The sequence below is a fragment of the Pantoea sp. genome (assembly GCF_032114055.1).
Taxonomy (GTDB): Bacteria; Pseudomonadota; Gammaproteobacteria; order Enterobacterales; family Enterobacteriaceae; genus Pantoea.
The window spans coordinates 594502-649791 of sequence record NZ_DAMCTB010000001.1 but is presented as its reverse complement, the minus strand read 5'-3'; the positions used below and the strand labels follow the sequence as shown (position 1 = coordinate 649791).

Below are 55290 nucleotides of genomic sequence, written 5' to 3'. Positions count from 1 at the left end.
GCATCGGCAGACGAGAGGGGCCCGAGTGTGGTCTTTTCATCCAGCGGATCGCCCAGCGTCGCAGAACTCAGCGCAGCGCTGAACTGACTGATGAACTGATCGGCAATCTTCTCATGCAGAATAAAGCGCTTGGCGGCAGTGCAGACCTGGCCGCAGTTACTGAGACGCGCCTGTACTCCCTGACGTACTGCTTCATCAAGATCCGCATCATCCAGCACCACAAAGACATCGTTGCCGCCCAGTTCCAGCGTCGACTTCTTAAGATACTTGCCCGCCTGCTCAGCGACGGCGCTGCCGGCACGTTCCGACCCGGTCAGCGCCACCCCCTGCACCCGATCGTCGGCGATCAGATCGGCGACCTGCTCATTCGAGATGAACAGATTGGTCCAGGCACCTTCTGGCGCACCGGCTTCACGCACCAGTTTCTCAAAAACATCGGCGCAGTGCGGCACGATATTGGCATGTTTGGCCAGCACCGGGTTACCCAGCGCGAGATTTGGCGCGAGCACGCGCATCAACTGATAATAAGGGAAATTCCACGGCTCGACGGCCACCAGAACGCCAATCGGATGATATTCGACCCAGGCTTCGCCCAGTGCGCTGGGATAGGCTTCCGGTTGCAGAATGCGTTCGGCATTTTCGGCGTAATAACGGGCGATCTGCGAGCAGATCTTCACTTCACCGCGGCTCTGACCGATCAGCTTGCCCATCTCTTTACTGGCAATCGTCGCCAGTTCTTCCGCACGGCTATCAATCAGGTCAGCCAGTTTTTGCAGAACCTGCAGGCGCGGCTGAATATCACCTTTACTCCATGAGGAATGAAACAGGCGATCGGCCACGTCCAGCGCATGACTGACGGCGTCGGCGTCGTGTGAAGGCCAGCTTTTCAGCAACTGGTTGTTTGCGGGATTAATGCTTTGATAGGAAGACATCGCGTTCTCCTTGGTGCGCTAAAGCGAGGAGGGCGGGAAAGTCCCGCCCCTGAATCAGACGTTTTTGCGCTCGACGGGCTTATCATCCCAGGTCAGCAGATCTTTATCGGTTTTTTTAAAGGCACGGATCAGAACGTCATCGCTGCCCTGCTGACGCCAGATCTCTTCCGCCAGCCGTTCATCGTAGTCAGCCACTTCGAAAATGGCCTCAGCAATTTCCGGGGAGGTATGGCGCAGACTGGCCCATTCGCCGACGTGATGTGCTTTTGATTGTTCAGTAGACATACTTTTCTCCTTTAATGAAATCAGCCCTTAAGTTTGACAGTCAGTCCGGCAACATGCTCACCCTGGAAACGGGCGATGTTGAGTTCCGCTTCGGTCGGCTGACGCGAACCATCGCCGCCCGCCAGCGTCGTCGCGCCGTAAGGCGTGCCGCCGCGAACCTCAGAGATATCGAACAGCTCTTTAGTGCCATAACCGATAGGCACAATCACCATGCCGTGATGCGCCAGGGTGGTCCAGACGGAGGTGATGGTCTGTTCCTGGCCACCGCCGGTACCGGTAGAGGTAAAGACGCTGGCCACCTTGCCGTAAAGCGCACCTGAAGCCCAGAGACCGCCTGTGCGATCCCAGAACGTGCGCATCTGGCCGGACATATTGCCAAAGCGGGTAGGGGTACCAACGATAATTGCGTCATAGTGCGGCAGAACGTCAGGCGTCGCTTCTGCGGCCTGCTGATCGGTTTTGCCGCCCACCTTTGCGAAGCGATCGGCCTCCATCGTTTCTGGTACCCGCAGGATATCCACTTCCGCGCCGGGAACCCGACGAGCGCCTTCTGCAACCGCGTTCGCCATCGTTTCAACATGTCCGTACATCGAGTAGTAAAGCACCAGAATTCTGGCCATAGATCTCTCCGGGTGGTTTTAACGTGCAGAAAAAGTATAGAAGAGCTTTTGTTATATGGGTGAGACGGGGGAATGGAGACAGACCAGGCGGGCAATAATTCAGCAGCTAATCGATTGTTTAACGGCAGAATATGCGCTTTTTAATCAAATTTATGGTGTTTAGTCTGTTGCTAAATGTGACTGTCAGCGGGGCGCAAGCAAAAAATGGCTAATATTTAAGCATGGGCCGGGGTTGTAATCGGCGCTTCAGCCCTCTGGGTTTTATTCTTATTTATCGCACTACGCGACAGGAGCAGATCATGGCCACACATCGTGGAGGTTCAGGCAATTTTGCCGAAAATCGTGAACGGGCCGCAGAAGCAGGACGTAAAGGCGGAAAAAATAGCGGCGGCAATTTTAAGAACGATCCGGAGCGCGCCGCGCGTGCCGGGGAGAAAGGCGGTCGCAGCAGTCCTAAAAAAGCGGACGCCTGACCTCACTACGCCGCCGGGTGAGACCGGCGGTGAACGTCATTGCTTTTACCCCTGGCTCTCCTCACAATACTGTCCGGATACCCTATCAGGTGAATTATGTCGGACACATCCCGCGCGCTAACCCTGCGCCTGACGCGGCAGGAACTGGTGCTACTTTTTATCACGATGATCTGGGGCGGAACCTTTCTGGTGGTGCATCGCGCGATGCACTATTCGGGGCCGTTCTTCTTTGTCGGCCTCCGTTTTGCCACTGCCGCACTGCTGCTGGCGTTCTTTTTCCGGCGCTATCTGGCCGGCATCACCTGGCTGGAGGTCAGGGCAGGCGTACTGATTGGCCTGTCGATCGCTGGTGGCTACGGCTTGCAGACATGGGGTATGCAGACCATCTCCAGCAGCCAGTCAGCATTCCTGACCGCGCTCTATGTGCCGGTTGTGCCGCTGCTGCAGTGGCTGTTTCTGCGTCGGCCGCCCGGACTGATGTCGTGGCTGGGGATCACGCTAGCCTTTACCGGCCTGCTGCTGGTGGCCGGACCGCAGGATGGGCGTATCAGCCTGAACAGAGGGGAAGTGGCGACGCTGCTCAGTACCCTGGCGATCGCTGCCGAAATCATCTTGATCAGTCGTTATGCCGGTAGGGTGGATGTGCGTCGCGTCACGCTCATCCAGCTGGCGGTGGCTTCGCTGTGTGCCTTTGGGCTGATGATCCCCAATGGTGAAGGGATGCCTGAACTTTCTACGCCGTTGCTGCTCAGCGCACTCGGGCTGGGTGCCGCCAGCGCGCTGATTCAGGTAACGATGAACTGGGCGCAGCGCAGCGTTTCGCCGACCCGCGCGACGGTGATCTATGCCGGCGAACCGGTCTGGGCGGGCGTGGTGGGACGCATCGCGGGTGAGCGTCTGCCCGGGCTGGCGTTGCTGGGCGGGGCGCTGATTGTCTGCGGGGTAATCGTCAGCGAACTGCGTCTGAAACGGAAAAAGGCGGTGCAGCCTGCGGCCACACCGCTGGAATAGTCAGCTTTGCTGTCGCGCCAGCGGCTTATCCTGCTGCTGCGCAGTGCGACGACGCAACAGTGCGTTAAGGATAATTGCGCCAAAGGTGGCCGTGCCGATACCGCCCAGGGTAAAAGAGCCAATTTTCAGCGCGAAGTCGCCTGCGCCAAGCACCAGCGTAGTCGCCACCATAATCAGATGACTGTTCTGACCCAGATCGACATGGTTCTGCACCCAGATGCGTGCGCCCGCCACCGCAATCAGCCCGAACACCACAATAGAGGCACCACCAATGACGGGAGCCGGAATGGTGTGGATCAGTGCGCCAAACTTAGGCGAGAAACCAGCCAGAATGGCGATGACGGCGGCGGCGACAAACGCCAGCGTGGAGTAGACTTTGGTCACGGCCATCACCCCGATATTTTCGGCATAGGTGGTGACGCCGCTGCCGCCGACCGATCCGGAAAGCAGCGTCGCCAGACCGTCGCCCACAAAAGCGCGACCCATCCAGGGATCAAGATTCCGTCCGGTCATGCCCGCTACTGCTTTCAGGTGGCCAAGGTTTTCTGCCACCAGAATGATCGCTACCGGCGCGATCAGCACCATCGCCTGCAGATCAAAGGTCGGAGCGGTGGTGTGAGGCAGACCAAACCACGCGGCCTGCGACAGCAGGGTAAAGTCGACCGGTTTGCCGAGCCCCATAACGTTGGTCAGCAGCGCAAAGATCGCCCAGGCCAGAATCAGCCCGACCAGAATCAGAAGACGCTGAACCATCCCGCGGGTAAATACCGCCACCAGACCAATGCAGAGCACGGTCATCACTGCGACCCAGCTGTCAAACGCCGAGGCGGAGACGCTGTGCACCGCAATAGGTGCCAGATTCAGGCCAATCGCCATCACCACCGCGCCGGTCACGACCGGCGGCATCAGGTTTTCGATCCAGCGCGTACCGGACTTCATCACCACCAGCCCGATCAGAGTGTAGAGGAGGCCGCAGGCGATCACGCCGCCCAGCGCGACGCTGAGGTGAGGATTGAGCCCCTGGCCGCTGAAACCGGTGACCGCAATCACCACACCGACGAAGGCGGCGCTTGAACCCAGATAGCTGGGCACCCGGCCGCCGGTAATAAAGAAGAACAGCAGCGTACCTGCACCCGAAACCAGAATCGCCAGATTCGGATCCAGCCCCATCAGCAGCGGCATCAGCACCGTTGCACCAAACATCGCCACCGCATGCTGTAACCCCAGCACCAGCGTCTGCCCCAGCGGCAGTGTCTCATCCGGGGCGATAATACCGTTTTCTGTTAAAGCCGACTTCTTCTGCCATTGTGGAAACCAGGATTTTGCCATCGTCTACTCCAGAGCATCATAACTGCCGGTGGGTGCGGTAAAACGTTAACGGGCTTCCTGCCGCTTCAGGGGATGGTATCCCCGATCAAACCACGCCAGTCCGTGGTTATCCTCACTGTGAACCACGTCCACGACTTCGCAGAACAGCGTGTCATGCGTGCCGACGCTGACAATCTGGGTGATGCGGCAGTCAAAAGAGGCGATCGCGCCGCGTAGCACCGGCGAGCCGGTTACCGCCGCTGACCACTCTGCGGCGCTGAAGCGGTCAGCCATCGGCGTTTTGCCGCCGAACAGGCTGGAAAGGTCTTCATGACCCGCCGCCAGCGTGTTGACGCAGAGCTGCATATTTTCGCGAAACACCGGATAAACGGAGGCGGCGCGATTCAGGCAGACCAGCAGCGTCGGCGGCGAGTCCGTCACGCTGCACACGGCGGAGGCGGTAAACCCTGCGCGTCCGGCCGGGCCTTCGGTAGTAATGATGTTGACTGCGGCACCCAGCCGCGACATCGCATTGCGGAACGCCATCTTCTCAACGGCGGGGTTAAGGATATCCAGGCTCATAATTTTCTTCCTAAAAGGTGAGGGCGACGCGCCGCAGCGGCTGCACATCATCCGTCTGATCCAGCCACTGCAGCAGCAGGACATTGAAGTTTTCGGCGTCGGTGACACTCATGGCATGTCCGCCCCAGGCCATCCTCTGTTCGGTGGCGGCGGGCAGCGCCCCGGCCAGCGCCGCTGAGCAGCTCCAGGGCACCAGCAGGTCATCCTGACTGGCGATAACCAGCACCGGCTGCGTGATACGCTCAGCCTGTGTGCTGAAGTCGGTGTGCATCAGCGCATGCAGCCGCCGCATCAGGTTATGCTCGCCCTGAAAATGAGCAACGTGATGATGATCCTCCTGCTCCATTCGCGCCTGATGCTGTGCCATCCACTCCGCAGGATAGAGAAACAGCGGCTGCGCGCGGACAAAGGCCGCTACACCGCTGTTGAGCAGCAGCGCCTGGCGCGCCTCAAAGCAGCGGCGGGTATGAGGATGCAGCGCCAGCCAGCCATTAATGACCACGATCCGTTCGATGCGCGTCGGAAAATCCAGCGCCAGCTGCAGCCCGATCAGACCGCCCAGCGCATGACCGATCAGGCTGAAGCGCAGGATGTTGTGCTGCGCCAGCGCGTCGGCCAGCTCGGCTGCCATCATCGCCATACTGTAATCTTCCGGCAGACGTTCACTGCTGCGCCCGGTGCCGCGCTGGTCATAGAGTACGACCCGATAGCGTGCGGTCAGGGCCGCCAGCTGTGGCTGCCAGAATCCCGCCACGCCGCCCAGACCGGAAGCGAGCACCAGCGTTGGCGCATCGGGATCCTGCAGACCCAGAATATCCAGCTGCATCAGACCTCCGCGTGGCCGATGTGCGCCACGGAGGCGATCTCAATCAGCGCATCCGGCTTAACCAGTCCGCACTGAATACAAAAGCGGGCGGGCTTGTCGCCGGGAAAATAGTCGGCATAGATCTGGTTAACCGCCGCGTAGTTGGCCCAGTCAGTGATAAAGATCGAGTTAAAGGTCACATCCGCCAGGCTGCCGCCCGCGGTTTCAATGACTTTTTTAATGGTTTCCAGCACGTGGCGGGTCTGTGCTGCAGCATCCCCGACGTGCACCACGTTGTTCTCCGCATCGAACGGCAGCGTACCGGAGACATAGACCACTCCGTCCGCCAGCGTGCCTGGCACAAACGGCGCAATAGGGGTGGTGGTGCCTGGCGGCACGATAACGGTTTTCGGCATAGCGTCATCCTCGGGTTGAATTAGTGGGCATTCAGGCTTTCGCAGAACGTTTCGACATCCGAAACCCAGCCAAAAAAGGTTTCGATGTTGAACAGTGCGGCTTGCTGAGCCGACGGCGGCCCAGCCTGATATGTAGCGTCTTCCAGCACCACGCCGAAATACTCAAGGAAGAAGCCATCGCGCAGGGTCGACTCTACGCAGACGTTGGTGGCGATGCCGGTAAAGATCAGATGGCGGATGCCACGACTGCGCAGCATGCTGTCGAGTGGCGTGTTATAGAAGCCGCTGTAGCGCGATTTTGGCAGCACGATGTCACCCGGTTGCGGCACCAGTTCATCGACCAGCGCATAATCCCAGCCGCCTTTCGACAGCAGCGAGCCCTGCAGCTCGGGCCGCTTACGCATGGTTTTCAGCGCATTAGATTTGTGGAAGTTGGGCGAACCGGCGTCGCCCGCCTCCACATAGTCACTGTCCCAGCCATTCTGAAACCAGATAATCTGGACACCTGCCGCGCGGGCCGCCGTCACTGCCTGATGAATTTTTGCAATGACCGGCTTTGTCTCGGAGACATCGAAGCCCGCCAGATCGAGATAGCCGCCTTCAGTGGCATAGGCATTCTGCATATCCACGACAATCAGCGCCGACTGAGCAGGGGGAAAGGCGATTGCTTCAGGGCGTGCCGGCAGTTCCACCTGAGGAATATCCCTGATGTGCGCGCAGTAAACCGTCTTCATCACGCGACCTCCTTCTGTGCATCCAGCAGGGCACTGCGACAGGTCATCAATGGCTGAATATGCTGGCCGAAGTTTTCGATCCCCTGCAGGAAATCGTCAAACGTCAGCAGTACGCCGTGGGTGCCCTCTACCTGCGCCACCTCATCCAGCATCTTCGCCACGCTGGCCCAGGAGCCGACCAGCGTGCCCATATTGATATTGACAGCCGAGGTCGGATCCGCCATCTGGCGCACATTGGTATCGCTGCCTGATCGGGTGTCCTGCTGGCTTTGTGTCGTGAGCCAGGAGAGCGCCTCTTCGTCCGCACCGGCTTTGTAATATTCCCACTTTGCCCGCGCCTCTTCGTCGGTTTCCGCTGCGATGATCATAAACAGTACGTAAGAACCCACATCGCGGCCCGCTTTCTCTGCCGCCTGCTTCATGCGCACCGACGTTGCGCTGAATGCTGCTGGCGTGTTGACGCCTTTGCCGAAGCAGAAGTTATAGTCTGCGTGCTGCGCCGAGAAGGCCATGCCGGCATCACTTTGCCCGGCGCAGATCACCTTCATCGGACGCTGCGGTTGTGGACTGACGCGGCAGTCGTTCATGGTGAAGAATTCACCTTTAAAGTCTGAGCGGCCGGTGCCCCACAGGTCACGCAGCACTGTCACGTATTCGGTGAGATAGGCGTAGCGGCTGCTGAAGTACGCATCGCCGGGCCACATACCCATCTGCTCATATTCCGGCTTCTGCCAGCCAGTCACCAGATTGACGCCGAAACGCCCGCCCGAAATAGAGTCGATAGTGGAGGCCATGCGCGCCACGATCGCCGGGGGCAGCGTCAGGGTGGCAGCGGTGGCATAGATTTCAATGCGCGAGGTGACGGCCGCCAGGCCAGCCATCAGGGTGAATGACTCCAGATTGTGATCCCAGAATTCGGTTTTTCCGCCGAAGCCGCGCAGTTTGATCATCGAGAGCGCAAAATCGAAATGGTAATGCTCTGCTTTCAGCACAATCGCTTTGTTCAGTTCAAAGGTCGGCATGTACTGCGGCGCGTTGGACGAAATCAGCCAGCCATTGTTACCAATCGGAATAAAGACGCCTATCTTCATGTGAAACCTCGTTGCAATGGGGGAAAGGTGTTTCACGCGCGGCACTGCATCCTGCTACATCCCTGTGGGCTGCGCTCAGTCACAATTTTGCAAACTGTGTGCCACATTTTTTATTGTGATAAATAACAATAAGTTAAATTTAACCCGAAAGAGGTATGCAGACTGTCGGGTCCATTTCAGACCGTTTGGTCAAAAATCGCTGCACGTTTTGCATGCAGGCTGAGCAAAAAAGGTGCAGGCGGGCCGTTAGTCACATCTTCCGGCCTTTGCTATGATGCGCTGACACCAGATGGATGAGGTAAACCTGTGAAAACCGATGAAAAAAAGCCAACGCGTCGTTCGCGCGCCGTTGCAGCGAAGCGGGCCGCCATACTTGACGCGGCACTGACCTTCTTCTCTCAGTTTGGTATTCACGGCACCAGTCTCGACAAGGTGGCCGAGCTGGCCGACGTCTCCAAGACCAATCTGCTCTACTATTTTCCTTCTAAAGAAGCCCTCTATGTGGCGGTACTGAAGGAGATTCTGGATGTCTGGCTGGCCCCCCTGCGCGCGCTGACGCATGACCAGGATCCGCTGATGGCCATCCGGCACTACATCCGGCTGAAACTGGAAGTCTCGCGCGACCATCCGCAGGCATCACGGCTCTTCTGTCTGGAGATGCTGCAGAGCGCGCCGCTGCTGAAAGGGGAGCTGGCAGGCGATCTCAAGCAACTGGTGGATGACAAAGCGGCCATCATTGAACGCTGGATAGCTGAAGGGCGTCTGGCGGGCGTTCAGCCGCAGCATCTTATCTTTATGCTGTGGGCCACCACGCAGCACTATGCTGACTTTGCCACGCAGGTCGAGGCGGTAACCGGCCAGACACTTAGCGATCCGGCGTTTTTCGACCAGACTGTTGATAATGTGCAGCGCATGATCATTGAAGGTATTCGCGTGCGCTGAAACAGGCGCAATCATCGGGAGCAGGAGGGGAAAGCATGGATTCTGTGTCGCAGTTTGTGCTGGGTTCCGCAGTCAGTGTAACGGTAATGGGGCGTCGGGTCCCGGTCTGGCAGGCTGCGCTGGCAGGTGGCGTCTGCGGCACTCTGCCGGATCTGGATGTTTTTCTGGATCACGGTGATGCGATTCGCAACATGACCCTGCATCGCACAGAGAGTCATGCACTGCTCTGGCTTACACTTTTCTCTCCCGTGGTGGCCTGGCTGGTGGCGGGATTGTTTCGTCGTGGAGTGAAATGGCCGCAGTGGTGGCCCGCGATCTGGCTGGCGCTGATTACGCATCCGCTGCTGGATCTGATGACGGTATATGGCACTCAGCTGGGCCTTCCGCTGACCGATTATCCCTATGCGGTCGGCAGTATCTATATCGTCGATCCGCTCTATACGCTGCCGCTGCTTGCCGGTCTGGGTGTGGCGCTCTGGCGGCGCAGCGACAGCGGGTTGCGCGCAAACCGGATCGGACTCGCGCTGAGTACCCTCTATCTGGCGTGGAGTGTGGTCATTCAGGGCATTGCAGGCGGGCAGATTAACGATGCGCTGACGCAGCAGGGGATTCCGGCTGACCGGGTGCTGGTCACGCCCACCCCCTTTAACACACTGGTCTGGCGTGGCGTGGTGATGACGGCCGACCGCTATGGCGAGGTTTACTGGTCGCTGTTATCGCCGACGCGCCCATTGCAGGTGAAGTGGTATCCGCGACATCCCGAACTGTTTGACCGTTTCCGGGGTAACTGGCACGCAGAGCGTGTTGCCTGGTTCAGCCACGGCTTCTACGCCCTCCGCGAGCAACGTGGGCAAACGACGATAGCCGATCTGCGCATGGGGGAAGGGGAAGCCTATACCTTTACCTTCGGCCTTGGCACGGCGGCGCACCCCGATCCGCGACCGCAGCGTCTGCCTTATGAGCGTCCGCCCTTCACCGCCGTTTTCGCAGCGCTGGCGGAACGGCTGTAAAAAAAAGCCCGGTCAGATGACCGGGCTGATTTCACTGTGCTAAGAATCAGCGGCTGCGACGACGGCGTAGCATCCAGCCTGTGCCCAACAGGGCAAACCAGAGTGGCGTCACCATCAGCGCCTGACGCGTGTCGTCCTGCAGCGTCAGCAGCACCAGCACAAAGGCGAAGAAGGCCATACAGACCCAGCACATGAATTTGCCCAGCGGCATTTTAAACGCCGACTCCGCATGACGCTGCGGATGTTTCTTCCGGTAGGCCAGATAGCTACAGAGGATGATGGTCCAGACAAACATAAACAGAATGGCTGACACGGTCGTCACCAGGGTAAAGACCTTCATCACATCCGGGATCAGATAGATCAGCGCCACGCCCACCAGCAGGCAGAGGCAGGAGAAGAAGAGGCCGGTCGTGGGCACTGAACGGGCCGAGAGCCGGCCAAAAGCGCGGCTCGCCACACCCTGCTGAGACAGACCATAGAGCATACGGCTGGTGGAGAAAATGCCGCTGTTGGCTGAGGAAGCTGCCGAGGTCAGCACCACAAAGTTGACGATACTCGCCGCTGCAGGCAGGCCAATCAGGACAAACATTTCGACAAACGGACTGCGATCGGCCATGACCTGGGTCCACGGCGTTACCGCCATGATGACCATCAGCGCCAGCACGTAGAACATAATGACCCGCAATGGAATGGCATTAATCGCACGCGGTAAGACTTTATGCGGATCGTGCGTCTCTGCCGCCGCGGTGCCCACCAGCTCGATACCGACAAACGCAAAGACCGCAATCTGAAAGCCGGCAAAGAAGCCGCTGATGCCTTTCGGGAACAGACCGCCGTGCTCCCAGATATTGCTCAGAGCCGCCGTACCGCCGCCAGGCGAGGGGTAGTGAAGCGACACCAGCACGATGCCGGTGACGATCAGCGCCACAATGGCGACGATTTTAATGATCGCGAACCAGAACTCCATTTCGCCAAACAGTCTGACGGTGGCAATGTTCAGCGCCAGAAACACCACGACGCAGAGCAGGGCGCTCATCCAGATTGAAAAGCCCGGGAACCAGAGCTGAAAATAGGCGCTGATTGCGACCACGTCGGCAATGCCGGTCACAACCCAACAGAACCAGTAAGTCCAGCCCGTAAAATAACCCGCCCACGGGCCGAGCAGGTCAGCGGCAAAATCACTGAAGGACTTATATTCGAGGTTTGAGAGCAGTAACTCCCCCATCGCGCGCATCACAAAGAACAGCATAAAGCCGATGATCATATAGACGAAAATAATCGAGGGACCGGCCAGGCTGATCGTTTTTCCTGAGCCCATGAACAGGCCGGTACCGATCGCACCACCAATGGCAATGAGCTGGATGTGACGATTATGCAGATTACGCTGGAGCTTGTCGGGCGCCTCAAGTGCGCGTGTGGTTTCTTTTGATTGATCAACCATAGAATTGTCTTTCCTGTCTTGATGTTGTGTCAGCTCTGCTGGCTGTTAGTAAGCGCGTCTGCCCGGAGGCAAGTCGGCATAAGATAGAGGAAGAGGGCCTGAACCGGGTAACGCTTTTTTATCAATTGTGAAGCCTGTGGCCTCATGAGCACTATTAACAGGCGGTTCTGGTCACTCCTGCGTCAGTCTGCGTAATTATTCATCACGATGTGTCAGGCCCAGCGCGGAAAAGGAGATCTGCTTCTACACTTTTTGTCTGTTAATCATCATGCTGCGAAGGGATCTATGCGCACGCTTATCCTGTTTTTGCTGTTAATCGCACTGGGATGGGGCAGCTTACCCTGGCTTAAGCAGCATCTGCCGCCGCCGTTCAATCCCTTTACTCCGCTTTCTGTTACCGATCCGCCCGGATGGATGACACAGATGAAGATGAAACGACTTGCCGGTAATGCCAGCGCCTGTCTGGACGTCATGCGTCGGGCGCAACAGGCGGGCTGGGTCAGCTTCAGTGAGCGTCCCCCGATTACGGGAGAGTGCCCAATCAGTCATCCGCTGCGGATTCAGAAACTGGGGCCGGTCAGCCTGAGCAGCAGTTTTCTGGCGAGCTGCCCGATGGCAGTGGCCAGCACTATGTATGCGTTGCAAAGCCGTCAGCAGACGATCCGCGATATGCACAGTCCACTGGTCCGGATTAACCATGTGGGCAGCTATGCCTGCCGTAACATCTACCATCGCGCACAGGGACGGCGTAGCGAACATGCGACCGCCGATGCGCTGGATATTACGGGCTTTCAACTGGCGGATGGCCAGCAACTGGTTGTCAGTCGTCACTGGCAACAGCCGGCAGAGAAAGCAGCCATGCTGCATACGCTCTGGCGCGGAGGCTGTGCGGTCTTTGGTAATGCGCTCGGACCAGACTATAACGCCGCGCACGCCACCCATTTTCATCTGGGTATGCGTGGTACAGGCTATTGCCGCTAAATCTGAAAAGATCAAGGCCGTCATCAATCAGGCACTGACCGGACCAGTAGAAATACAACCGCTGAATAGGGGGCGTGCATCCTGCCTGACATCGCCTGTCTCTGAACACAAGTAAGCGTAAAATGCATTGTGGTTTTTTTAGTGCCAGTTAATTCAACAGTAATGTGTTGGCGGGCTAAACAAATTGATCAGATTTTCTGCATTTCTGACTCGTTACTTTAGCCAACTGAATGAAATTATTTCAGGGTGAAGCGAGCGTGGATTAAGAGAAATTAATTGTTTATTTACCCGGAGTCGTTGAGGAATAACGCGCAGCGTTTCCGATAAAAATTTATTTTCAGATACGTCAGCAGCGTGACTATCGGTAAAGTGATTTTCATGACTAAAATAGAGTCAGTGAATGGCGCGCTGGGATGAGCAATAGTAATCGCCTGCACCGGGTTCGGGCCGACAGAGAAATTAAGTCAAATCTGAGTGCGTTCGGCACTTTTCTGCCAGTCAGATTATCCGCGCTGTAAAAAAGCAGAGGTGCAGAGCAACAGGAAGAGAGGTGACAGACGCGAAGAATAAGATGCAAAACGGTCTGTGAAAATAGCCGCTCGTTATCTCTTTCGGCCATCGCCTTAACAGCGTGAGCCTGGTCGGTCAGAGCCGTCAGGGCAGCGCGCGAGCAGGCAATCTTTATGGCCGGCGAATCGCTCTGTTAACAGAAAAACGAAATGGGTGTGCTTTTATTTGGCTTAACGCTTATTTCCTGCTGAAAAATATGTCGAACGTTCCTGTTTCTATTCAGCGCGCGACTCCATTATTAACACTTTGTTTACGCATTAAATACGCAACTGACGCATTCCTCCAGGCTATTTTTCGTGTACTTTATCGGGCACGGAATTTTTTAAGCTCATTTGCAGGGATTGAAATCCTATCAGAAAAATCTTATTCTTTGTGGGCGATTGAAATTGCTGTGACAGGCCTCACATTGTATTGACGAAGACAGGTCTTCACTCCCTGACCGTGGTGAAAGGTTAAATGCGCTGCAGAATGCGACGGCTCACGTCAGGAATAAATTAATCATTTTCTGCTAATTTATTTTAACGGATGAATCCGACTGAATAACACCGTAAGGGCGAGTAGAAAAACGCTGAGGCAATATGAGCACTGAAAATTATTTCGCCTGGCGAAGTGAGGTGAAAAAACAATTTCAGGCATTAACGCTTTCTTCTGAACTGAAGACGTTATTGCAACACTTTACTGAATCATTAGGCTTTGACTACTTTGCCTTTCTGATTCAGCATCCGGTGCCTTTTACCCGACCTCAGATACATTTGCATAGCACCTATCCCGGACTCTGGGTGAAGCGTTATGAGAAGCAGAATTATTACGCTGTCGATCCGGTGCTCACGTTTTGTCAGCAACCGGGCCGGGGGATGGCGTGGTCACAGGAGCTGTTCGCTGACGCCGGCGATCTGTGGGCTGAGGCAAGAGAACATGGGCTGATGAGTGGTTTTTCATGCTCTGCAATGGCACCAAATCGCGTCATTGGTATATTATCTATATCATCGAAACAGCCCATTCCAGTTCAGCTCTGCCATGCTGAGCTGGAGGTAAAACTACACCTCTTAGCGGAACTAAGCCTGGATACGCTGGAACGTATTCGCGATGATGCCATGATGGTGCTGAAGAATGCGTTCAGCCAGCGTGAGCTGGAAATTCTGAAATGGACAGCCGAAGGAAAAACAGCGGCAGAAATTTCGCTGATTTTATCCATCTCAGAACATACCGTTAATTTTCATCAAAAAAATATGCAAAAGCGTTTCAGTGTCTCCAATAAAACGCAAATTGCCTGTTATGCAGCGGCAATCGGGCTGATTTGAACAATAAACAACTGCCACTTTTAGCAGTTCCTTTGTTCAGGGCAGTTGTCTACCCTGCGCCGGAACTTTGCCAGGCTGGCGCAAAGAAATCACAGCAACATGAGGATGTCAGAGGCGCATAATGAAAATAGTGCAAACACAGTTAAAGGATATGCCATCCTCATTACTTGCCGAGCTGGGCAGCTATCGGTACAGCGTCTTTGCACGCGGCGAGGGGTGGTCTATTCCTCCCCGCCTCAGCACGCCAGGACAGGAGTATGATCGCTACGATCGTTCAGACGTCACCTGGCTTATCGCCTGGAACGCCCGTTTCGGGATCAGCGGCTGCGCGCGCCTGATGCCGTGGTTCGAGCCTGAGCAGAGCGAGGGCATCGTGTTGCCTTTCAGTCATGAGAAAGTTTGGGAGATGTCGCGCTTCTCAGCCCGACTGGAAGTGGATGCTGAGTTGCCGCTGAATATTCTGTGGCACGCCGTGCAGCTGGCTGAACTGAATGGAATGGAATATATCATCAGCTCGGCCACGCCGATGCTGGAGAAAATGTTTGAGGAGCACCAGGTCGTCTATGAACCGCTGACGCCAGGACTCATTCTGTCAGAAGATAACCTGTTTGCAATTCGCATCCCCGTGGTTCAGCCTGCGCTGGCCGAGAAGTATCGTGGAACGCGGCGTTTCAGCCCGGAAGAGGTACTGCCGACGCTGGGCGTGTCAGTGAACTGGCAGGCACATAACTGACCAGTCTGCCCCCGGGCGGGGGCAGAGGGCTTACTGGCGGTAGGCCGTTTTAATCTGTTTGATGGTATTGCTGAACACTTCGGCCTGTGGCTTATCGCCCAAAGTCTGCACATAGCGCTCCATGTTGATGATCACTTTTCCGGCATCAGCCTGACCCATACCTTTGAGGATAAGGGTGATCATCATCTTAAGACCCGCGATCTCATCCGCTAATTTCTGGGCTTCCTGCGAAGTGGCAAAATCTTCATCGCTCATGATTTTCTCCTTGGTGAATGACAACGTGCCGGCCCTCTGTCCGCACAGCAAAGCGTGAGTATATCACAGGGGCAGGGGGTTGCCGTTGCAATGGCTTCGCTTTGCGATAAATAGCTGGTTTGTCCAGTGAAACTAATCAATCTATGAAAGTAATTACTGCCATGCCAGACGGCGTTACAGAACAGAATCAGCCAGCAGAATTATGCCGTGTTACGATGTTAATGTGCTGATATAAAAGAGATTATCCTGTTATTAAGCAGCCCGGCTGATTCTGTGAAAATGCTGTTTATGCACGTTACCTGTATCCGTTACGAATCTTATAAAGCGCCCACTGTTTGACTTTGTTGATGTGCTTTTGAGGTAAAAGCGGGTATGATTGCCTCCTGAATTGTGAATGATTTCCCCTTTTTTAGCCTCCGGAGTTTCCCCGTTGATCAGTGTACTTCTTGTTGATGACCATGAACTTGTCCGTGCCGGCATCCGTCGCATCCTGGAGGATGTCAAGGGTCTGGCCGTGGTCGGAGAGGTGAACTGTGGCGAGGATGCGGTGAAGTGGTGCCGGGCCAACCCGGTCGATGTCATCCTGATGGATATGAATATGCCGGGCATCGGTGGACTGGAGGCGACGCGTAAAATCGTGCGCTACAATCCCGATATCAGGATTATTATGCTGACCATTCATACGGAAAATCCCCTGCCTGCTAAAGTTATGCAGGCAGGTGCCGCAGGCTACCTGAGTAAAGGGGCTGCGCCACAGGAGGTGGTCAACGCTATCCGCTCAGTGAATGCCGGGCAACGCTACATCGCTTCGGACATCGCTCAGCAGATGGCACTGAGCCAGATTGAACCGCAAAAAGCGGAATCCCCCTTCAGCTGTTTGTCGGAAAGGGAATTGCAGATTATGCTGATGATCACCCGAGGACAAAAGGTGACGGAAATTTCCGAGCAGTTAAATCTCAGTCCTAAAACCGTTAACAGTTATCGCTATCGGATGTTCAGTAAGCTGAACATCAGTGGCGACGTCGAGTTAACGCATCTGGCCATTCGACATGGTCTCTTCAATGCGGAGCCGTTAATCAGTAGTGAATGACGTTTTTGATTCCAAAGCCTTTCTGAGTACGGTAACCAGCAAGCCCGGTGTTTACCGCATGTATGACGCCTCAGGCACTGTCATCTATGTGGGTAAAGCCAAAGACCTGAAGAAGCGTCTGACCAGCTACTTCCGCACCCAGGTCGGCAGCCGAAAAACCGAAGCGCTGGTCAGCAATATCCAGCACATCGATGTCACCGTTACCCACACCGAAACCGAAGCGCTGCTGCTTGAGCATAACTACATCAAGCTTTATCAGCCGCGCTATAACGTGCTGCTGCGCGACGATAAATCTTATCCCTACATTTTTCTGAGCGGCGATACCCATCCGCGACTGGCGATACACCGTGGCGCAAAGCATGCCAAAGGCGATTACTTTGGCCCATTCCCCAACGGCTATGCGGTGCGGGAAACCCTGGGATTACTGCAGAAAGTTTTTCCTATTCGTCAGTGCGAAAACAGTGTTTACCGTAATCGCTCGCGGCCCTGTCTGCAGTATCAGATTGGCCGATGCCTTGGGCCCTGCGTGGCGGGGCTGGTCAGCGAAGAGGAGTACGCGCAGCAAACCGATTACGTGCGGCTGTTCCTGGCCGGTAAGGACGATCAGGTTCTCAACCAGCTGGTGAAACGTATGGAAGAGGCCAGCGTCGGCCTGCGCTTCGAGGAAGCAGCACAACTGCGCGATCAGATCCAGGCCGTGCGCCGCATTACCGAAAAGCAATTTGTCTCGAATCAGGGCGACGACCTGGATGTCATGGGTGTCGCGTATGACGCAGGCATGGCCTGTCTGCATGTGTTGTTCATCCGCCAGGGTAAAGTGCTGGGCAGCCGCAGCTACTTTCCGAAGGTGCCAGTGGATACCGACCTGGCGGAGGTCGTGCAGACTTTTGTCGGGCAGTTCTACCTGCAGGGCAGCGAGGCACGAACGCTGCCGGGCGACATTCTGCTGGACTTCACTCTTCCGGAACGCGAACTGCTGGCCGCGTCGCTCAGTGAACTGGCGGGACGGCGGGTGAATATTCAGAGCAAGCCCCGTGGTGATCGCGCCCGTTACCTTAAGCTGGCACGCACCAACGCCGCGACGGCGCTGACGACCCGCCTGTCACAGCATTCGACCATCCATCAGCGGCTTATGGCGCTGGCGGAGTTTCTTGAGCTCGACAAAATCAGGCGGATGGAGTGTTTCGATATCAGTCACACCATGGGTGAGCAGACCATCGCCTCCTGCGTGGTGTTTGATCAGAATGGTCCGCTGCGCGCCGATTACCGTCGCTACAACATCAGTGGCATCACGCCAGGCGACGACTATGCCGCCATGAATCAGGTGCTGCGCCGCCGTTATGGTAAGGCGATTGAAGAAGATAAGATCCCGGATGTCATTCTGATTGATGGCGGTAAAGGCCAGCTGGCTCAGGCGCTGCAGGTTTTCGCCGAACTGGATGTGCCCTGGGACAAGCGCCAGCCCATTCTGCTGGGCGTCGCTAAAGGCAGCGATCGTAAAGCGGGTCTGGAGACGCTGTTCTTCGAAGCGGAAGGCGAGGGCGTATCATTGCCGCCGGATGCCCCTGCGCTGCATGTGATCCAGCATATTCGTGACGATGCTCACAACCATGCGATCTCGGGCCACCGTAAAAAACGGGCTAAAGTGAAGAACACCAGTGCGCTGGAAAGCATCGAAGGGGTAGGGCCAAAACGGCGTCAGCAACTGCTTAAGTACATGGGGGGCCTGCAACCGCTGCTGAATGCGTCGGTGGAGGAGATCGCCAATGTGCCAGGTATCTCGCACGCGCTGGCAGAAAAAATATACTACTCCCTGAAACACTAGCATTGAAACAGGGGGGGCAATGTAGGAACATAGGATAAATTCTATCTATATCCAGACAGTTACCGGCATATGCAATTAAACATTCCGACGTGTCTCACCCTGTTTCGAGTCGTGCTCATTCCGTTCTTTGTGCTGGCTTTCTATCTGCCGTTTTACTGGGCGCCGCTCGCGACCGCCTTAATCTTTGTTTTTGCAGCTATCACTGACTGGTTTGATGGATTTCTGGCGCGTCGCTGGAAGCAGACGACACGCTTTGGTGCTTTTCTCGATCCTGTTGCTGACAAAGTGATGGTGGCCATTGCGCTGGTGCTGGTGGCCGAATATTTCCATGCCTGGTGGATCACACTGCCCGCAGCGACCATGATTGCGCGTGAAATTATCATCTCTGCGCTGCGTGAGTGGATGGCGGAGATTGGCAAACGCAGCAGCGTGTCAGTTTCGTGGATTGGCAAAGTCAAAACTACTGCGCAGATGTTCTCCCTGTTTGCGCTGTTATGGCGTCCGGATGCCACCGTCATCGCGATCGGTGTCGTCGCATTATACATTGCTGCTGTGCTGACTTTCTGGTCAATGTTCCAGTATCTCAGCGCCGCGCGCGGCGATTTGCTCGAACCGTGATCGATACGATTTAAAAAGCAGCAAACGGACGGGTTGGGAGGATAATTTTATTGACTCAATCCGTCAGGTCAGTAGAATGCAACGCATCGAAAGGCAGCGAGTCTGCCAGAAGATAAGTAAAATCAGCAGGTTCGATAAAGTTGCTGAAATTTGCGGGAATAGCTCAGTTGGTAGAGCACGACCTTGCCAAGGTCGGGGTCGCGAGTTCGAGTCTCGTTTCCCGCTCCAGATTCGCAGGTCAGGTTAACCTGACGGCACATCAGTTTAAGGCGCGTTGGCAGAGTGGCTATGCAGCGGATTGCAAATCCGTGTACCTCGGTTCGACTCCGGGACGCGCCTCCAGTTACACCCTGCCCGGGTGGTGAAATCGGTAGACACAAGGGATTTAAAATCCCTCGATCGTAAGGTCGTGCGGGTTCAAGTCCCGCCCCGGGCACCATATCGATTTACCTATAAAATCAATGATAAGCAGTGTCGTAAGCCGCCCCTTAAGAGGCGGTTTTTTTGTGCCCGCTGTCTGAGATATTGACTTCTTTTATCCCCTGCTGTTCAGCCACGCGAGCTGAATACCAGCTGCTCCTCGGTGTTACTCACCAGAATCATCTTTTGCGCCTCGCCGCTGGAGGAAACAAACGTCACTTCATTACCGATACTGAGCGCGTCGAACGCCTCCGTAGCCTGTATCCGCTTCTGGATCTCCAGCACCATCCGTGATGCAGAGGCAGCGGGTTGTTCGCTCACCTTATCAATATGGTAACTGGCGGTGAAATTCAGCTCAGGCTGATCGACGACATAAAACTGTCCTGAAGGCATAGTACGGACCTCGCGATAAAAATGGCCCGGCGTTCTGGCCGGAACAGGTTGTCTTAACAGGTAAGGTTAGCTGAATTATCGCGCTGCACAGCCCGCGATCCCTGATTTTTGACGCCGGGGGCAGGCGGGAAAAAGAGGTGCCGCTTGCGCTTGCCTGTTCAGGAAGTGGCGCTACCCTTATCTGGAACCGTTGCCTTTTCAGGCACACTGCTCGGGCATGGTATAAAGGTATTACTGCAACTCAGCATGAGTTGACGATGCAGGTTCAATTCCTGCTGCCCGGTCCACTTTCTCTCTCCCGGTTTTCTCGTCCACCTTTGCACGCTGACCGCGCCTTTGATTTATTTCTGCGACCCGGCGTCCTGAAATCTGTGTTTGCTCGGGCTGTCAGGCTTTCGGCTACTGCTACAGAGTACGTATGTGGCCGATCTCTTATCTCCTGACTGGTCAGTGTCGCCACCGTTGGCCACCAGCTCGCGGTCTGATTCCTTTAAGAAGAAAGGTAGGAGGACGGAATGGTTCTGCCTTACTGATGACCCGATCCCGGCCCACGCGTTAACCGCCTGCAACAGACAGAAGAAAACGGAGAGAGGTAGCGGGTGTGTCGCGATTATCAGGCTGGCAAAGGATGAGACTGCAAATGGCGGATATAGGGTATCAGCCAGCCTGACACGCAGGCTGGCTGAAGCCCGTCAGGCATGCGGTTGTCCTGATGGGGCCATGGTGCCGGGTGCCCCAGGCGGTGGCGGTGGCGCGTCTTTACCCGGCGGCGGTGGAGGAGGAGCATCTCTCCCTGGTGGAGGGGGTGCGCAGGCCGTAAGGGTGGCGAGAATGGCCAGAGTGGATAACAGATAAGCCGAACGTTTCATCATATTTCCCTGATTGGTTAAGCGGAGCGTTAAGTATAGATAAGCGCCATAAAATCGCCTGAAGCGAATCCGCTCCCTGATAATCAGGAAAATTGGTCAGGATTATTTGAAACGCCTCGCAACTCACGCATGTTGCCAATGCGTTTCGTGGCGTCCCGCGCTAAGGTAGCGCTTCATTTTAGAGGAGACGTTATGAATGGCATGATGAAGTTCGTCCGCGGGTGGCTGGTGTTTTCTGTTCTGTGGGGCGTATTCATGTGGTTTATGTCGTGGCAGGCGCAGGGTAAAGAGCCCGGTCTGGCCATTCTGACCAGTCTCTACGCGGGTTTAATTTATCAGGCGTTGATCACCATGGTCGGCCGCTATCGGGCGCGGCGGCAACAGGCGTAATCAGTTCTGCTGCCGGCAGGCAGCAGAACAGCCTCAGTTAACCAAAGTTACCGGTGAGGCGCTGATGGAAGTCGGTACTTCTTGAGTCCAGGCCTTCAATAACCACTTCTGTGCCATAACGCTGATAGCGATACTCAATGCCATCCAGCGCCGCGACGCTGGACGCATCCCAGATTTGCGCGTGGGTCAGATCGATCGTCACTTTTTTTGGATCGTGGGCATAATCGAAATGCTCGAACAGATCGTTGCTGCTGGCAAAAAAGAGCGGGCCACGCACCACGTAGCGCACCGACTCGCCATCCGCGCTCAGCTCGCGTTCCGCATGAATAACATGGGCAATGCGGCGTGCAAACAGTAACATGGCCAGAATCACCCCAGCCAGTACGCCCAGCGCCAGGTTACCGGTCCAGACCGTCACCGCGACCGTCAGGACCATAATCAGCGTTTCGGACCACGGCATACGCTTCAGCGTGGCGGGCTGCAGGCTGTGCCAGTTTACGGTTTTCACGGCCACGACCATCATAATTCCGGCCAGCACCACCATCGGGATTTGCGCCATAATCCGGCTCAGTCCGGTCACCAGCAGCAGCAGCACCAGACCGGCCGCGACTGTCGACACCCGACTGCGCGCCCGGCCCAGTTCCACGTTGACGATGGTCTGACCGATCATCGCGCAGCCAGCGATCCCGCCATAGAAGCCCGCCAGAATGTTTGCGACACCCAGGCCCCAGGATTCGCGACGCTTGCTGGAAGGCGTATCAGTCAGGTCATCAACCAGTTTGGCGGTCAGCAAAGACTCCATCAGGCCGACAAAGGCAATGCTCAGTGCGGTAGGCCAGATAATCAGTAGCGTCTGAAGATTCAGAGGAACCAGCAGGCTATTAAAGCCAGGCAGGCCCGGACTCATCGACCCCTCATCACCCACGTTCGGCATGCGATAGCCCATCAGCACAGCGACGGTCGTTACGACAACAATAGCGACCAGCGGAGAGGGAATGCTCTTGATCAGCCGCGGCAACACCAGCACGATAGCCAGCGTCACGGCGAAGAAAATCCAGACCAGTGAGGATTGCCCCCAGACGTGTGGCACCTGTGCAAAGAAAATCAGCACTCCGAGCGCATTCACAAACCCCAGCATGACGGAACGGGGAATATAACGCATCATGCGCGCCAGACCCGCCACGCCAAACAGGATCTGAATTATGCCTCCCAGTACTACGGCGGGCAGTATATATGCCACACCGTGCTGATGAACCATCGGGCCGATTACCAGTGCGACCGATCCGGCTGCTGCCGTTACCATCGCTGGCCGGCCACCCAGAATCGACAGTGTCAGGCACAGGACGACAGAGGCGATCAGGCTGACTTTCGGGTCAACGCCCGCGATAACGGAAAAGGAGATTACTTCAGGGATGAGTGCCAGTGCCGTAATCACTCCGGCCAGGCATTCACGGGTCAGCAGGGCAGGCGATCGCAGAACGCGTCCCACGCTGATATCAGCAGCCACAACCTCGGTTGCGGCCTTATCATTGGATTGAGTCATAAAGATTGCAGGCTCTTGAGTTATTTTGCTCCCGCGCGAGGGGCGGGAAAATCGGCATAGCAGGTGAGGGGCAGATATTACCGGGCGTGCTGAAAAGATACCAGAAAAAGGCGGATGAATCCCTCCATGGAATCGGTGAAGTTACAGTGAAAAATCGTCCGGCGTTTTGTAGACCACCAGTTCAAGCAGCTGCCGGTAGACATCCAGTGACGCCCTGTCGCTTTCCAGCTCCAGCCGGTGAATCAGCTTTGAGATGATGGCTTTGTTGTTAACGGGCATGCCGGACTGAAGGATTTCTGCAATCACAATACCCAGCGTTTCCATCTCACTGGCTGGCCTGTTGGCAGCCGCATTAAAATAGTCTGAAATTTCTTTATCGGTTCGGGGAAGACTCTCTTGCATGTGTAAGCCCTTTATAACAGCCCGCTTCCGGTTCGGATGTCAGGACAAAATCGATCAAAACCATCACATGGACAGATGCGATGGTGCCAGCTCAAAACGTGAGCAGATAAAATAACCTCTGAAGGTGGAAATCCACAGACACCTTCAGAGGCGACGCAAATGCATCATTCGTTACAGAGTCGTACCACAACTCATGGCGGTAAAGTTATACAATGAAAGCCAATTTGTACAATCGGATCCTTTGGCTAAACGTGCTATTCGTAGCTTTTCAGTAGCTTATAAGGATTATTCTGAAACAAAATCTGTACAAATAACCTATACAAAGAAGCCCGTTAAAGGCGGAACTGAAAAAAACGGGAAACGCTGGCCTGTTTCCCGTCAGCAAATCAGCTGAAAAGCGCCAGCTTTGCCGTCAGCTTACGCAGGACTTTTTTCTCGCCGACAACCGCCATGCCCAGCAGACGCCATTCTGCCCGCGGCTGTGTTCGCAGTACGTCGCGCAGCGCCTGATAATCGGTGGTGGTCTGGCCCGCTTCCGGAAACAGCACCAGATCACAGGCCTGTTCACTCGCTTCCCGCAGGGCATCGAGCTGCGGGTCTGTCGCCACCAGCACCGGGATGCCGGTAGTGATCAGACCGGGCGAAGGGCAAATTGCTGCATCCTCCAGGGGCGGGCCAACCAGCGACGGATGTCGCTGCCCCAGGGTTAACGCCATCACGGCAGCCGCATTGGCGGCTTTACCGGGTGTCAGCACGCTGTTAAGTATCATCACACATCTGAGGTCCTGCATTGCGTTTCTCCTGAATGAAAAGAACGCATTGTGACAGGGGGGTTAACCGGGGTCTGGAAGATTTGTGCAGGCGTGCTGATAGCGTGCGGGCGACAGCTGGCAGGCACGCTTAAACCAGCGTCCCAGGTGACTCTGGTCGGCAAAGCCCAGTGCGGCGGCCACGTCAGCAACGGGCTCGCCCTGTGCCAGCCGACGACGCGCCTGACTCAGCCGCCACTGCACCAGCCAGGCGTGCGGAGGCAGTCCCCAGTGTGCCCGGAACAGGCGTGATAGCCGGAAACGGTCGACCTGCAGGTGATGCGCCATCTGCGCCAGGTTTGGGTTGTCTGCATGGTAAGCAATCAGCCAGTCACGCGCCTGCAGTGCCAGCAGGCTATCCCTGGCTGCTGGCACTGCAGGCTGTAACCACTCGCGGTGCGGTGTGAGCTGAGCGGCGAGCCGATCGAGCGCCGCATCTTTGATCAGGGCAGGGTGGTTATGCCACAGGGCGTCGAACGCATGCCAGACCGCATAGGCCAGCGAACGGTCGTCGCGCAGCGTGGTGGCAAAGTGCAGTTCACGGGCTGCCCCGTCGGCTGTGACCGGGGGGAGGTGCTGCGCTATCTGCTGCGGCGAAAGATAGAGCATCCGGTAGGTGAAACCATTATCGTTGATGGCATCGCCATCATGCAGCTCCTCCGGTTCCAGCATAAAGACCGTGCCGGGTCGGCTCTGGTGCTGTTTGCGCCGTGAATGAAACTGCTGTACGCCTTGTTCAGTCACGCCAATCAGGTAACTGTCGTGCCAGTGAAGATCATAGGCATGACCTGTGAAGTGGGCGCGCAACGCCTCAATACCGCTTACGGCATCACGGCGCAGGTCAACCCAGTTTTCTGAGGGCTTTGGCATGGTATCGGGCTCCTGGTGGCGGCCTCTGGACATTCTGCCGCGATCCACTAATTTTTAACAGACGGGACGCTTTTCATTCGCGATTCCCTTTGCGTATAATAACGTCCTCTCTCAATTAGATATCTTACTATTAGGCTGCTAACGTTTGTCTGAACATACACGCACGTTTACCCATTTACTGCATCTGACCGCGCACGCCTGGCGTCTGGCAGTTGATCGTCACCTTAAAGATAGCGGATTAAGTATGAGCAGCTGGATGGCTATCGGACTGATTGCCAGCGAGCCGCAACGCATGACCCAGACCGAACTGGCGCAGATGCTGGGGCTGGAAGATGCCAGCATGGTGCCGTTGGTGGACCGGCTGGTAAAACAGTCATTGCTGATGCGGGTGCAGCCCCCCGAGGATCGCCGCAAACGCCATCTGGTGCTGACAGAACAGGGTAATGAAGCGTTCGCCAGAGTGAAAACAGAAGCGGATGCTCTGCGTACCCAAATGCTGGCAGATATCGCCCCGCAGGATCTGGCCGTCACCGAGCGCGTCCTGCAACAATTGCTGAGCCGTATGGGAAGCATGTAACGGTGGCAAAGCGAAATCCCTACGCTGCACGCGAGTGGTTGCCGCATGAAAAACCGATGCTGCCGGGTTCACCTTCGACTCCGCTGCATCCGATGCCAAAACGCCTGGCGTTTGGCCTGATTGGTTTACTGATTTCGCTGACCGGTGCGCTGAGTAATGCGCTGGTGACGGCGAATCTGGTCAATCTGCAGGGAACGTTCGCGGCCTGGTCAAACGAAATTGCCTGGCTGCCTGCGGTCTACGTAATGGGCAATATCTCTATCAACCTGCTACTGGTGAAGTTCCGACAGCAGTTTGGCCTGCGGGTCTTTACCGAAGCGTTTCTGGTGCTCTATGTGCTGGTGGCGTTTTTCCACCTGTTTGCCAACGACCTGAACTCGGCAATTATCGTGCGCACCGCGCACGGCATGGTGGCGGCGGCACTCAGTTCGCTGGGTATCTACTATCAGGTTCAGGCCTGGCCCGCAAAACATCGTCTCAAAGCGCTGGTTATTGGCCTGACGGTCTCGCAGCTGGCAATCCCGCTGGCTCGCTTATTCTCCTCGGAACTGCTGCAGCTCAACGAGTGGCGCGGTCTCTATCTGTTTGAACTCGGACTGGCGCTGATTGCGCTGGGTGGGGTTCTGCTCGTCAAACTGCCGCCGGGCGATCGCATCAAAACCTTTGAAAAGATGGATTTCGTCACTTTTATCCTGCTGGCGCCCGGTATGGCGCTGCTGTGCGGCGTCCTGACGCTGGGGCGCATTGAGTGGTGGTTTACCACACCGTGGCTCGGGATCTGTACCGCCATCGCCCTGACGCTGATCGTGGCGGCGATTGTTATTGAGCACAACCGGCGTAATCCGCTGATCAATACCCGCTGGCTCAGCAGCGGCATGATGGTGCGCCTCGGCATCGTGATGATTATGATCCGTATCGTGCTGGCCGAGCAGAACACCGGCGCGGTCGGTTTTCTGCAGCAGCTTGGACTGCAGAATGACCAGATGCGCGGTCTGGCACTGGCCATCATTGCCGGGGTGATCGTTGGCATCGCCGCCAGCGCGCTGACCATCAAACCCAGCCATCTTAACTGGCCGATCGTGGCCTCGCTGGTGGTGATGATTATCGCGTCGCTGATGGATGCGCAGTCCAGCCCGCTGACCCGTGGCCCCGAAATGTATTTCAGCCAGTTTCTGCTGGGATTCAGCAGCGCCTTCTTTATGGCACCCGCGATGCTGATGGGCATTGGCAGCGTCGTGACGCAGCCGAAAAATCTGGTGAGCTTCGTTGTACTGTTTGGCATGAGCCAGAACCTCGGCGGACTGATCGGCTCGGCGATCCTCGGCACGTTTCAGGTCTGGCGGGAGAAATATCACTCCAGCCTGCTGGGCGATCAGCTCTCACTGCTCGACCCCAACGTCACTGAACGGCTCAGCCAGTATAATGCCCTGTTTAATTCGCTGGTGGGCGACAACGTACTACGCGGCGCGCAGAGCACCAGCCAGCTGCAGACGGTTGCCACGCTGCAGGCCAACGTACTCGCCTATAACGATACTTACCTGTTAACCGCCGCGCTGGCACTCATTACCCTGATGTGGGTGCTCTGGCGCTTAACCCGGCGTCGTTATCTTGACTGGCGTCAGGCGCAATTTAACCTGCGTGAGCAGCAACAGATGGCCCAGGAATCAATGGAGAAACAATGAGTCAGCAGGATGAGCTTCAGGCGGCCGAACGCGAACGCGCGAATCGTCGTCGTATCCTTTCCATCGCCGCGGGCAGCGGCATCGTCGTCATTGGCGTACTGGTCATTCTCTATGCCTGGCAGCTCTGGCCCTTTACCAGCGCCATACAGAGCACCGAAAACGCCTATGTGCGCGGTCAGGTGACCTTTATCAGTCCGCAGGTCAATGGTTATCTCACTTCAGTCGAGGTAATCGATCTGCAGCCGGTGAAAAAAGGGCAGCTGCTGATGACAATTGATGACCGTATCTATCGCCAGCGGGTGCATCAGGCGCAGGCGCAGCTGGCGATGAAGCAGGCGGCGCTGAACAATAACCTGCAACAGCGACGCAGCGCAGAAGCCACCATTCAGAGCAACAAGGCGGCGCTGGAAAATGCCAGAGCCCAGGCGCTGAAAAGCGGCTTTGACCTGAAGCGCGTCGAAAACCTCACGGCAGATGGATCGCTGTCGGTGCGTGAGCGCGATGCTGCCCGCGCCGCCAGTGCCCAGGCGCAGGCGCAGGTGCGCCAGGCCGCCGCCCAGATCGCCGTGGCTGAGCAGAATCTGCAAACCGTGATCGTCAATCGTGGCGCGCTGGCGGGCGACGTCGCCAGCGCCTGTGCCGCGCTGGAGCTGGCGGAGATCGATCTGGCTAATACCCGGATTACCGCGCCCGATGACGGGCAGCTTGGGCAGCTCTCGGTGCGCACCGGCGCCTACGTCACCGCCGGAACGCGTCTGACCTCCGTGGTGCCGAATCGCAAATGGATTATCGCTAATCTGAAAGAGACTCAACTGGCACATATCCGCCCTGGGCTGCCGGTGAGCATCCGGGTCGATGCCCTGGATGGCAAACGCTTTAACGGTCAGGTGGAGTTTATCTCGCCGGCGGCGGGCTCGGAATTCAGCGCCATCTCTCCCGACAACGCCACCGGTAACTTCGTCAAAATCGCCCAGCGGATCCCGGTTCGTATCCGCATCAATGAGCAGGATATGGCGCAGTTGCGTCCGGGGATGTCGGTTGAAGTGGACATCGACACCGCCGCGCAGCCCGCCGCAGAGGCGACACCATGAGGCCGCGTACTCTGATCGCCGCGGTAGCCCTCCTGCTGTCGGGCTGCGCGACCCAGGTTGAGAAGGCACCCGCCTCGCTGCTGATCCCGGATGCCTGGCGCGGCCAGGTCGGGCCGTCGTCCGCGCCCGAGGCGGCGTGGTGGCGCGCCTTTCATGATGAGAATCTCAACCGGCTGGTCAGCCAGGCGCTGCGCAATAATCCTGATATCCTCACGGCGCGCGCCCGGGTGGCTCAGTACCGCGCCCAGCTGCGCGCCGCAGAGGGCGATAACTTTCCCAGCCTGAGCGCCGGGGTTGCCGCAACCCGTGAGCGGACGCTTTCGTCGGTCACGGGCCAGCCTTATGAAACCGATATTTTTCAGGGGCTGCTGAAGGCGAACTACGATGTGGATCTCTGGGGCGCACGCAGCAACAGCATTACGGCGGCGCAGGCGACCTTAGCGGCTCAGCAGGCCGCCGCCTCTGCCGCCGAGCTGACGATCGCCAGTTCGGTTGCGTCCGGTTATTTCAATCTTTGCGCACTGGATGAACAGCTGCGGGTCACTGAGGCGACGCTGGCGAGCCGCAGTCATTCGTTAAAGCTTGCTCAGCGTCAGTTTGAAACCGGCTACACCTCCCGGCTGGAGTGGATGCAGGCGGCATCGGAATATCAGTCTGCCAGCGCCCAGCTACCGTTGCTGCAGCATCAGATCGCCCAGCAGGAGAATGCCCTCAGCATCCTGGCCGGTATGAATCCGCGCACCATCGCCCGCCGTCAGCAGTTTGATCAGATTTCACCGCAGCCGATGCCGTCGCTGCTGCCCTCGGCGCTGCTTAATCGTCGTCCGGATATCGTTCAGGCGCAGCGCCAGCTGCTGGCGGCGGACGCCAGCCTCGCTTCATCACAGGCGAAACTGCTGCCGGGTCTGAATCTCACCGCCACCGGCACTTTGCAGAGTTCGGTGCTGCATCAGCTCGCAGACAACCCGTTCCGGCTCTGGAGCGTGGGAGGCAGTATTCTTGCGCCGCTGCTGAACCGCGAAGCGCTGACGGCGCAGGTCGATGTGTCGATGGCGACGCGGAATCAGGCGCTTTATGGCTATGAAAAAGTGGTGCGTAACGCCTTCTCAGAAGTCAGCGATGCCGTCGACGCTATCAGGCAGCGCGAGGCCCAGCTGAAGGCACTGCAACAGCAGGAAAGTTACGTGAAGGAGGCGCTGCGCATCGCCCGCAACCGCTACCAGAACGGCTACGCCTCCTATCTGGATGAACTGGACGCGCAGCGTACCCTGTTTTCGACCCAGCTGACTCTGGTGACGGTGAAAAGCAACCTGCTGCTGGCGCAGATTGATCTCTACCGCGCGCTGGGCGGTGGCTGGAGAGCCAGCCCGTCATCCTGACATCTCAGGCCGATCCAGCCGTAACCAGAGTTGCGGAGGCGGGATTAGCCTGAGATGTCGCGACGATGGCGCACCTTCCCCGATTCCCATTCCCCAAATAACCCCCAAAAACCCACGCAGACTTCTGCTTACCTGTCTTTACATTCGATGGTATCATGCGCGGGTTTTTTACCAGCCAGACGGAAAAGCGCACGAAATGTTAAAATTGCGCGCGGCGGGCTGTCCGTTTAACTAACTGATATGTCTAATAAAAGAAGGGAATCATGATGAACAAAAAAACGTTTCTGACGCTGGCCATGGTCGCGGCGTTACTCACAGGGTGCGCGCGTACTGCGCCGATTCATAACGTAAATCAGACCCTGACGCAGCGCTACAGCGACAACCAGATGAAAACGGCCATTATCGAAGCGGGTGTAGGCCGCAAATGGGTGATGACACCGGTTTCCCCCGGCGTTATCAATGGCCGGCTGGCCCAGCGTGATTTCGTGGCGACAATTCGTATTTCGTACAGCAGCCAAAACTACCGCATCAATTATGTCAGCAGCCAGAACCTGAAGGCCGGGCAGGGGCAGATCCACAACAATTACAACCGCTGGATCGCGAATCTCGACCAGGATATCCAGCTGCGTCTGTCCGCACTGGCGGCCCGGTAACGGCTTTATCGTCACGCTGTGTTGTGGTCAGGCCTCCGGCGCATAAAGTTCGCCGCGCAATGGCCGACAAATCAGATGTACTGCTATTGCTGAACCGCCGGATAAACCTCTACCGTGAAGCGCGAGACGGCCAGCAGGCGGGCAGGGCAGACCTGACTGGCGGCGATCCGGGTGACCACCCGAGGCACGCCGACACGACATGCATGACAAAAGAGTGTTGAGATGAGACTCACTTACTCGCTGGTTGACTGGCAGGCGCTGGCTCCCGGACTCCACGGAAGCGAGGCCTGGCAGGACTGGGCGCAACAGGGTACCGCGATCGATCCCGCAGGGGCGATGGCGAAGCCGCAGTTTTTACCGATGATGACGGCACGTCGTCTGAGCGGCGGCAGCCGTGCGGCAGTAGAGTGCGGGCTGGCGCTGCTGGCGCGTCAGCAGGTTGACGCGATCGTCTTTACCAGTCGTCACGGGGAACTGGAGCGTAATCTGCGCATCCTTACCACTCTGGCGGATCAGCAGCCGCTGTCACCCACGGATTTCGCGATGTCGGTCCACAATTCCGCGGTTGGCAGCCTGACCATTGCCGCGAAAGCGCCGCTGGTCTCGACCTCTATTGCGGCGGGCATCGACTCCTTTCAGCAGGGGCTAATCGAAGTCAGTGCGCTGCACCAGGCGGGCTATCAGCAGGTGCTGCTGGTCGATTTTGACGGCATCGTGCCTGACTACTATCTGCCGTGGCTGGCGGAGCAGCCTGTCAATGTGCCCTATGCGGTGGCGCTGCTGCTGCGTGCGGGAGACGCGTTGCGCTGCACGGGTCAGGCGGCGCCTGACCCAGTCCCGTCGCCCGGATTGCCGCAGAGCCTGGGGTTTCTGCAGCAGTGGCTGGCGGGGGCGCCCGCTTTTTCTCTGCCGGGCGAACGCCTGACGTGGCACTGGAGAAGATACGATGGCTGACTGTTCATCCTCCGTACAGCGCAGCGGCAGCCGCCTTAACTACCTCTGGCGACTGGTGATGACGGCAGTGAGTTTTACGCTGTTCGGCCTGGGCGGCCTGCTGCTGTCACTGCTCGGTTTCAACCTGCTGTTGCTGGTTCAGCGCAATTCGCTGCGTCGTCGCCTGCTGGCGCGTCGCGCCATTGCTTTCAGCTTTCGCTGCTTTCTGCGTTTCTGCCGGATGACCGGCGTCTTTGACTACCGCATCGAAGGCGCCGAAGCGCTGCAGCGGGATCGTGGCTGTCTGATTGTCGCCAATCACCCGTCACTGATCGACTATGTGATGATCGCCTCGGTGTTGCCGGAGATGGATTGTCTGGTTAAAGCCGATCTGCAGAAGAATCCGTTTGTCCGCGGAGTGATCCGCGCGGCGGACTACCTCATCAACAGCGAGGCAGAGACGCTGCTGCCGGACAGTCAGCGGCGGCTGGCACGCGGCGACACCATCCTGATCTTTCCGGAAGGAACCCGCACCCGCTATGGCCAGCCGCTGGCGCTGCAGCGCGGGGCCGCCAATATTGCGGTGCGCGCCGGATGCGATCTGCGCGTGGTACATATTACCTGTAGCCAGCGTATGCTCGACAAACAGAGCCGCTGGTTTCAGATCCCGCCGGTTAAGCCGCTGTTTACCGTGCGGGTCCGGCACAAGATTGACAGTCAGCTATTTTTTGAAAGCAACCCCGATGCGCAGCCGCTGGCCGCGCGTCGCCTGACCCGCCATTTACAGCAGGCGCTGGTCCCCGAGAACAGGTAAGACGAAAACCGTTATGGATGTATTAATTAACGATATCAAACAGATGATTATCGACACACTCAATCTTGAAGATCTCAGCCCCGACGATATTGAGACTGAGGCGGCGCTCTTCGGCGACGGGCTGGGGCTCGACTCGATTGATGCACTGGAACTTGGTCTGGCCGTGAAAAACCGGTACGGCGTGGCACTCTCTGCGGAGAGTGAAACCCTGCGTGCTCACTTCTTCTCTGTTGCGACGCTGGCCGCGTTCGTCAACCAACAGCGAGGCTGAAAGCGGAGATAACATGATGAATAAAGCTGAAATTTATCAGGAAGTCGCCTCGCTGCTGACCAGCCTGTTTGAAATCGCGCCTGAGGATATCCAGCCTGAGGCACGTCTCTATGAAGATCTGGAACTCGACAGCATTGATGCCGTCGATATGGTCGTGCACCTGCAAAAACGCACCGGTCGCAAAATTAAGCCGGAAACCTTCCGTGCGGTGCGCACCGTGCAGGATGTGGTGGATGCCGTTGAACAACTGATGCGCGACGAAGCCTGATCCTGCCGTGCCTGCTGCCCTACTTCGCCTGCTGAATCTGCTTACGCTGCTGGTCTGGCCCCTGCTGGTCTGGCTGGCCATGACGCAGCCGCGCTGGCAGGGACTCTTCTGGCTGCTGGCGCTGCTGTTTGGTCTGCGCTGGCTGCAGCTGCGGCGTCAGCACCATGCGATGGGCGCCATGATGGGCTGGCTGGCGCTGCTCGGTGCACTGCTCTGCGCCAGCAGCCAGCTCCTGCGCGCGCAGCATCTGCTGCTCTGGTATCCGGTTGCCGTTAATCTGGCGCTGCTGCTGGTCTTTGGTCGCTCACTCTGGCGCGGAATGCCGCTGGTGGAGCTTATTGCCCGGCTGCGTGAGCCCGATCTGCCCGCGGTGGCCGTGCGCTATACCCGGCGCGTGACCCGGATCTGGTGTCTGTTTTTTATGGTCAACGGCAGTGTGGCGCTGTTCACCTGTCTGTGGGGCGATTTGCGGCTCTGGACACTGTGGAACGGCGGCATCAGCTATCTGTTAATCGGGCTGCTGATGGGCGCGGAATGGTGTGTCCGGCAGCATGTGAGGCGTAAAGGATGAGGGTGGCGACGTGGCTGACCGGCCCCGATCGCGAGGTCGCCTGGCGTGGCGATCGGCCTCTGATGCTGAGCAGTATGCATCGTCAGGTCGTGGCGCTGAGCCAGCGGCTGGCGGCCCGGCCCGGCACGCACTGGGCGCTCTGTTTTGATGACAGCTACCGCTTTTGCGTGGCGCTGCTGGCCTGCTGGTACGCCGGTAAAACGCCGGTGATGCCGGGCCACTGCCGCGCCGCTCTGCTGGATGAGATGCAGGAGAGGCTCGATGGGGTGGTGTGCGACATGGTGCTGGCGGTGACGCTGCCGCAGCTGGCGTGGGACGACGCCGAAGCGCCGGGGCCACTGCCGCCGCTCTCTGAGCACGCTGAGCTGGTGCTGTTTACCTCGGGATCGACCGGCACGCCGCGTCAGGTCATCAGGACGCTGGCGGCGATGGAGCAGGAGAGTCGCTGGATCAGCACGCTGTGGGGCGCGCGGTTGCCGGGCTGCCGGGTTATCGCCTCGGTCAGCCATCAGCATCTCTACGGGCTATCCTTTCGGATCTTTCTGCCTATGATGCTCCGGCTGCCGTTTGCCGCCCAGCCGATCTTCTATGGCGAACAGCTGATCCGGCTGCCGCGAGACGGACGTTATCTCTTCGTCAGCAGTCCGGCCTTTTTGTCGCGGCTGGACGATGCGCTCACCGCACCCGCCTGCGAACGGATTGTCTCTGCTGGCGGTGTGCTGCACGATGCCGCTGCGCAACAGGTCTGGCAGCGTTTTGGCTGCCCGGTCAGTGAGATCTACGGCAGTACTGAAACCGGCGTCCTGGCCTGGCGCGTCTGCGATCGGCCAGAGCCCAACTGGCACGCTTTTCCTGAGGTCAGACTGGCACAGGCCGCGCCCGATCGCTGGCAGGTCTGGTCGCCGCTCATCGGCAACGCCAGCGGGCTGACGCTGGACGATCGGATCGTTATGCAGCCGGACGGCGGCTTTCAGCTGGCGGGCCGGCACGACCGCATCGTAAAAATTGGCGATAAGCGCCTCTCATTAAGTGAGATAGAGCGACGCCTGCTCAGCCTGCCAGAGGTCGCGGATGCGGCGGCGCTGGTCGTCACCCGTCATGAACGTCAGGCGATAGGCGTGGTGCTGTCGCTGACCACACCGCTGGATGAAGCCGCACTGCATCAGCGCAGGCAGCAGTGGAAACGGCAGCTTCAGCGCTGGCTGGAACCGCTGGCGATGCCGCGTTACTGGCGGGTTGTCCCGGCCATTCCGGTTACGGCGCAGAGCAAACGCGCCTGGCCGCAAATAGAGGAACTTTTTCATGTTACCGATTGAACGCAGCCGGGAGCATCAGGATGCCAGTGTGACGCTGACCCTGCAGGTGCAGGCCGGACTGTTCTGGTTCCGTGGACATTTTACGGATCTGCCGATTCTGCCGGGTGTGGCCCAGCTTAACTGGGTGATGCACTATGGAGTGTCACTGCTGGCGCCCGGCAAACAGTTTGCCGTGATGGATAACATCAAATTTCAGCAGCCGGTGTTGCCCGACTCGCTGATCCGGTTGCATCTCGACTGGGACGCCGGGAAATCGCGGCTGAGCTTTCGTTACAGCCTGCTGAAAGAGCAGGGCGAGCAGATCGCCAGCAGCGGGAAGATCACGCTGTGTTAAACGGCACCTTCTCGCCCTGCGTGGTGATCCCCTGTTACAACCACGGCGCGATGATGGCGTCGGTTCTGACGCGACTGGCCCCGTTTAATCTGCCGGTGATCGTCGTGGATGATGGCAGCGATGCGGCCACCCAGCTTCAGCTGGCGACGCTGCACGCGCCGCAGCTCAGCCTGCTGCGACTGGAACAGAATCAGGGCAAGGGCGCCGCCGTGATCCACGGCCTGCGGGCGGCGGCGGCGCGCGGCTTCACCCATGCGGTGCAGCTGGATGCCGACGGCCAGCATCAGGCGGAGGATCTGCCGCTGATGCTGGCGGAGGCGGCACGCTATCCTGACGCGCTGATCTCCGGCCAGCCGCGCTACGATGACTCGATCCCCAAATCCCGCCTGTATGGTCGTTACATTACTCACTTCTGGGTCTGGATCGAAACGCTGTCACTGTCGATCCGCGACAGCATGTGTGGCTTCCGGGTCTATCCGCTGACGGCGACGCTGGCGCTGTGTGACCAGCGGGCCATCGGTCAGCGGATGGATTTTGACACCGAGATCATGGTACGGCTTTACTGGCAGGGCACCCGTAGCCGCTTCATTCCGACCCGCGTTACCTATCCGGCGACCGGCCTGTCGCACTTCGATGCGCTCTACGACAATCTGCGCATCTCCTGGATGCACACCCGGCTCTTTTTCGGCATGCTGCCGCGCATTCCGCGTCTGCTGGCAATGCATAAACCGTCCGCACACTGGTCGGTGGAAAGTGAACGCCGCGGCCAGTGGGGATTACGCTTTATGCTGTCGGTTTATCGCTACGGCGGGCGGCTGCCCTTTACGCTGCTGCTCTGGCCGGTGGTGGCGGTCTACTGGCTCAGCGGGCAGCGTGCACGACGCGCCTCCCGGCAGTGGCTGGCGCAGGTCACTGCGGCCGCGCAGCAGCAGCAGATTGCATTACCGCCACGGCTCAACAGCTATCGTCATTTTCTGCGCTTCGCCGGGGCGATGCTGGACAAAGTCGCCAGCTGGCGCGGCGATCTGCGCTGGGGCCGGGATATCGATTTTGCGCCGGGCGCGGAAGCGGTGATCCGTGCGCCCTCGCCACAGGGTAAGCTGATTCTCGCCTCCCATCTCGGCGATATCGAAGCCTGCCGGGCCATGGCGCAGCAGGTCAGCGGGCTGGTGATTAATGCTCTGGTCTTCACCGACAACGCCCGGCGTTTCCGGGCGGTACTGGAAACCATCGCGCCGCAGGCGGGGGTCAACCTGATGCCGGTCAGCGATATCGGGCCGGAAACGGCGATCCTGCTGCAGCAGAAGCTGGAGGCGGGCGAATGGGTGGCGATTGTCGGCGACCGCACCGCGGTGAATCCGCAGCGTGGCGGTGAACGCCGGGTGGTCTGGAGCGAGTTTCTGGGCCGCGCCGCACCCTTTCCGCAGGGGCCCTTTGTGCTGGCGGCCACGTTACGCTGCCCGGTGCTGCTGATGTTCGCGCTGCGGCAACAGGGTAAACTGCGGGTTCACTGTGAGCCCTTCGCCGACCCGCTGTTGCTGCCGCGCGCCACGCGTCAGCAGGCGCTGCAGCAGGCGGTCGATCGTTACGCGGCGCGGCTCGCCCATTTCGCCCTGCAGGCGCCGCTCGACTGGTTTAACTTTTTCGATTTCTGGACGCTGCCTGATCCACAGGCACATCATAAGGGGACTGACCATGACTGAACATCATGCTGAGGTTGTGCTGACTGTCTCATTCCATGACTGCGATCCCATGGGCGTGGTCTGGCACGGCAACTATTTCCGCTATTTTGAAGTGGCGCGTGAGGCTCTGCTGCGCAGCATTAACTACAGCTACGCCGAGATGGCCGCCAGCGGCTACGTCTGGCCGGTGGTCGATACCCGGGTAAAATATCGCCAGCCGCTGCGTTGTGAAGAGACAATTCGCGTCAGCGCCCGGATTACTGAATATGAAAATCGTCTGCGTATCGATTATGTGATTCGTAACGCCGCCGGGGAGGTCACCACCAAAGCACATACGCTGCAGGTAGCGGTTGAGCAGGCGACGCAGGCATTGTGCTTTGTGTCGCCCGATATTTTACTGGAACGTTTAGGAGTGAAAGGATGCTGAAAATCGTGTTTACCAGCCTGCTGTTATGGGCCAGCGCCGCCAGCGCGGTGACGCTGGACCAGCTGCAACAACGCTTTGCCAGCCAGCCAGTGATCCGGGCCGACTTTACCCAGACGCGCACTATCGCCGGGATGCGCCAGCCGCTGGTGTCGCACGGGCAGATGCTGATCGCGCGCGAGCAGGGATTATGGTGGCATCAGCAGACGCCGTTTGTCATGACGCTGCTGCTGGATGATAAACGCATGGTGCAGAGCCTGAGCGGCCAGAAACCGCAGGTGATCACAGCCGAAAGCAATCCGCAGATGTTTCAGTTTAACCATCTGCTGCGTGCGCTGTTTCAGGCCGATCAACAAGTCCTCAATGAAAACTTCAGCGTGGCGTTCAGCGATCGGGGTAACGGTGCATGGACGCTGGATCTGACGCCGAAGGCCGCCCCGCTCAACAAAATCTTTAACCGTATCTCGCTGGCGGGCAGCACCTTCCTGGACAGCATCAGCCTGGATGACCGGCAGGGGGACAAAACCCGGATTGAGCTGACTCACACCCGAACCGAACCGTCGCAGCTGAGCGACGAAGAGAAGGCGCGTTTTGCCGGGCCGTAACGATCGCAGGCTGGCGCTTCTGTGGCTGCTGCTCTGCCTGCTGCTGGCGGCGGCGCTCGCCTTTCTGCTGCCGCGCAGCCAGCTTAACAGCAGCGTGCTGGCGCTGCTGCCGCAGCAGAACCTCGGCGCAGCGCCACCTGAGCTACAGCAGGGCTTTATGCAGCGGCTGGATCGCCAGCTGGTCTGGCTGGTTTCGCCCGGTAAACAGAACGACCCTGAGATTGCAGCCTGGTGGCTGGCGCAGCTGCGTGCGCTGCCTGAACTGAAACAGGTCGGGGGCGATCTGGGTGCACAGCAGCAGCAGCAGTGGGGCCGATTTGCCTGGCAGCACCGCAATGGATTAATTGATGAGGCGACCCGCAGCCGGTTACAGAACGGCGGCGAGGCGCAGGCGGCGTGGCTGCTGGGGCAGCTCTTTTCGGCTTTCTCTGGCGTCAGCAGTCAGGAGCTGCAGGGCGATTCGCTGATGCTGGTGCGGGGTTCACAGCTGGCGCTGGCTGGCAATGCCGGGCGCATGTCGCTGCATGACGGCTGGCTGACCGTCAGGGATGCGCAGGGAAAGCAGTGGTATTTTCTGCATGGTGAGCTGGCCAGTAACGCCTTCAGCATTGAGCAGAGCCATGCGCTGGTGACCCGGCTCAGCGCGCTGGAGCAGCAGCTGAAACAGCGCTGGCCGCAGGCGACGCTGCTGACACGCGGCACGGTGCTCTTCAGCGACAGCGCCAGCCAGCGGGCGCAGCAGGATGTGAAAACGCTGGGCAGCGTGACGCTGGGCGGTGTCGTGCTGTTGGTGCTGCTGGTCTTCCGCTCGCTGCGGCCGCTGCTGCTGACGGTAACGTCCGTGGCGGTCGGCGCGCTGGCGGGTACCGTGGTCACGCTGCTCTGCTTCGGTGAACTGCATCTGATGACGCTGGTGATGAGCCTGAGTATTGTCGGTATCTCGGCGGATTACGCGCTCTACTATCTCACCGAGCGGATGGTGCACGGCGATCAGCAGACGCCGTGGCAGAGCCTGCGTAAAGTGCGCGGCACGCTGCTGCTGGCGCTCGCGACCACCGCCATCGCCTGGCTGCTGATGCTGCTGGCACCGTTTCCGGGACTGCGTCAGCTGGCGGTGTTTGCCGCCAGCGGATTAACCGCCTCCTGCCTGACGGTAATTCTGATTTATCCATGGCTGGTTCGCGGCCTGCCTGTACGCCCGGTGCCACTGATGGTGACGCTGGCACGCTGGCTGGCCGCCTGGCGTCGCCAGTGCGGGCTGCGCGTGGGACTGCCGCTGGCGATGGCGATCGTCGCCGTGGCCGGAATCGCCCAGCTCAAGGTAGATGATGATATCGCGCATCTGCAAAGCGCCCCGGCCCCTCTGCTGGAGCAGGATCGCCAGCTGGCCAGCCTGACCGGACAGCGTGCCGATCAGACCTGGTTTGTTGTCTGGGGCCAGGATGCGCAGCAGACGCTGCAGCGGCTGGAAACCCTGGCCCCGGACCTGCAGCGGGCGCAGCAGCAGGGCTGGCTGCAACACTTTCGCCTGCTGCCGCTGTCGTCGCTGGCCCGTCAGCAGCAGGATCGCCGGCTACTGAACCAGGCCGCACCGCACATCCGGGCCCGCCTGCAGCAGGCGGGAATGGTGCTGGCCGAACCGGACCTGAAGCCGATGCCGGTTACGCCAGCAGCCTGGCTGGCGAGTCCGCTAAGCGAAGGCTGGCGGCTGCTCTGGCTGACGCTGCCTGACGGGCGCAGTGGAGTGCTGGTGCCCGTCAGCGGTGTACGGAATAGTGCCGCTCTCACGGCGCTGGCGGCACAGCATCCGGGCGTCAGCTGGATCGATCGCAAGGCAAGCTACGATACGCTGTTCAGCTTCTGGCGCACTCTGCTCAGCGGATTACTGGTGCTGGCGCTGGCGTTGATCACGCTGAGCTTTGTGCTGCGGCTGGGCGTCAGCGCGGGTCTGCGCAGCGCGCTGCCGTCGGTGCTGTCGCTGGCGATGGCGCTGGCGACCCTGGGCTGGACAGGTGCCTCGCTGAACCTGTTTGCCCTGCTGGCGCTGATTCTGGTGCTGGGCATCGGCATCAATTACACGCTCTTTTTCAGCAACCCGCAGGGGACACCGCTGACCTCGCTGCTGGCGGTGTCGCTGGCGATGATCACCACCTTACTGACGCTGGGGATGCTGGTTTTCAGCAGCACCAGCGCGATTGCCAGTTTTGGCACCGTTTTATGCAGCGGCATCTTCAGCGCGTTCCTGCTGTCGCCGCTGGCGATGCGACCTACCCGATCAAGGAGTAAACGATGATCCGTGCCGCCTCCATTCTGCTGACGGCTCTGCTGCTCAGCGCCTGCGCCGGACCGGCCCCCGACAGCCGTCGTCCCACCGCCTGGCTGAAGCCGGGTGTGAAAGTCACGCTGCCGTCACCGGGGATTGAACCGGCTTTTCAGCAGCAGCAGTTGCTCACCGGGCAGGTAAAGGGGCGGAGCCAGTCGCTACTGGTGCTGCTCAGCGCCGACAAACAACAGATCGATCTGGCGGGCCTCTCGTCGGTGGGTATCCGGCTGTTCAGCCTGCGCTACGACGCCAGCGGTATCCACACTGAGCAGCTGATGCCACTGCCGCAGATGCCGCCGGCCAGTCAGGTTCTGGCCGATATCATGCTCAGCTACTGGCCGGTGGCCCGCTGGCAGGCCGTGCTGCCAGCGGGCTGGACGCTGCAGGATCAGGGATTAAAGCGAAAACTGTTCGATGCCGATGACCATCTGGTGACCGAAATTGACTATCTGCAACGCGGTCAGCAGCGCCAGCCGGTCAGCATCCGGCAGCATGCTTTTGACTATCAGATCCATATTCAACAGCTGGACGCCTCATGATCTATATCGCTGCCACTGGCATGCTGAATGCCCTGGGGAATGACAGCCAGCAGATTGCGGCTCACCTGAAACAGGGGAAGGCGCCTGGCATGCAGCGCTGTCAGGGCTGGCTGAGCAGCGGCCGTGCCTGCTGGCTTGGGCGGGTTGAAGGCGCGTTACCGCCGATCCCTGCCGCCCTGCGCGCGCACAACACCCGCAACAATCAGCTGCTGCTGGCCGCGCTGGCGCAGATCCGTCCGGCGCTCGACGCGGCGATTACCCGTTACGGTGCCAGCCGGGTCGCGATTGTGCTGGGCACCAGCACCTCGGGGGTGGATGAGGGCGACGAACAGATCCGCGGCAGTCAGCCCGATTATCACTACCAGATGCAGGAGTTAGGCGATCCTTCCCGCTTTCTGGCGCACTATCTTCGTCTGGATGGCCCGGCCTACACGATTTCAACCGCCTGCTCCTCCAGCGCCCGCGCCATCATCAGTGGCGAACGGCTGATCGCGGCGGGGCTGGCCGATGTGGCGCTGGTGGGCGGGGCAGACTCGCTGAGCCGGATGCCGATCAACGGGTTTGACAGCCTGGCCTCACTCTCTGAACGACGCTGCGCACCCTTCAGCCGCGATCGCGATGGCATCTCGATTGGGGAAGGCGCCGCGCTGATGCTGCTGACCCGGGAGCCGCAGCCGCTGGCGCTGCTGGGCGCGGGAGAATCTTCTGATGCCTGGCACATGTCCGCGCCACATCCCGAAGGCGAGGGGGCTGAGCGGGCGATGCGGATGGCGCTGCAGCGGGCCAGTCTGCAGCCAGCGCAAATCGGTTATATCAATCTTCACGGCACCGCTACACCGCTTAACGACCAGATGGAGGCGGGGGTGATCCAGCGCCTGTTCAGCAACCGCGTGCCGTGCAGCTCGACCAAACATCTGACCGGCCATACGCTCGGTGCGGCGGGCATCTGCGAAGCGGCCCTCAGCACGCTGATTCTGCAGGAGAACCTGCCGTTGCCCGCGCAGGATTTCAGCGAGGCGGCTCAGGATGAGACGCTGCCGGATTTCGGCCTGCTGTTGCGGCCGCAGGCGCTGCAGCGGCCCGTCATCGCCTCTAACTCTTTCGCCTTTGGCGGTAACAATACCTGTCTGATTCTGGGACGTGTTTCATGATTTTACCTTCTCCTGCGGCACACTGGCTGCCGCACGCTGCGCCGATGCTGCTTCTCGATCAGCTGATCGCCGTCGATGATGTGCAGGTTCACTGTCAGGTCTCGACCGCGGCAGAGGGCGTACTGGCGCCGTTTCTGACGCCGCAGGGTGAACTGCCCGCGTGGTTTGGCGTCGAGATTATGGCGCAGACCGTGGGTGTCTGGTCGGGCTGGCACGCCCGGCAGGGCGGCGCGACACTGATCCCGCCGGGCATGCTGCTGGGCGGCCGCGGCTGGCGGGCAGAGCGGCCACTGTTTCCTGCGGCGGTTACGCTGGATATCCGCATGACGCTGCTGATGCGCGACGATCGCATGGGCAGTTTTGAAGGTGAAATCCGTACTGGCGGGCAGCTGCTGGCCAGCGGTCGCCTGAATACCTATCAACCCAATGAAGCAGAATTACAGCAATTAATGTTACAAGGAAAACAGCCATGACAGAGTCGGTATTAGTCACGGGCGCCAGTAAAGGCATTGGCCGCGCGATTGCGCTGCGACTTGCTCAGGATGGCTATCAGATTATCGTCCATTTTAATCGCGATCGCGCCGGGGCTGAGCAGTGCCTGCAGCAGATCGAGGCCGCTGGCGGCAGCGGCCGTCTTCTGGGCTTTGATGTGGCCGATCGGGCGGCGACCCGCGCCGCGCTGGAGGCGGACATCGCAGAGCATGGCGCCTATTACGGCGTGGTCAGCAATGCAGGCATCACCCGCGATGCGGCCTTTCCGGCCCTGACGGATCAGGAGTGGGACAGCGTCATCCACACCAATCTCGACAGCTTCTACAACGTGATCCAGCCCTGCGTGATGCCGATGATTGGCCTGCGACGCGGTGGCCGTATCATTACACTTTCGTCGGTCTCCGGGATAATGGGAAATCGCGGGCAGGTCAACTACAGCGCGGCCAAGGCAGGCATTATCGGCGCCACCAAAGCGCTGGCGATTGAGCTGGCCAAACGTAAGATCACCGTTAACTGCATCGCGCCTGGCCTGATCGATACCGGCATGGAAGGGCTGGCACCGCAGGTGGTTGACGAGGCGATGAAACTGGTGCCGATGAAGCGTATGGGGGCTGCCGAAGAGGTTGCGGGCCTAGCGAGCTATCTGATGTCTGATATCGCAGGCTACGTTACGCGTCAGGTCATTTCGATCAACGGAGGCATGTTGTGATGCAGCGCGTTGTCGTAACCGGAATGGGAGGCGTGACCGCCTTTGGTGAATCCTGGGCGGAGGTTTCCGCCCGCATCCGTGCAGGCCGCAACGCGGTGCGCTTCATGCCGGAGTGGCAGGTCTATGACGGACTGCACACGCTGCTGGGTGCGCCGGTGGATGCGTTCACGCTGCCCGCGCACTACACCCGCAAGCGTATCCGGGCAATGGGCCGTGTGTCGTTACTGGCTACCCGCGCGACCGAACTGGCGCTGACCCAGGCGGGCCTGATTGACCATCCGGTGCTGACCAGCGGTGAAACGGGTATCGCCTACGGCTCATCGACCGGCAGCACCGGGCCGGTGAGCGAGTTCGCCACTATGCTGACCGAGAAGCACACCAACAACATCACCGGCACTACCTATGTGCAGATGATGCCACACACCACTGCCGTCAACGCCGGGCTCTTTTTTGGCCTGCGCGGACGGGTTATCCCCACCTCCAGCGCCTGTACTTCCGGCAGCCAGGCCATTGGTTACGCCTGGGAGGCGATTCGTCACGGTTATCAGACGGTGATGGTGGCTGGCGGGGCGGAAGAGCTCTGTCCATCGGAAGCTGCAGTGTTCGACACGCTGTTTGCCACCAGCCAGCGTAATGACGCACCGCACACCACCCCGGCTCCGTTTGACCAGCATCGCGATGGGCTGGTGATTGGCGAGGGCGCGGGCACGCTGATTCTGGAGTCGCTGGAGCATGCTCAGGCTCGTGGCGCGACGATCTATGCCGAACTGACCGGCTTCCACACCAACTGCGACGCCGCGCATATCACCCAGCCGCAGCGGGAAACCATGCAAATCTGCATCGAGCGGGCGCTGCAGAGCGCCGGGATCACGGCGGCAGAGATCGGTTATGTGAATGCGCACGGCACGGCGACCGAGCGGGGTGATATGGCGGAGAGTCTGGCGACGGCCGCAGTATTCGGTGCATCCACCCCTGTCTCCTCGCTGAAATCCTATTTCGGGCATACTCTGGGCGCCTGCGGTGCGCTGGAAGCCTGGATGAGTATCGAGATGATGCGGGAAGGGTGGTTTGCACCGACACTTAACCTGACACAGCCTGCCGCCGACGGCGGGGCGCTCGACTATATCATGGGTGCGCCTCGCGAGATTGAGACGGACTATATCCAGAGCAATAATTTTGCCTTTGGCGGGATCAACACGTCGCTGATTTTCAGACGCTGGCGCGGCATCTGATGACCGGCCCGTGTTACCTGACACGGGCCGGTTTATTTTCCGGACGAAAGAAACTGACGGTTATCGCCCTTTCCGCTACACTCTCTCTCACCGCAACACGCCCGGCGGACCCTATTTCACAGGATAGTTATGTCGTTACCCTTGCCGCCCGACGATCAGGACGAGCCGATTCGCCAGTCACTTGACGATGCGCACTTTGCCATTGTGGTGCTTGCGGTGACCTCGGTAACGCTTATAATCTTTGTGCTCATGGTGACGCTCTGGATGAGCTGACACGCTCAGCTTCAACGGACTGGATGAGGAGAAGGCGATGGACTCCGGCGATGATAAAGTGATCGCAATTATTGGTTTACTGGCGGCCTGTCTGATCGGGGTGACATTCCTGGTGACGATGGTCTGGCTGACCGACATTCGCCATCCTGTCGATCCCTCCTTGGACGTTCATACCTGTACTCCTAAACAGCACCGCATTCAGCATGCCTGATTGCGGGTGGCAAACTTAATCTGCTGGCTGCGCAGCACCAGCGCTAACGCCTCGTGCAGATCACGATTGCCGTTGGGATCGGCTAATCCCAGTAGCGGACCGGGCGAACGCCGATCGTCGGCCCAGGCGGGATACTCCACTACCGGATAGAGCGAAATACCCTCTACTGCGATGCCCTGATCCAGCGCCACCGCCACATTTTCCGCAATCTCCTGTAGCCAGGCGGCGCGCGCCTCACCCTCGGCACCCGTTTCGGCGATCAGCATCGGGCGCTGATAGCGCTGCCAGCACCGGGCCAGCAGAATATGCAGCGGTTCCCGCCCGGGATCCGTCAGGGACATCGGCTGATCGGGAAAAAACCAGTGGTTATCGGGATAGTAGTTCAGGCCAAGGATATCCAGGCAATCTTCACTGCCACCCAGTTCCTTATCCACCCGGCCAGCCAGCATATCCCAGGCTTCAAACTGCGCCTGGTGCTGCGCATCGGCATAGGGCTTGCTGTCCGGGTTATCGGGATGATGGGCAATCTGCACCAGCGGATCTGTCAGAACAAACCGCGCGTCGGGATAGACTTCGCGAATGGCATGAATCGCGGCCAGCGAAGCGCGGACCAGCTGGCGCTTCAGCTCCTTGCCCCGCCGGGCGGCATGAGGATTAAACCAGGCGACTTCCGCCCCGGCCCATGACCAGAACGAAATCTGATTAACCGGGGTGAAAAAGGGACGCTCGATTCCCCGGTCGCGCATCAGCAGCGCCATGGCGCGGGCAAAGCGGCCAAAGTGCTCAACGAACGCCGCTTTCCAGATATTCAGGTGATCGGGGTAGCCAAAATGAGCCAGTTCCCAGATGATCTCTATCTGCTGACGCTGTGCAGCATCCACCATCGGCAGAAAGCTTTGCCAGTCATACTGGCCAGGGATCTTTTCAATCAGATGCCAGCGCGCGCCGTCGCGGGCGGTAAGCAAATGTTGTGTGGCCAGGGCAGCGTAATCTTTTTCCAGCAGCATGTCGTGTCCACTGCTGATCACCATGTCGAGCCGTTTGCCCGGTGTGCGGCAGGCGGCAGAGCAGGGGAAACTACCCTGAAAAAAGCTGCGGAACAGGCTGGGATGGTAACGCGGGCCGGTATCTGTAAGGGGGTAGCGGGACATATTCCTCTCCTGCCGGCTGTTGCCGGTCACAGATCGTCCGGTTAAGTCTAGACTAAAAAACGCCCGCAACTTTCACGCATTCGGCGCAGCGGTATAGCGCCAGCGACCGGGCCGGGGAATAATAAAATAACAGCCTTTTACAGGGAATTGTCATGACCGAAGCGTTTGAGCTCTCCCACTCATCGGAACGGGCCAGCTGGCTGCAAAGCCGGCTTGAACCCGAGTGTCTGCGCCATCCGGGGCTGAGCGGTATTCATCGACTCAGCGACGGACTGGATGCCTTTGCCGCCCGCTATCTGCTGATACAGAAAGCAGAGCGGACACTCGATATTCAGTATTACATCTGGCAGAACGACCTTTCGGGCCGGTTGCTGTTCAGCGCCGTACTGGAGGCCGCCCGGCGCGGCGTAAAGGTGCGACTGCTGCTGGATGATAACAATACGCCCGGTCTAGACGACACGCTGGCACAGCTTAACCGCCATCCCGGAATAGAGGTGCGGCTGTTTAATCCGTTCTCTTTCCGCACTCTGCGTGCGCTGGGTTATCTCACCGATTTTGCCCGGCTGAATCGCCGGATGCACAACAAGAGTTTTACTGTCGATGGGGTAACGACTGTGGTCGGCGGCCGCAACATTGGCGACGAATATTTCGGCACCGGCAATGAACCGCTGTTTGCCGATCTCGACGTGATGGCGATTGGCCCGGTGGTCAACGAAGTGGCCGACGATTTCGAACGCTACTGGCACAGCAAGCCAGTGTCGCCGTTGCAGCAGGTGCTGGATGCAGAGCATCCGGAAGAGGATAGCGTCAGTCTGCCCGACGCGTGGCGTCACAGCGAACCGGTGCAGCGTTATCTTAAGCGGCTGGAAAATGCCACCCTCCTGCAGGCGCTGGAGGCAGGCACGCTACCCCTGACCTGGGCCCGGGCGCGCCTGCTGAGCGACGACCCGCGCAAAGGGCTGGGCAAGGCACGCGCCCGGACGCTGCTGCCGCAGCGGATGCTGGAAGTGATAGGCACGCCACAACAGCAGTTCGATATTATTTCCGCCTATTTTGTCCCCACCCGCGCGGGTGTGGCCCAGCTGCTGGCCATGAAGCGCAAAGGGGTAAAAATCGCCATTCTGACTAACTCGCTGGCGGCCAATGATGTATCGATTGTCCACGCCGGTTACGCCAAATGGCGTAAAAAACTGCTACGCCACGGGATTGCCCTGTATGAGCTGAAACCGCAGGCGACCCTGCAGGATGCGCCGCACGACCGGGGATTAACCGGTAACTCCGGCTCCAGCCTGCATGCCAAAACGTTCTCGGTGGATCAGCAGACGCTGTTTATCGGGTCATTTAACTTCGACCCCCGTTCTGCAGTGCTGAATACCGAAATGGGGCTGGTGATCGAAAGCGCGGCGCTGGCTGGCGAGACGCATCAGCGTTTCAGTCAGTCGATGCGCGACCGGGCCTGGACGCTGCGGCTGGATAAATGGGGACGGGTTAACTGGCTGGAATATCCTGGCGAGGCGCAGCAGATTGTGCACAAGCATGAACCGGGCTGCTCCTGGTGGCAGCGGCTGCAGGTGCGGTTAGTGTGGCGACTGCCGATTGAGTGGCTGCTTTAAGCGTCACGCGGAACGCGGCACAGGTCAGGTGAGCCTGCGCACCGACAAAACGCCAAACCTGCCATCTATGGCGGGCTCAGCGCGGGCGATTACGCCTGTCGTTGAGGGCCAGCCTCCATCAGGGTATCTCCCTGCACCTTCTGCCTGACAGCCGGAAGGCACGGGTCGCCATTTCTTATGCCTGTTTACGCTCAAATTTCCCCGAGAACAGGAAGCGCAGCAGCGGGATGCGGAGATGGATCTCATAGAGCAGAAACGCGATGCCGAACACCATCAGCAGCCCCACGAAAAAGCCCAACGTATTATTGTCAATGCGGGGCGTGACATAAATGCCATACAGCAGCGTCAGCGGATGATGCACCAGATAGATAAACAGCGACGCATTGACCAGATACATGATGCGCGGCGAATGCGAGTTAAGCAGTTTGTGACCCACACAGAAGCAGACGTTCAGCATACAGAGACCCATCAGCGTCGTGATAATGGCATCCGTCTCATATAACCAGCCATCGCCACTGCCCAGACGCTGATTGGTGCAGTAGGCGACGAACAGCAGCAGCGCGCCAGTCCACATTACCGGACTGAATCGCACAAACAGCTGCTTCAGCGGGGGATGCTTCCACGCCAGCGCCCCCAGCATAAAGAAAGGCAGGTAAAAGAGCGTCTGCATCACGACAATGTTGAACAGACCATCCATCAGCCAGTTCGGCTGAAAGATAAACACCAGACGACGGAACAGACACCACACCAGCGCCCATGCCAGCATGCCGCCCGCCAGTGATCCCCAGCCTACCCGCGCGTAGTCGATACTACGATGCTGATCGCGCAGCCAGCGGAACGTTACCATGCCCAGCGTGGTCAGCATGACCAGTACGAGCAGGAACCAGAGGTGTGAAATCAGCTCCCACATCAGGTTATTAAACTTCTGATAGGGGGTGAAGCGGGGCCAGTCAGCCAGCTTATCGGTCCAGGCCTTCAGCATGAAAAACTGCGGCAGGGTGATGAGCGGCACCGCGGTCAGCATCGGGATCCCGACACGCTCCAGCCGCACCTTCAGGAAACGCCGGGGCTGATAGCGCAGATAAAGCATGTAGGAGAAGTATCCTGAGATGACAAAAAAGACCTGCATACGAAAGGAGTGGATAAAATCATTCAGCAGCGTCAGCCACAGTGAAGCCTCCTGGCTGTTCACTGCCCATTTCTGCGCGGAGTAGATGAGGGAAACATGAAAGGGCACCCCCAGTAACATCAGATACGCGCGAATGGAGTCGAGGAAGTATTCACGTTCAGGTTTTACAGTACTCATAAAGTTCCAGTTCGTTAGTACGGTTGGCCAGTTTCACCCTGAAACCGGATTATCATCGTATGAAATTCTAGCTGTGATAAAGCAGGTATACTATCAGTGAAATCCGGAGTGTCTAATTGTCCTAAACTGGCGTTAAGTGTGCTGAAATTCAGGAACAATCTTGCGCATGAGCTGTCGGAAAACCGAATAATCCATTAAGATAAACGGGTTTGATTTAAGCACACGAAAGGGGGGGATGTGCTGACTAAAGAAAAAAATAAAGCCGGACTGATGAAGGTACGCTGGATGGGTACTGCAGTTCTGCTGGCATTGTATGCCAACAACAGTTGGGCGTTTACTATTGATGATGTTGCAGTTCAAGCCAAAGCGTTGGCAGGGAAAAGCTTCGAAGCGCCTAAAAGCAATTTACCCTCTCAATTTCGTGAAATGAAATTTGCTGACTATCAGCAAATCCAGTTTAACCACGATAAAGCATACTGGGGCAAACTGCGCACGCCGTTCAAGCTGGAGTTCTATCACCAGGGGATGTACTTCGATACGCCGGTGCAGATCAATGAGGTGACCGCCAGCTCGGTGCGCGAGATTAAATACAACCCCGATTATTTCAATTTCGGTAACGTAAAACATGACGCCGATGCGGTAAAAAACCTCGGTTTTGCCGGTTTTAAAGTGCTTTACCCGCTGAACAACAAGGGTAAAAACGATGAGATCGCCAGCTTCCTGGGGGCGAGCTATTTCCGCGTCATCGGTGCCGGTCAGGTCTATGGCCTGTCTGCGCGTGGACTGGCTATCGACACGGCGCTGCCGTCCGGCGAAGAGTTCCCGCGCTTTAAAGAGTTCTGGATTGAGCGGCCGAAGCCGCAGGACAAACAGCTGGTGATCTATGCGCTGCTCGACTCGCCTCGCGCGACCGGCGCGTATCGCTTTGTGCTGCGTCCGGGTGAGGCGTCAACGGTTGATGTACAGTCGAAGGTTTACCTGCGTGATAACGTCGGCAAACTGGGTATCGCACCGCTGACCAGTATGTTCCTGTTTGGTCAGAATCAGCCTTCTGCGGTAAACAATTTCCGTCCGGCGCTGCACGATTCAGACGGTCTCTCTATCCATAACGGTAACGGAGAGTGGATCTGGCGTCCGCTGAACAATCCACGTCATCTGGCGGTCAGCACCTATACCATTGAAAATCCAAAAGGCTTTGGTCTGCTGCAGCGCGGACGTGACTTCAGCAACTACCAGGATCTGGATGATCGTTACGATCTGCGTCCAAGCGGCTGGGTTGAGCCATTAGGTGACTGGGGTAAAGGCCGGGTTGAACTGGTTGAGATCCCAACGGCGGATGAAACCAACGACAACATCGTTGCGTTCTGGACGCCGGAGAAGCTGCCAGAGCCGGGCAAAGAGATGAACTTCAAATATCGTCTGCACTTCTCGCGCGACGAAAATCAGCTGCACTCTGACGATATTGCCTGGGTTAAAAATACTCTGCGTTCGGCGGGCGATGTGAAGCAGTCTAATCTGGTGCGTCAGCCGGATGGCACAGTGGCTTTCACCATCGACTTCGTGGGTAAAGACATGAGTAAGATGGCAGAAAACAGTCAGGTTGCGCCACAGGTCAGCGTGGGCAAAAATGCCGATGTGGTTGAACAGAGCGTACGTTATAACCCGGTCACCAAAGGCTGGCGTCTGGTGTTACGTCTGCGCGTGAAAGATGCCAAACAGTCTACCGAAATGCGCGCGGCGCTGGTCAGCGGCGACAAGACATTGACGGAAACCTGGAGCTATCAGTTACCTGCCAATGAATAAATCGACTTTTACACCTCAACGTTATGTGGAATCTCTGCCGCTGGATGCGGCAGGGAAGGCACGTCTCAGCGGTTCGTTACAGAATGCCGGGGCGTTCCACTTCATCCATGATGCGCTGGGCAGGGATGTCGCTGCCAGCGATCGCCCCGACGATGCACCGTTAAAATCGGTCTCATCGCGGGTTGAAATGGCCTGGCCAGATTCCCTGGCTGGCGGTCAGCAGCTGGGCAAAGACGATCTTGACCGCACTACGCTGAAGGCGATGCCGAAAGTTAAACGCTCGCTGATGTTCCCGGAAGCCTGGCGAACCAACCCGGTCGCCCGTGCCTGGGACTCACTGCGTGGGCGTAAGTCGGTGCCGCGTTACGCTAATGCGGAAGAGCAGCGTGCGGAAGAGAAGTGGCGTCATGTCGGTTCGATTCGCCGCTATATCCTGCTGATCCTGACCATTTTCCAGACCGTCGTCGCCACCTGGTACATGAAGAGTATTCTGCCGTATCAGGGCTGGACACTGCTGGATCCGATGGAGATGATCAATCAGAACTGGCAGCAGTCTGTAATGCAGATTCTGCCTTACGTGTTGCAGACCGGCATCCTGTTCCTGTTTGCAATTCTGTTCTGCTGGGTCTCTGCCGGTTTCTGGACGGCGCTGATGGGCTTCCTGCAGCTGCTTATCGGGCGGGATAAATACAGTATCTCCTACTCGACTGTCGGGGATGAGCCGCTGAATCCGGCGCATCGCACTGCGCTGATTATGCCTATCTGTAACGAAGACGTGGAGCGTGTTTACGCAGGTCTGCGTGCGACCTGGGAGTCCGTGGTTCGCACCGGTAACGCCGATCACTTCGACGTCTACATCCTCAGTGACAGCTATGACGCGGATATTGCCATCGCCGAACAGAAAGCCTGGATGGAACTGGTGCGCGATGTCGGTGGCGCAGGCCGGATCTTCTATCGCCGTCGTCGTCGTCGTGTGAAGCGTAAAAGCGGCAACATCGATGACTTCTGCCGGCGCTGGGGCAGCAACTACAGCTATATGGTGGTGCTGGACGCCGACAGCGTCATGAGTGGAGAGTGTCTCACCGGTCTGGTGCGCATGATGGAAGCCAACCCGAACGCCGGGATCATCCAGTCGTCGCCGAAAGCCTCCGGCATGGACACGCTCTATGCGCGCTGTCAGCAGTTTGCGACCCGCGTCTACGGTCCGCTGTTTACCGCCGGTCTGCACTTCTGGCAGCTGGGTGAGTCGCACTACTGGGGGCACAACGCCATTATCCGCGTGAAGCCGTTCATCGAGCACTGTGCACTGGCACCGCTGCCGGGTGAGGGCTCATTTGCAGGGTCTATCATGTCGCATGACTTCGTGGAAGCGGCGCTGATGCGTCGTGCCGGCTGGGGCGTCTGGATTGCCTATGACCTGCCAGGCTCCTATGAAGAGCTGCCACCGAACCTGCTGGATGAACTGAAGCGTGACCGCCGCTGGTGTCACGGTAACCTGATGAACTTCCGCCTGTTCCTGGTGAAAGGGATGCATCCGGTTCACCGTGCGGTGTTCCTGACCGGCGTGATGTCCTATCTGTCGGCGCCGCTCTGGTTTATGTTCCTGGCGCTGTCTACCGCCCTTCAGGTGGTGCACACGCTGATGGAGCCAACCTACTTCCTGCAACCGCGGCAGTTGTTCCCGGTCTGGCCGCAGTGGCGTCCGGAACTGGCCATCGCGCTTTTTTCGACCACGATGGTGCTGCTGTTCCTGCCGAAAATGCTGAGCGTAGTGCTGATCTGGTTCAAAGGGTCAAAAGCCTATGGCGGCCCGTTGCGCCTGCTGGCGTCGCTGGTGCTGGAAACGCTGTTCTCGGTGCTGCTGGCCCCGGTACGCATGCTGTTCCATACGGTCTTTGTGGTCAGCGCCTTCCTGGGCTGGGAAGTGGTGTGGAACTCGCCACAGCGTGATGATGATGCGACGCCGTGGAGTGAAGCGTTTAAACGTCACGGTTCTCAGATGGCACTGGGTCTGGTATGGGCGATTGGAATGGGCCTGCTGGATCTCAATTTCCTCTGGTGGCTCGCGCCGATTGTCTTCTCACTGATCCTGTCGCCGTTTGTTTCGGTGATGTCGAGCCGCGCGACGCTGGGGCTGAAGAGCAAGCGTGCGAAGCTGTTCCTGATCCCGGAAGAGTACGCGCCGCCGCAGGAGCTGGTGGACACCGACCGCTATCTGGAACTGAACCGCGAACGCGCGCTGGAAAATGGCTTTATGCATGCCGTGTTCCATCCGGCGTTTAACGCGCTGGCGACGGCGCTGGCGACCTCACGTCACAAGCAGAGTCAGTTACTGGACTATGCCCGCGACCGTCGGGTTGATCAGGCACTGAGCGATACGCCGGATAAACTGAGCCGCGATCAGCGTTTGCAGCTGATCAGCGACCCGGTAGTGCTGGCCCGCGTTCACACCCGACTGTGGGAAGAGGCGGACAAGTATCATCAGTGGGTGGAGAGCTATCAGAAACTCTCACTTAACCCTCACGCGCTAAAAAACGCGTAATCAGAAAAAGCGGCAGAGATGCCGCTTTTTTTTCGGATAAAAACAGCAGGACAATGGTAGATTGAATCAGACCGTCACCGCTGTGCGGGTGACAATCCTGACGGCTGTCTGAGGCGAATATCAGTGGGAAACAGGTTTTTAAAGGCGGGCGTTATTGCTGTGGCGGTGCTCTGCCTGAGCGGATGCGGCAGTATCATCAGCCGGACTTTCCCGGGGCAGGGGCATGGTAATCAGTACTATCCCGGCGTGCAGTGGGACGTCCGCGACAGCGGATGGCGGATCCTGACAATCCTCGACCTGCCGCTGTCGCTGGTGGTGGACACCCTGATGCTGCCCGTGGATGCCCAACACGGTCCTTACGAGTAGCTGCGATCGGAATCGCTGTTATCGTCTTCCCACTCCTGCGCCGCAGCGTCACCCTCTTCGGTGTCCAGCGGCGGCTCAAGCTGAAACTCGCCGTCATCCCACTCGTGCAGGGTATTTTCCGCTAACCACTCCTGACGCAGTTCCACTTCGTCAAAGTCAGCGTCAAAAATGGCCTGAGCAGCTTCACCGCTGCGGTAGGGCATGCACTCCCCGGTATCGCCTTCATCTTCCAGGAACTCAGCCTGCCACATGATATCGCCATCCTGCATCACATACTTCTGCAGACCAAACTGGCTGATCGACGCATCTTCTTCCTCAAGCTCCGGGTGGTTTGCGAGGAACTCTTCACGTGCAGCATCAATGGCTTCCTCTAACGTACTGTACATGCTCATTGCGCTTCTCCTTTACGGGTTCATTGACTGCGGGTTGATGTGATTTCAGTGAAGGATAGACGAAATTCCGGGGAGGGAAAGGCGCAGGCGGCGCAACTGGCGGGAAATAAGCCATTTCCCGCCCGCGAGTCTCAGATCATCTTTTGCGGGAAGTGCAGAACAGGCCGAACAGATTCATGAATCACGGGTGCTGAGTAACGGATACAACATTTTATACAAGGTTTTACCTTCTTAAAATTAATTCTGGCGATGGAAAGTGCCTGACTCAGGTTATATAAGGTGCCGATAAAAATAATGGCATCTTTATCGGGCATCCTCCTGCAGCCTTTACGATGAAGAAAGTGGTAATTTTCCTGATCGGTACCGATGGTCACGTAATAATAGAGACCTTTATTCATTTTTATCTGTCCCATTAGAGGTTCGCTGTATGTAATCTTTTTATAATTCTGTCAGAACCCTTAAAGGCCTGACTGTTCACCCCGAAATTACCGGGAACGATTAACTTCTTCAAATGCCATAATGATCTATCGAAAAGTTAAACAGATGTAAAATGGAATATAAGTCAAGCCAGGGCAGCAATTGCCTGTAAAATAAGTTAATTTTTATCAACTGATAAGGAGCGGGATACCATTAAGCGTGGCTAAATAGGATTAGACCTGGCGCGGTAAATAATTAGTGCCAGAATAAAATAAATAATTAGTGCAGATAAAATAATGAATTATACGCTGAGCGACCCCCACGTACCTTGCATTATCTGAAATTGATAAGTGCTGTTAATTTCCGGAGCCTCATCAGGTTATTAATGAGCCGGATATATATTATTGGCTGGCGCTGTCGATACACGATAAAAAAGGACGGACAAAGCATAACTGATTTGTTAGCGGAAAGGGCATCAGAAGCGCGCTAAATGCCTGTCAGGCATTTAGCGCGAGAAGACTAATAGCGTGAAGGTTCGCCTTCCGGGCGCGTTTTGAAACGGCGGTGGAGCCACATATACTGTTCAGGCGCCAGCAGTACGCCTTCCTCAACCACTTTGTTCATTCTGGCTGCAGTGACTTCGTCGCTTTCCAGCGTAAATTCGCTGCTGATGTCGGGCAGAATCATCAGTTCATAGCCACGGCCATCTGGCAGACGGCGGGGCACAAACGGGATGACGGCGGGTTTACCGGTACGGATCAGCAGATGCGTGCCCACCGTAGTCGCAGCCTTTTCTACGGCAAAAAAGGGAACAAAGACACTGCTGCGCGGGCCATAGTCGTGATCCGGCGCGTACCAGATAATTTCACCCTGTTTCAGGGCACGAATCATTCCCTTGAGATCTTTACGATCGATCATGCTCTTGTTCGATCGCATTCTGCCTTTCACCTGCAGCCAGTCGATCAGCTTATTGTCATTCGGACGGTAAACGCCGATTCCGGGATTGTGGATACCAAACATGCGTGCACCAATTTCCAGCGTCAGAAAGTGCATACCGATAAGCAGTATGCCGCGCTGGCTGTCATGCGCCTGCTGAATATGCTCCAGACCTGAAGGTTTGTGCCATTTGTTGATACGCCAGTCAGGCCAGAACCATGCCATGCCGGTTTCGATCAGGCCCATGCCGACAGATTCAAAATTATGCTTGATCATCGCTTCACGCTCATTGAGCGGCATATCCGGGAAGGTTAATTCCAGATTACGTCGGGCGATACTGACGCGGCGCTTCATAAACCGCATCCCGATACGACCAATATTGCAGCCGAGAACATAGAGCAGGGGATAAGGAAGTAGCACCAAAAGATAAAGAGAAACGACACCCAGCCAGGCCAGCCAATAGCGCGGGTGAAGCAGTTCTCGTGAAAACTGAGGCAACTGAGTCATATAGAGGT

Annotated in this window: 59 protein-coding genes and 4 tRNA genes (1 of these 63 only partly in view); 42 read left to right on the top strand and 21 right to left on the bottom strand. The window is 57.9% G+C overall.

The features are described 5' to 3' along the window. The 3 genes in view from RT657_RS03125 to wrbA are tightly spaced (at most 54 nt apart) and all read right to left on the bottom strand, a layout consistent with a single transcriptional unit that may run on beyond the window. Window positions 1-932: the 5' portion of an NAD-dependent succinate-semialdehyde dehydrogenase gene (locus RT657_RS03125; protein WP_313652431.1), read on the bottom strand. 442 nt of this gene lie to the left of the window's left edge; 932 of the gene's 1374 nt are visible here — the first part of the coding sequence; it begins with the start codon at window positions 930-932; the stop codon falls past the left edge of the window. Window positions 933-986: 54 nt separating this feature from the next. Further along, window positions 987-1217 (bottom strand): YccJ family protein, encoded by a 231-nt coding sequence (locus RT657_RS03120; RefSeq protein WP_128084432.1) that lies wholly within the window; start codon window positions 1215-1217, stop codon window positions 987-989. A 20-nt stretch (window positions 1218-1237) separates the two neighbouring features. Further along, window positions 1238-1837: an NAD(P)H:quinone oxidoreductase gene (gene wrbA / locus RT657_RS03115; protein WP_313652429.1), complete on the bottom strand. Its 600-nt coding sequence runs from the start codon at window positions 1835-1837 to the stop codon at window positions 1238-1240. A 299-nt stretch (window positions 1838-2136) separates the two neighbouring features. Between wrbA and RT657_RS03110 the strand changes: the two genes are divergently transcribed. Both RT657_RS03110 and RT657_RS03105 read left to right on the top strand, forming a co-directional pair. Further along, entirely contained in the window at window positions 2137-2310 is a 174-nt protein-coding gene (locus RT657_RS03110; RefSeq protein ID WP_111138563.1) for a general stress protein, read from the top strand. A 96-nt stretch (window positions 2311-2406) separates the two neighbouring features. After that, window positions 2407-3321: a DMT family transporter gene (locus tag RT657_RS03105; protein ID WP_313652428.1), complete on the top strand. Its 915-nt coding sequence runs from the start codon at window positions 2407-2409 to the stop codon at window positions 3319-3321. On the opposite strand, the gene rutG is transcribed toward RT657_RS03105, so the two are convergent. From rutG to rutA, 6 genes are read right to left on the bottom strand one after another with little or no spacing between them, the layout of a single operon-like run. Continuing rightward, window positions 3322-4650, bottom strand: coding sequence for a pyrimidine utilization transport protein G (gene rutG / locus RT657_RS03100; protein WP_313652427.1), 1329 nt, complete (start codon window positions 4648-4650; stop codon window positions 3322-3324). It lies immediately after the preceding gene. A gap of 45 nt (window positions 4651-4695) precedes the next feature. After that, window positions 4696-5211 (bottom strand): NADH-dependent FMN reductase RutF, encoded by a 516-nt coding sequence (gene rutF, locus RT657_RS03095; protein WP_313652426.1) that lies wholly within the window; start codon window positions 5209-5211, stop codon window positions 4696-4698. Window positions 5212-5221: 10 nt separating this feature from the next. Continuing rightward, window positions 5222-6037 (bottom strand): pyrimidine utilization protein D, encoded by an 816-nt coding sequence (gene rutD / locus RT657_RS03090; protein WP_313652425.1) that lies wholly within the window; start codon window positions 6035-6037, stop codon window positions 5222-5224. Beyond that, the gene (rutC, locus tag RT657_RS03085; RefSeq protein WP_313652424.1) at window positions 6037-6432 is read right to left on the bottom strand and encodes a pyrimidine utilization protein C; all 396 of its coding nucleotides are present in this window, start codon (window positions 6430-6432) and stop codon (window positions 6037-6039) included. Before rutC ends, rutD begins: the two co-directional genes overlap by 1 nt. 20 nt (window positions 6433-6452) lie before the next feature. Next, window positions 6453-7166, bottom strand: a complete 714-nt coding sequence (gene rutB, locus RT657_RS03080) for a pyrimidine utilization protein B (protein ID WP_313652701.1) — start codon at window positions 7164-7166, stop codon at window positions 6453-6455. After that, a complete protein-coding gene (gene rutA, locus RT657_RS03075; protein WP_313652423.1) occupies window positions 7166-8257 on the bottom strand; it encodes a pyrimidine utilization protein A in 1092 nt (363 codons plus the stop codon). The genes rutB and rutA overlap by 1 nt, the downstream gene beginning before the upstream one ends. Window positions 8258-8563: 306 nt before the next feature. On the opposite strand from rutA, the gene rutR reads away from it, so the two are divergent. Then, window positions 8564-9199, top strand: coding sequence for an HTH-type transcriptional regulator RutR (gene rutR, locus RT657_RS03070; RefSeq protein WP_313652422.1), 636 nt, complete (start codon window positions 8564-8566; stop codon window positions 9197-9199). 35 nt (window positions 9200-9234) lie between these two features. Continuing rightward, complete coding sequence (locus RT657_RS03065; protein ID WP_313652421.1) at window positions 9235-10209, top strand: metal-dependent hydrolase; 975 nt, start codon at window positions 9235-9237, stop codon at window positions 10207-10209. 46 nt (window positions 10210-10255) lie between these two features. Here RT657_RS03065 and cycA read toward each other — a convergent pair whose 3' ends face one another. After that, window positions 10256-11650 carry a D-serine/D-alanine/glycine transporter gene (gene cycA / locus RT657_RS03060; RefSeq protein WP_313652420.1) on the bottom strand — a complete coding sequence of 465 codons (1395 nt, stop codon included), beginning with the start codon at window positions 11648-11650 and terminating at the stop codon, window positions 10256-10258. A 285-nt stretch (window positions 11651-11935) separates the two neighbouring features. On the opposite strand from cycA, the gene RT657_RS03055 reads away from it, so the two are divergent. The 3 genes from RT657_RS03055 (at window position 11936) to RT657_RS03045 (ending at window position 15235) form a co-directional block, all read left to right on the top strand. Beyond that, window positions 11936-12631 (top strand): extensin family protein, encoded by a 696-nt coding sequence (locus RT657_RS03055; protein WP_313652419.1) that lies wholly within the window; start codon window positions 11936-11938, stop codon window positions 12629-12631. 1148 nt (window positions 12632-13779) lie between these two features. Then, on the top strand, window positions 13780-14502 hold the full coding sequence (gene sdiA, locus RT657_RS03050) for a transcriptional regulator SdiA (protein ID WP_313652418.1): 723 nt from the start codon (window positions 13780-13782) through the stop codon (window positions 14500-14502). Between the two features lie 121 nt (window positions 14503-14623). Continuing rightward, window positions 14624-15235 (top strand): autoinducer synthase, encoded by a 612-nt coding sequence (locus RT657_RS03045; RefSeq protein ID WP_313652417.1) that lies wholly within the window; start codon window positions 14624-14626, stop codon window positions 15233-15235. A 30-nt stretch (window positions 15236-15265) separates the two neighbouring features. On the opposite strand, the gene RT657_RS03040 is transcribed toward RT657_RS03045, so the two are convergent. After that, complete coding sequence (locus RT657_RS03040) at window positions 15266-15490, bottom strand: DUF2594 family protein (protein WP_313652416.1); 225 nt, start codon at window positions 15488-15490, stop codon at window positions 15266-15268. Between the two features lie 430 nt (window positions 15491-15920). Between RT657_RS03040 and uvrY the strand changes: the two genes are divergently transcribed. The 6 genes from uvrY to RT657_RS03010 all read left to right on the top strand — a co-directional run bounded on the left by uvrY (window position 15921) and on the right by RT657_RS03010 (window position 19462). Continuing rightward, window positions 15921-16580 (top strand): UvrY/SirA/GacA family response regulator transcription factor, encoded by a 660-nt coding sequence (uvrY, locus tag RT657_RS03035; RefSeq protein ID WP_313652415.1) that lies wholly within the window; start codon window positions 15921-15923, stop codon window positions 16578-16580. Next, window positions 16573-18405, top strand: coding sequence for an excinuclease ABC subunit UvrC (uvrC, locus tag RT657_RS03030; protein ID WP_313652414.1), 1833 nt, complete (start codon window positions 16573-16575; stop codon window positions 18403-18405). The genes uvrY and uvrC overlap by 8 nt, the downstream gene beginning before the upstream one ends. 69 nt (window positions 18406-18474) lie before the next feature. Beyond that, window positions 18475-19023 (top strand): CDP-diacylglycerol--glycerol-3-phosphate 3-phosphatidyltransferase, encoded by a 549-nt coding sequence (gene pgsA, locus RT657_RS03025; protein WP_313652413.1) that lies wholly within the window; start codon window positions 18475-18477, stop codon window positions 19021-19023. Between the two features lie 152 nt (window positions 19024-19175). Next, window positions 19176-19251, top strand: a tRNA-Gly gene (locus tag RT657_RS03020). Between the two features lie 40 nt (window positions 19252-19291). After that, window positions 19292-19365 (top strand) — tRNA-Cys (locus RT657_RS03015). Between the two features lie 10 nt (window positions 19366-19375). Further along, window positions 19376-19462 (top strand) — tRNA-Leu (locus tag RT657_RS03010). A gap of 110 nt (window positions 19463-19572) precedes the next feature. Here the strand turns inward: RT657_RS03010 and RT657_RS03005 are convergent. After that, window positions 19573-19836 carry a hypothetical protein gene (locus RT657_RS03005; protein WP_313652412.1) on the bottom strand — a complete coding sequence of 88 codons (264 nt, stop codon included), beginning with the start codon at window positions 19834-19836 and terminating at the stop codon, window positions 19573-19575. Window positions 19837-20047: 211 nt separating this feature from the next. Here RT657_RS03005 and RT657_RS03000 point away from each other — a divergent pair. Further along, window positions 20048-20123, top strand: a tRNA-Ala gene (locus tag RT657_RS03000). 774 nt (window positions 20124-20897) lie between these two features. Then, on the top strand, window positions 20898-21095 hold the full coding sequence (locus RT657_RS02995) for a DUF6404 family protein (RefSeq protein ID WP_313652411.1): 198 nt from the start codon (window positions 20898-20900) through the stop codon (window positions 21093-21095). 37 nt (window positions 21096-21132) lie between these two features. On the opposite strand, the gene RT657_RS02990 is transcribed toward RT657_RS02995, so the two are convergent. The 4 genes from RT657_RS02990 to RT657_RS02975 all read right to left on the bottom strand — a co-directional run bounded on the left by RT657_RS02990 (window position 21133) and on the right by RT657_RS02975 (window position 24719). Next, complete coding sequence (locus RT657_RS02990) at window positions 21133-22638, bottom strand: SulP family inorganic anion transporter (RefSeq protein ID WP_313652410.1); 1506 nt, start codon at window positions 22636-22638, stop codon at window positions 21133-21135. Window positions 22639-22779: 141 nt separating this feature from the next. Then, entirely contained in the window at window positions 22780-23040 is a 261-nt protein-coding gene (locus RT657_RS02985) for a biofilm/acid-resistance regulator YmgB/AriR (protein ID WP_313652409.1), read from the bottom strand. Between the two features lie 386 nt (window positions 23041-23426). Further along, window positions 23427-23831, bottom strand: a complete 405-nt coding sequence (locus RT657_RS02980; protein ID WP_313652408.1) for a DUF2000 domain-containing protein — start codon at window positions 23829-23831, stop codon at window positions 23427-23429. Between the two features lie 42 nt (window positions 23832-23873). After that, on the bottom strand, window positions 23874-24719 hold the full coding sequence (locus RT657_RS02975) for an AraC family transcriptional regulator (protein ID WP_313652407.1): 846 nt from the start codon (window positions 24717-24719) through the stop codon (window positions 23874-23876). Window positions 24720-24864: 145 nt separating this feature from the next. Here RT657_RS02975 and RT657_RS02970 point away from each other — a divergent pair, with 145 nt between their 5' ends. The 23 genes from RT657_RS02970 (at window position 24865) to RT657_RS02860 (ending at window position 44249) form a co-directional block, all read left to right on the top strand. Then, window positions 24865-25296: a MarR family transcriptional regulator gene (locus RT657_RS02970; protein WP_313652406.1), complete on the top strand. Its 432-nt coding sequence runs from the start codon at window positions 24865-24867 to the stop codon at window positions 25294-25296. Between the two features lie 2 nt (window positions 25297-25298). Next, the gene (locus RT657_RS02965) at window positions 25299-26978 is read left to right on the top strand and encodes an MFS transporter (protein WP_313652405.1); all 1680 of its coding nucleotides are present in this window, start codon (window positions 25299-25301) and stop codon (window positions 26976-26978) included. Next, window positions 26975-28069 (top strand): HlyD family secretion protein, encoded by a 1095-nt coding sequence (locus tag RT657_RS02960; RefSeq protein ID WP_313652404.1) that lies wholly within the window; start codon window positions 26975-26977, stop codon window positions 28067-28069. The genes RT657_RS02965 and RT657_RS02960 overlap by 4 nt, the downstream gene beginning before the upstream one ends. Continuing rightward, window positions 28066-29448: an efflux transporter outer membrane subunit gene (locus RT657_RS02955; protein ID WP_313652403.1), complete on the top strand. Its 1383-nt coding sequence runs from the start codon at window positions 28066-28068 to the stop codon at window positions 29446-29448. Before RT657_RS02960 ends, RT657_RS02955 begins: the two co-directional genes overlap by 4 nt. A gap of 266 nt (window positions 29449-29714) precedes the next feature. Continuing rightward, a complete protein-coding gene (locus tag RT657_RS02950; RefSeq protein ID WP_313652700.1) occupies window positions 29715-30101 on the top strand; it encodes a hypothetical protein in 387 nt (128 codons plus the stop codon). Between the two features lie 222 nt (window positions 30102-30323). Further along, window positions 30324-31055: a beta-ketoacyl synthase chain length factor gene (locus tag RT657_RS02945; RefSeq protein WP_313652402.1), complete on the top strand. Its 732-nt coding sequence runs from the start codon at window positions 30324-30326 to the stop codon at window positions 31053-31055. Then, on the top strand, window positions 31048-31848 hold the full coding sequence (locus RT657_RS02940; protein ID WP_313652401.1) for a lysophospholipid acyltransferase family protein: 801 nt from the start codon (window positions 31048-31050) through the stop codon (window positions 31846-31848). Before RT657_RS02945 ends, RT657_RS02940 begins: the two co-directional genes overlap by 8 nt. Before the next feature lie 13 nt (window positions 31849-31861). Then, window positions 31862-32119: a phosphopantetheine-binding protein gene (locus tag RT657_RS02935; RefSeq protein ID WP_313652399.1), complete on the top strand. Its 258-nt coding sequence runs from the start codon at window positions 31862-31864 to the stop codon at window positions 32117-32119. Between the two features lie 13 nt (window positions 32120-32132). Then, window positions 32133-32387, top strand: a complete 255-nt coding sequence (locus tag RT657_RS02930; protein WP_313652398.1) for an acyl carrier protein — start codon at window positions 32133-32135, stop codon at window positions 32385-32387. A 7-nt stretch (window positions 32388-32394) separates the two neighbouring features. Further along, a complete protein-coding gene (locus RT657_RS02925) occupies window positions 32395-32958 on the top strand; it encodes a hypothetical protein (protein WP_313652396.1) in 564 nt (187 codons plus the stop codon). Then, on the top strand, window positions 32955-34274 hold the full coding sequence (locus tag RT657_RS02920; RefSeq protein ID WP_313652394.1) for an AMP-binding protein: 1320 nt from the start codon (window positions 32955-32957) through the stop codon (window positions 34272-34274). The genes RT657_RS02925 and RT657_RS02920 overlap by 4 nt, the downstream gene beginning before the upstream one ends. Beyond that, on the top strand, window positions 34261-34608 hold the full coding sequence (locus RT657_RS02915) for a hydroxymyristoyl-ACP dehydratase (RefSeq protein ID WP_313652393.1): 348 nt from the start codon (window positions 34261-34263) through the stop codon (window positions 34606-34608). The genes RT657_RS02920 and RT657_RS02915 overlap by 14 nt, the downstream gene beginning before the upstream one ends. Beyond that, window positions 34602-36311, top strand: coding sequence for a glycosyltransferase (locus RT657_RS02910; protein ID WP_313652392.1), 1710 nt, complete (start codon window positions 34602-34604; stop codon window positions 36309-36311). Before RT657_RS02915 ends, RT657_RS02910 begins: the two co-directional genes overlap by 7 nt. Then, window positions 36304-36717: a thioesterase family protein gene (locus RT657_RS02905; RefSeq protein ID WP_313652391.1), complete on the top strand. Its 414-nt coding sequence runs from the start codon at window positions 36304-36306 to the stop codon at window positions 36715-36717. The genes RT657_RS02910 and RT657_RS02905 overlap by 8 nt, the downstream gene beginning before the upstream one ends. After that, entirely contained in the window at window positions 36711-37319 is a 609-nt protein-coding gene (locus tag RT657_RS02900; protein ID WP_313652390.1) for an outer membrane lipoprotein carrier protein LolA, read from the top strand. Before RT657_RS02905 ends, RT657_RS02900 begins: the two co-directional genes overlap by 7 nt. Further along, window positions 37306-39612 (top strand): MMPL family transporter, encoded by a 2307-nt coding sequence (locus RT657_RS02895; RefSeq protein ID WP_313652389.1) that lies wholly within the window; start codon window positions 37306-37308, stop codon window positions 39610-39612. Before RT657_RS02900 ends, RT657_RS02895 begins: the two co-directional genes overlap by 14 nt. Next, complete coding sequence (locus RT657_RS02890; RefSeq protein ID WP_313652388.1) at window positions 39609-40181, top strand: DUF3261 domain-containing protein; 573 nt, start codon at window positions 39609-39611, stop codon at window positions 40179-40181. Before RT657_RS02895 ends, RT657_RS02890 begins: the two co-directional genes overlap by 4 nt. Next, window positions 40178-41332 carry a beta-ketoacyl-[acyl-carrier-protein] synthase family protein gene (locus RT657_RS02885; protein ID WP_313652387.1) on the top strand — a complete coding sequence of 385 codons (1155 nt, stop codon included), beginning with the start codon at window positions 40178-40180 and terminating at the stop codon, window positions 41330-41332. Before RT657_RS02890 ends, RT657_RS02885 begins: the two co-directional genes overlap by 4 nt. Beyond that, window positions 41329-41805 (top strand): hotdog family protein, encoded by a 477-nt coding sequence (locus RT657_RS02880; RefSeq protein WP_313652385.1) that lies wholly within the window; start codon window positions 41329-41331, stop codon window positions 41803-41805. Before RT657_RS02885 ends, RT657_RS02880 begins: the two co-directional genes overlap by 4 nt. After that, entirely contained in the window at window positions 41802-42533 is a 732-nt protein-coding gene (locus tag RT657_RS02875) for a 3-ketoacyl-ACP reductase FabG2 (RefSeq protein ID WP_313652384.1), read from the top strand. Before RT657_RS02880 ends, RT657_RS02875 begins: the two co-directional genes overlap by 4 nt. After that, on the top strand, window positions 42533-43765 hold the full coding sequence (locus tag RT657_RS02870) for a beta-ketoacyl-ACP synthase (protein ID WP_313652699.1): 1233 nt from the start codon (window positions 42533-42535) through the stop codon (window positions 43763-43765). The genes RT657_RS02875 and RT657_RS02870 overlap by 1 nt, the downstream gene beginning before the upstream one ends. 129 nt (window positions 43766-43894) lie before the next feature. Continuing rightward, the gene (locus RT657_RS02865; protein WP_313652383.1) at window positions 43895-44038 is read left to right on the top strand and encodes a hypothetical protein; all 144 of its coding nucleotides are present in this window, start codon (window positions 43895-43897) and stop codon (window positions 44036-44038) included. Between the two features lie 37 nt (window positions 44039-44075). Next, complete coding sequence (locus tag RT657_RS02860) at window positions 44076-44249, top strand: hypothetical protein (protein WP_313652382.1); 174 nt, start codon at window positions 44076-44078, stop codon at window positions 44247-44249. Here the strand turns inward: RT657_RS02860 and RT657_RS02855 are convergent. Beyond that, window positions 44237-45400 (bottom strand): beta-glucosidase, encoded by a 1164-nt coding sequence (locus tag RT657_RS02855; protein WP_313652381.1) that lies wholly within the window; start codon window positions 45398-45400, stop codon window positions 44237-44239. The genes RT657_RS02860 and RT657_RS02855 overlap by 13 nt on opposite strands. A 152-nt stretch (window positions 45401-45552) precedes the next feature. Here RT657_RS02855 and RT657_RS02850 point away from each other — a divergent pair, with 152 nt between their 5' ends. After that, window positions 45553-47013 carry a phospholipase D family protein gene (locus tag RT657_RS02850; protein WP_313652380.1) on the top strand — a complete coding sequence of 487 codons (1461 nt, stop codon included), beginning with the start codon at window positions 45553-45555 and terminating at the stop codon, window positions 47011-47013. Between the two features lie 175 nt (window positions 47014-47188). Here the strand turns inward: RT657_RS02850 and mdoC are convergent, their stop codons facing one another. Then, on the bottom strand, window positions 47189-48319 hold the full coding sequence (mdoC, locus tag RT657_RS02845) for a glucans biosynthesis protein MdoC (RefSeq protein ID WP_313652379.1): 1131 nt from the start codon (window positions 48317-48319) through the stop codon (window positions 47189-47191). A 267-nt stretch (window positions 48320-48586) separates the two neighbouring features. Between mdoC and RT657_RS02840 the strand changes: the two genes are divergently transcribed. From RT657_RS02840 to RT657_RS02830, 3 genes are all read left to right on the top strand, one after another. Next, window positions 48587-50122: a glucan biosynthesis protein G gene (locus RT657_RS02840; protein ID WP_313652698.1), complete on the top strand. Its 1536-nt coding sequence runs from the start codon at window positions 48587-48589 to the stop codon at window positions 50120-50122. Beyond that, window positions 50115-52664: a glucans biosynthesis glucosyltransferase MdoH gene (gene mdoH, locus RT657_RS02835; protein ID WP_313652378.1), complete on the top strand. Its 2550-nt coding sequence runs from the start codon at window positions 50115-50117 to the stop codon at window positions 52662-52664. The genes RT657_RS02840 and mdoH overlap by 8 nt, the downstream gene beginning before the upstream one ends. Before the next feature lie 123 nt (window positions 52665-52787). Then, window positions 52788-53030 (top strand): YceK/YidQ family lipoprotein, encoded by a 243-nt coding sequence (locus RT657_RS02830; protein ID WP_313652376.1) that lies wholly within the window; start codon window positions 52788-52790, stop codon window positions 53028-53030. Here RT657_RS02830 and RT657_RS02825 read toward each other — a convergent pair. The 3 genes from RT657_RS02825 to RT657_RS02815 form a co-directional block, all read right to left on the bottom strand. Beyond that, entirely contained in the window at window positions 53021-53422 is a 402-nt protein-coding gene (locus RT657_RS02825) for a MysB family protein (RefSeq protein ID WP_313652375.1), read from the bottom strand. The genes RT657_RS02830 and RT657_RS02825 overlap by 10 nt on opposite strands. A gap of 131 nt (window positions 53423-53553) precedes the next feature. Then, on the bottom strand, window positions 53554-53820 hold the full coding sequence (locus RT657_RS02820) for a hypothetical protein (protein WP_313652374.1): 267 nt from the start codon (window positions 53818-53820) through the stop codon (window positions 53554-53556). Between the two features lie 538 nt (window positions 53821-54358). Further along, on the bottom strand, window positions 54359-55282 hold the full coding sequence (locus RT657_RS02815) for a Kdo(2)-lipid IV(A) acyltransferase (protein WP_313652373.1): 924 nt from the start codon (window positions 55280-55282) through the stop codon (window positions 54359-54361). Window positions 55283-55290: the final 8 nt, after the last annotated feature.

Bases quoted from the DNA above. Each gene is read 5' to 3' on its own strand.
- RT657_RS03055 (WP_313652419.1), top strand. From the start codon at position 11,936: ATGCGCACGCTTATCCTGTTTTTGCTGTTAATCGCACTGGGATGGGGC.
- RT657_RS02995 (WP_313652411.1), top strand. From the start codon at position 20,898: ATGAATGGCATGATGAAGTTCGTCCGCGGGTGGCTGGTGTTTTCTGTT.
- RT657_RS02900 (WP_313652390.1), top strand. From the start codon at position 36,711: ATGCTGAAAATCGTGTTTACCAGCCTGCTGTTATGGGCCAGCGCCGCC.
- RT657_RS02915 (WP_313652393.1), top strand. From the start codon at position 34,261: ATGTTACCGATTGAACGCAGCCGGGAGCATCAGGATGCCAGTGTGACG.
- RT657_RS02870 (WP_313652699.1), top strand. From the start codon at position 42,533: ATGCAGCGCGTTGTCGTAACCGGAATGGGAGGCGTGACCGCCTTTGGT.
- rutF (WP_313652426.1), bottom strand. From the start codon at position 5,211: ATGAGCCTGGATATCCTTAACCCCGCCGTTGAGAAGATGGCGTTCCGC.
- RT657_RS02990 (WP_313652410.1), bottom strand. From the start codon at position 22,638: ATGACTCAATCCAATGATAAGGCCGCAACCGAGGTTGTGGCTGCTGAT.
- RT657_RS02885 (WP_313652387.1), top strand. From the start codon at position 40,178: ATGATCTATATCGCTGCCACTGGCATGCTGAATGCCCTGGGGAATGAC.
- pgsA (WP_313652413.1), top strand. From the start codon at position 18,475: ATGCAATTAAACATTCCGACGTGTCTCACCCTGTTTCGAGTCGTGCTC.
- RT657_RS03040 (WP_313652416.1), bottom strand. From the start codon at position 15,490: ATGAGCGATGAAGATTTTGCCACTTCGCAGGAAGCCCAGAAATTAGCG.
- RT657_RS02880 (WP_313652385.1), top strand. From the start codon at position 41,329: ATGATTTTACCTTCTCCTGCGGCACACTGGCTGCCGCACGCTGCGCCG.
- RT657_RS02920 (WP_313652394.1), top strand. From the start codon at position 32,955: ATGAGGGTGGCGACGTGGCTGACCGGCCCCGATCGCGAGGTCGCCTGG.
- RT657_RS02890 (WP_313652388.1), top strand. From the start codon at position 39,609: ATGATCCGTGCCGCCTCCATTCTGCTGACGGCTCTGCTGCTCAGCGCC.
- RT657_RS03065 (WP_313652421.1), top strand. From the start codon at position 9,235: ATGGATTCTGTGTCGCAGTTTGTGCTGGGTTCCGCAGTCAGTGTAACG.
- RT657_RS02865 (WP_313652383.1), top strand. From the start codon at position 43,895: ATGTCGTTACCCTTGCCGCCCGACGATCAGGACGAGCCGATTCGCCAG.
- wrbA (WP_313652429.1), bottom strand. From the start codon at position 1,837: ATGGCCAGAATTCTGGTGCTTTACTACTCGATGTACGGACATGTTGAA.
- cycA (WP_313652420.1), bottom strand. From the start codon at position 11,650: ATGGTTGATCAATCAAAAGAAACCACACGCGCACTTGAGGCGCCCGAC.
- rutA (WP_313652423.1), bottom strand. From the start codon at position 8,257: ATGAAGATAGGCGTCTTTATTCCGATTGGTAACAATGGCTGGCTGATT.
- RT657_RS02935 (WP_313652399.1), top strand. From the start codon at position 31,862: ATGGATGTATTAATTAACGATATCAAACAGATGATTATCGACACACTC.
- RT657_RS02815 (WP_313652373.1), bottom strand. From the start codon at position 55,282: ATGACTCAGTTGCCTCAGTTTTCACGAGAACTGCTTCACCCGCGCTAT.
- RT657_RS02985 (WP_313652409.1), bottom strand. From the start codon at position 23,040: ATGCAAGAGAGTCTTCCCCGAACCGATAAAGAAATTTCAGACTATTTT.
- RT657_RS02960 (WP_313652404.1), top strand. From the start codon at position 26,975: ATGAGTCAGCAGGATGAGCTTCAGGCGGCCGAACGCGAACGCGCGAAT.
- rutD (WP_313652425.1), bottom strand. From the start codon at position 6,037: ATGCAGCTGGATATTCTGGGTCTGCAGGATCCCGATGCGCCAACGCTG.
- RT657_RS02940 (WP_313652401.1), top strand. From the start codon at position 31,048: ATGGCTGACTGTTCATCCTCCGTACAGCGCAGCGGCAGCCGCCTTAAC.
- RT657_RS03005 (WP_313652412.1), bottom strand. From the start codon at position 19,836: ATGCCTTCAGGACAGTTTTATGTCGTCGATCAGCCTGAGCTGAATTTC.
- RT657_RS02825 (WP_313652375.1), bottom strand. From the start codon at position 53,422: ATGAGCATGTACAGTACGTTAGAGGAAGCCATTGATGCTGCACGTGAA.
- RT657_RS02975 (WP_313652407.1), bottom strand. From the start codon at position 24,719: ATGCCAAAGCCCTCAGAAAACTGGGTTGACCTGCGCCGTGATGCCGTA.
- RT657_RS02930 (WP_313652398.1), top strand. From the start codon at position 32,133: ATGATGAATAAAGCTGAAATTTATCAGGAAGTCGCCTCGCTGCTGACC.
- RT657_RS02905 (WP_313652391.1), top strand. From the start codon at position 36,304: ATGACTGAACATCATGCTGAGGTTGTGCTGACTGTCTCATTCCATGAC.
- sdiA (WP_313652418.1), top strand. From the start codon at position 13,780: ATGAGCACTGAAAATTATTTCGCCTGGCGAAGTGAGGTGAAAAAACAA.
- RT657_RS02860 (WP_313652382.1), top strand. From the start codon at position 44,076: ATGGACTCCGGCGATGATAAAGTGATCGCAATTATTGGTTTACTGGCG.
- RT657_RS02945 (WP_313652402.1), top strand. From the start codon at position 30,324: ATGAGACTCACTTACTCGCTGGTTGACTGGCAGGCGCTGGCTCCCGGA.
- RT657_RS03045 (WP_313652417.1), top strand. From the start codon at position 14,624: ATGAAAATAGTGCAAACACAGTTAAAGGATATGCCATCCTCATTACTT.
- RT657_RS02875 (WP_313652384.1), top strand. From the start codon at position 41,802: ATGACAGAGTCGGTATTAGTCACGGGCGCCAGTAAAGGCATTGGCCGC.
- rutG (WP_313652427.1), bottom strand. From the start codon at position 4,650: ATGGCAAAATCCTGGTTTCCACAATGGCAGAAGAAGTCGGCTTTAACA.
- RT657_RS03120 (WP_128084432.1), bottom strand. From the start codon at position 1,217: ATGTCTACTGAACAATCAAAAGCACATCACGTCGGCGAATGGGCCAGT.
- mdoC (WP_313652379.1), bottom strand. From the start codon at position 48,319: ATGAGTACTGTAAAACCTGAACGTGAATACTTCCTCGACTCCATTCGC.
- RT657_RS03110 (WP_111138563.1), top strand. From the start codon at position 2,137: ATGGCCACACATCGTGGAGGTTCAGGCAATTTTGCCGAAAATCGTGAA.
- rutB (WP_313652701.1), bottom strand. From the start codon at position 7,166: ATGAAGACGGTTTACTGCGCGCACATCAGGGATATTCCTCAGGTGGAA.
- mdoH (WP_313652378.1), top strand. From the start codon at position 50,115: ATGAATAAATCGACTTTTACACCTCAACGTTATGTGGAATCTCTGCCG.
- rutC (WP_313652424.1), bottom strand. From the start codon at position 6,432: ATGCCGAAAACCGTTATCGTGCCGCCAGGCACCACCACCCCTATTGCG.
- RT657_RS02850 (WP_313652380.1), top strand. From the start codon at position 45,553: ATGACCGAAGCGTTTGAGCTCTCCCACTCATCGGAACGGGCCAGCTGG.
- RT657_RS02855 (WP_313652381.1), bottom strand. From the start codon at position 45,400: ATGTCCCGCTACCCCCTTACAGATACCGGCCCGCGTTACCATCCCAGC.
- RT657_RS02950 (WP_313652700.1), top strand. From the start codon at position 29,715: ATGAACAAAAAAACGTTTCTGACGCTGGCCATGGTCGCGGCGTTACTC.
- RT657_RS02820 (WP_313652374.1), bottom strand. From the start codon at position 53,820: ATGAATAAAGGTCTCTATTATTACGTGACCATCGGTACCGATCAGGAA.
- RT657_RS02980 (WP_313652408.1), bottom strand. From the start codon at position 23,831: ATGCAGGACCTCAGATGTGTGATGATACTTAACAGCGTGCTGACACCC.
- RT657_RS02955 (WP_313652403.1), top strand. From the start codon at position 28,066: ATGAGGCCGCGTACTCTGATCGCCGCGGTAGCCCTCCTGCTGTCGGGC.
- RT657_RS03105 (WP_313652428.1), top strand. From the start codon at position 2,407: ATGTCGGACACATCCCGCGCGCTAACCCTGCGCCTGACGCGGCAGGAA.